Source organism: Candidatus Poribacteria bacterium, from assembly GCA_021295715.1.
Taxonomy (GTDB): domain Bacteria; phylum Poribacteria; class WGA-4E; order WGA-4E; family WGA-3G; genus WGA-3G.
On the sequence record JAGWBV010000050.1, the window covers coordinates 1 to 55,476 of the forward strand.

44 protein-coding genes are annotated in these 55,476 nt (G+C 47.3%); 11 read left to right on the forward strand and 33 right to left on the reverse strand.

Going from position 1 to position 55,476, the window contains the following annotated elements; translation table 11 throughout:
* From J4G07_13380 to J4G07_13395, 4 genes are all read right to left on the reverse strand, one after another.
* Positions 1 to 1,657, reverse strand: a 1,657-nt coding sequence (locus J4G07_13380; protein MCE2414986.1) for a hypothetical protein, incomplete at its 3' end; no start/stop codon positions are given.
* A gap of 3 nt (positions 1,658 to 1,660) precedes the next feature.
* Positions 1,661 to 2,425, reverse strand: a complete 765-nt coding sequence (locus J4G07_13385; GenBank protein MCE2414987.1) for an ABC transporter ATP-binding protein — start codon at positions 2,423 to 2,425, stop codon at positions 1,661 to 1,663.
* Between the two features lie 69 nt (positions 2,426 to 2,494).
* Positions 2,495 to 3,160, reverse strand: a complete 666-nt coding sequence (locus J4G07_13390) for a PspA/IM30 family protein (protein MCE2414988.1) — start codon at positions 3,158 to 3,160, stop codon at positions 2,495 to 2,497.
* A gap of 197 nt (positions 3,161 to 3,357) precedes the next feature.
* Positions 3,358 to 4,239: a site-specific DNA-methyltransferase gene (locus J4G07_13395; protein MCE2414989.1), complete on the reverse strand. Its 882-nt coding sequence runs from the start codon at positions 4,237 to 4,239 to the stop codon at positions 3,358 to 3,360.
* A gap of 113 nt (positions 4,240 to 4,352) precedes the next feature.
* Here J4G07_13395 and J4G07_13400 point away from each other — a divergent pair, with 113 nt between their 5' ends.
* The 7 genes from J4G07_13400 (at position 4,353) to lpxI (ending at position 12,059) form a co-directional block, all read left to right on the forward strand.
* The gene (locus J4G07_13400) at positions 4,353 to 4,760 is read left to right on the forward strand and encodes a hypothetical protein (protein MCE2414990.1); all 408 of its coding nucleotides are present in this window, start codon (positions 4,353 to 4,355) and stop codon (positions 4,758 to 4,760) included.
* Positions 4,761 to 4,869: 109 nt separating this feature from the next.
* Positions 4,870 to 6,648 (forward strand): AarF/ABC1/UbiB kinase family protein, encoded by a 1,779-nt coding sequence (locus tag J4G07_13405; GenBank protein ID MCE2414991.1) that lies wholly within the window; start codon positions 4,870 to 4,872, stop codon positions 6,646 to 6,648.
* Positions 6,649 to 6,840: 192 nt separating this feature from the next.
* Positions 6,841 to 7,287, forward strand: coding sequence for a Holliday junction resolvase RuvX (gene ruvX / locus J4G07_13410; protein MCE2414992.1), 447 nt, complete (start codon positions 6,841 to 6,843; stop codon positions 7,285 to 7,287).
* A 225-nt stretch (positions 7,288 to 7,512) separates the two neighbouring features.
* A complete protein-coding gene (mltG, locus tag J4G07_13415; GenBank protein ID MCE2414993.1) occupies positions 7,513 to 8,628 on the forward strand; it encodes an endolytic transglycosylase MltG in 1,116 nt (371 codons plus the stop codon).
* A gap of 74 nt (positions 8,629 to 8,702) precedes the next feature.
* Complete coding sequence (lpxC, locus tag J4G07_13420; protein ID MCE2414994.1) at positions 8,703 to 9,989, forward strand: UDP-3-O-[3-hydroxymyristoyl] N-acetylglucosamine deacetylase; 1,287 nt, start codon at positions 8,703 to 8,705, stop codon at positions 9,987 to 9,989.
* A gap of 97 nt (positions 9,990 to 10,086) precedes the next feature.
* Positions 10,087 to 10,968 (forward strand): acyl-ACP--UDP-N-acetylglucosamine O-acyltransferase, encoded by an 882-nt coding sequence (gene lpxA, locus J4G07_13425; GenBank protein MCE2414995.1) that lies wholly within the window; start codon positions 10,087 to 10,089, stop codon positions 10,966 to 10,968.
* Positions 10,969 to 11,252: 284 nt separating this feature from the next.
* A complete protein-coding gene (gene lpxI, locus J4G07_13430; protein ID MCE2414996.1) occupies positions 11,253 to 12,059 on the forward strand; it encodes a UDP-2,3-diacylglucosamine diphosphatase LpxI in 807 nt (268 codons plus the stop codon).
* A gap of 78 nt (positions 12,060 to 12,137) precedes the next feature.
* Here lpxI and J4G07_13435 read toward each other — a convergent pair whose 3' ends face one another.
* The gene (locus J4G07_13435; GenBank protein MCE2414997.1) at positions 12,138 to 12,314 is read right to left on the reverse strand and encodes an Rdx family protein; all 177 of its coding nucleotides are present in this window, start codon (positions 12,312 to 12,314) and stop codon (positions 12,138 to 12,140) included.
* Between the two features lie 310 nt (positions 12,315 to 12,624).
* Here J4G07_13435 and J4G07_13440 point away from each other — a divergent pair, with 310 nt between their 5' ends.
* Together J4G07_13440 and J4G07_13445 are read left to right on the forward strand one after the other, a co-directional pair.
* Positions 12,625 to 13,425, forward strand: coding sequence for a TonB family protein (locus J4G07_13440; protein MCE2414998.1), 801 nt, complete (start codon positions 12,625 to 12,627; stop codon positions 13,423 to 13,425).
* A gap of 162 nt (positions 13,426 to 13,587) precedes the next feature.
* Positions 13,588 to 14,337, forward strand: a complete 750-nt coding sequence (locus J4G07_13445) for an SDR family NAD(P)-dependent oxidoreductase (protein ID MCE2414999.1) — start codon at positions 13,588 to 13,590, stop codon at positions 14,335 to 14,337.
* 143 nt (positions 14,338 to 14,480) lie between these two features.
* On the opposite strand, the gene J4G07_13450 is transcribed toward J4G07_13445, so the two are convergent.
* The 5 genes from J4G07_13450 to J4G07_13470 form a co-directional block, all read right to left on the reverse strand.
* Positions 14,481 to 14,843, reverse strand: coding sequence for a DUF983 domain-containing protein (locus tag J4G07_13450; GenBank protein ID MCE2415000.1), 363 nt, complete (start codon positions 14,841 to 14,843; stop codon positions 14,481 to 14,483).
* A gap of 140 nt (positions 14,844 to 14,983) precedes the next feature.
* Positions 14,984 to 15,664, reverse strand: coding sequence for a sugar transferase (locus J4G07_13455; GenBank protein ID MCE2415001.1), 681 nt, complete (start codon positions 15,662 to 15,664; stop codon positions 14,984 to 14,986).
* A 100-nt stretch (positions 15,665 to 15,764) separates the two neighbouring features.
* Positions 15,765 to 16,871 (reverse strand): glycosyltransferase, encoded by a 1,107-nt coding sequence (locus tag J4G07_13460; protein MCE2415002.1) that lies wholly within the window; start codon positions 16,869 to 16,871, stop codon positions 15,765 to 15,767.
* Positions 16,872 to 17,087: 216 nt separating this feature from the next.
* On the reverse strand, positions 17,088 to 18,818 hold the full coding sequence (locus tag J4G07_13465; GenBank protein ID MCE2415003.1) for a hypothetical protein: 1,731 nt from the start codon (positions 18,816 to 18,818) through the stop codon (positions 17,088 to 17,090).
* 16 nt (positions 18,819 to 18,834) lie between these two features.
* The gene (locus tag J4G07_13470; GenBank protein ID MCE2415004.1) at positions 18,835 to 20,931 is read right to left on the reverse strand and encodes a sulfatase-like hydrolase/transferase; all 2,097 of its coding nucleotides are present in this window, start codon (positions 20,929 to 20,931) and stop codon (positions 18,835 to 18,837) included.
* A 354-nt stretch (positions 20,932 to 21,285) separates the two neighbouring features.
* Here J4G07_13470 and J4G07_13475 point away from each other — a divergent pair, with 354 nt between their 5' ends.
* Complete coding sequence (locus J4G07_13475; protein MCE2415005.1) at positions 21,286 to 22,350, forward strand: transposase; 1,065 nt, start codon at positions 21,286 to 21,288, stop codon at positions 22,348 to 22,350.
* Positions 22,351 to 22,395: 45 nt separating this feature from the next.
* Here J4G07_13475 and J4G07_13480 read toward each other — a convergent pair whose 3' ends face one another.
* The 14 genes from J4G07_13480 to J4G07_13545 form a co-directional block, all read right to left on the reverse strand.
* Positions 22,396 to 23,340, reverse strand: a complete 945-nt coding sequence (locus J4G07_13480; GenBank protein MCE2415006.1) for a sulfotransferase — start codon at positions 23,338 to 23,340, stop codon at positions 22,396 to 22,398.
* 56 nt (positions 23,341 to 23,396) lie between these two features.
* Entirely contained in the window at positions 23,397 to 24,437 is a 1,041-nt protein-coding gene (locus J4G07_13485; GenBank protein MCE2415007.1) for a sulfotransferase, read from the reverse strand.
* 269 nt (positions 24,438 to 24,706) lie between these two features.
* A complete protein-coding gene (locus J4G07_13490) occupies positions 24,707 to 26,386 on the reverse strand; it encodes a hypothetical protein (GenBank protein ID MCE2415008.1) in 1,680 nt (559 codons plus the stop codon).
* A complete protein-coding gene (locus tag J4G07_13495) occupies positions 26,383 to 27,762 on the reverse strand; it encodes a hypothetical protein (GenBank protein MCE2415009.1) in 1,380 nt (459 codons plus the stop codon). Before J4G07_13495 ends, J4G07_13490 begins: the two co-directional genes overlap by 4 nt.
* Before the next feature lie 205 nt (positions 27,763 to 27,967).
* Positions 27,968 to 28,903 carry a sulfotransferase domain-containing protein gene (locus tag J4G07_13500; GenBank protein MCE2415010.1) on the reverse strand — a complete coding sequence of 312 codons (936 nt, stop codon included), beginning with the start codon at positions 28,901 to 28,903 and terminating at the stop codon, positions 27,968 to 27,970.
* Positions 28,876 to 29,853 carry a sulfotransferase gene (locus J4G07_13505; GenBank protein ID MCE2415011.1) on the reverse strand — a complete coding sequence of 326 codons (978 nt, stop codon included), beginning with the start codon at positions 29,851 to 29,853 and terminating at the stop codon, positions 28,876 to 28,878. Before J4G07_13505 ends, J4G07_13500 begins: the two co-directional genes overlap by 28 nt.
* Before the next feature lie 149 nt (positions 29,854 to 30,002).
* Positions 30,003 to 31,472, reverse strand: coding sequence for a hypothetical protein (locus J4G07_13510; protein MCE2415012.1), 1,470 nt, complete (start codon positions 31,470 to 31,472; stop codon positions 30,003 to 30,005).
* Positions 31,473 to 31,517: 45 nt separating this feature from the next.
* Entirely contained in the window at positions 31,518 to 32,576 is a 1,059-nt protein-coding gene (locus J4G07_13515) for an NAD-dependent epimerase/dehydratase family protein (GenBank protein ID MCE2415013.1), read from the reverse strand.
* 61 nt (positions 32,577 to 32,637) lie between these two features.
* Positions 32,638 to 35,364, reverse strand: coding sequence for a VCBS repeat-containing protein (locus J4G07_13520; GenBank protein MCE2415014.1), 2,727 nt, complete (start codon positions 35,362 to 35,364; stop codon positions 32,638 to 32,640).
* The gene (locus J4G07_13525; GenBank protein MCE2415015.1) at positions 35,342 to 36,547 is read right to left on the reverse strand and encodes a glycosyltransferase family 4 protein; all 1,206 of its coding nucleotides are present in this window, start codon (positions 36,545 to 36,547) and stop codon (positions 35,342 to 35,344) included. The genes J4G07_13520 and J4G07_13525 overlap by 23 nt, the downstream gene beginning before the upstream one ends.
* A 21-nt stretch (positions 36,548 to 36,568) precedes the next feature.
* Entirely contained in the window at positions 36,569 to 36,931 is a 363-nt protein-coding gene (locus tag J4G07_13530; protein ID MCE2415016.1) for a hypothetical protein, read from the reverse strand.
* Positions 36,849 to 37,424 (reverse strand): hypothetical protein, encoded by a 576-nt coding sequence (locus tag J4G07_13535; protein ID MCE2415017.1) that lies wholly within the window; start codon positions 37,422 to 37,424, stop codon positions 36,849 to 36,851. The genes J4G07_13530 and J4G07_13535 overlap by 83 nt, the downstream gene beginning before the upstream one ends.
* Positions 37,425 to 37,522: 98 nt before the next feature.
* Positions 37,523 to 40,090: a polynucleotide kinase-phosphatase gene (locus J4G07_13540; GenBank protein MCE2415018.1), complete on the reverse strand. Its 2,568-nt coding sequence runs from the start codon at positions 40,088 to 40,090 to the stop codon at positions 37,523 to 37,525.
* Between the two features lie 136 nt (positions 40,091 to 40,226).
* The gene (locus tag J4G07_13545) at positions 40,227 to 41,630 is read right to left on the reverse strand and encodes a 3' terminal RNA ribose 2'-O-methyltransferase Hen1 (protein MCE2415019.1); all 1,404 of its coding nucleotides are present in this window, start codon (positions 41,628 to 41,630) and stop codon (positions 40,227 to 40,229) included.
* Positions 41,631 to 42,093: 463 nt separating this feature from the next.
* Between J4G07_13545 and J4G07_13550 the strand changes: the two genes are divergently transcribed.
* Positions 42,094 to 43,578: a hypothetical protein gene (locus tag J4G07_13550; protein ID MCE2415020.1), complete on the forward strand. Its 1,485-nt coding sequence runs from the start codon at positions 42,094 to 42,096 to the stop codon at positions 43,576 to 43,578.
* Positions 43,579 to 43,754: 176 nt separating this feature from the next.
* On the opposite strand, the gene J4G07_13555 is transcribed toward J4G07_13550, so the two are convergent.
* The 9 genes from J4G07_13555 to J4G07_13595 all read right to left on the reverse strand — a co-directional run bounded on the left by J4G07_13555 (position 43,755) and on the right by J4G07_13595 (position 55,299).
* Positions 43,755 to 44,897 carry a mandelate racemase/muconate lactonizing enzyme family protein gene (locus tag J4G07_13555; GenBank protein ID MCE2415021.1) on the reverse strand — a complete coding sequence of 381 codons (1,143 nt, stop codon included), beginning with the start codon at positions 44,895 to 44,897 and terminating at the stop codon, positions 43,755 to 43,757.
* 37 nt (positions 44,898 to 44,934) lie between these two features.
* A complete protein-coding gene (locus J4G07_13560; GenBank protein MCE2415022.1) occupies positions 44,935 to 45,849 on the reverse strand; it encodes a hypothetical protein in 915 nt (304 codons plus the stop codon).
* Positions 45,850 to 45,898: 49 nt separating this feature from the next.
* Positions 45,899 to 47,440 carry a 9-O-acetylesterase gene (locus tag J4G07_13565; GenBank protein ID MCE2415023.1) on the reverse strand — a complete coding sequence of 514 codons (1,542 nt, stop codon included), beginning with the start codon at positions 47,438 to 47,440 and terminating at the stop codon, positions 45,899 to 45,901.
* An 87-nt stretch (positions 47,441 to 47,527) separates the two neighbouring features.
* Positions 47,528 to 49,954: an AAA family ATPase gene (locus J4G07_13570; protein ID MCE2415024.1), complete on the reverse strand. Its 2,427-nt coding sequence runs from the start codon at positions 49,952 to 49,954 to the stop codon at positions 47,528 to 47,530.
* 133 nt (positions 49,955 to 50,087) lie between these two features.
* Entirely contained in the window at positions 50,088 to 50,597 is a 510-nt protein-coding gene (locus J4G07_13575) for a Uma2 family endonuclease (GenBank protein MCE2415025.1), read from the reverse strand.
* Positions 50,598 to 50,780: 183 nt separating this feature from the next.
* Positions 50,781 to 52,013 (reverse strand): threonine synthase, encoded by a 1,233-nt coding sequence (locus tag J4G07_13580; GenBank protein MCE2415026.1) that lies wholly within the window; start codon positions 52,011 to 52,013, stop codon positions 50,781 to 50,783.
* 314 nt (positions 52,014 to 52,327) lie between these two features.
* Positions 52,328 to 53,659, reverse strand: a complete 1,332-nt coding sequence (locus tag J4G07_13585) for a hypothetical protein (GenBank protein ID MCE2415027.1) — start codon at positions 53,657 to 53,659, stop codon at positions 52,328 to 52,330.
* Between the two features lie 2 nt (positions 53,660 to 53,661).
* Positions 53,662 to 54,369 (reverse strand): hypothetical protein, encoded by a 708-nt coding sequence (locus tag J4G07_13590; GenBank protein MCE2415028.1) that lies wholly within the window; start codon positions 54,367 to 54,369, stop codon positions 53,662 to 53,664.
* 738 nt (positions 54,370 to 55,107) lie between these two features.
* Positions 55,108 to 55,299 (reverse strand): hypothetical protein, encoded by a 192-nt coding sequence (locus tag J4G07_13595; protein ID MCE2415029.1) that lies wholly within the window; start codon positions 55,297 to 55,299, stop codon positions 55,108 to 55,110.
* Between the last annotated feature and the right edge of the window lie 177 nt (positions 55,300 to 55,476).

Below are 55,476 nucleotides of genomic sequence, written 5' to 3' on the forward strand. Positions count from 1 at the left end.
CAACCAACAACTTACGGAGGTTCCCGACTCCCCATCTATAAGATATTCCGAATACACCTACAAGGAGAACTACCAACCCGACAAACGCAATAACACTTTCCGTATACCACGCTATTACCGGCGCGAGGACAAGTGTCACATCAATAATGAGCGTCACCGTGAACGTTAAAACCCGCAAGATCGGCTTCGGCTGATGTGTCAATTCCGCCATCCATGACAAAGTTCCAATCGCTGTATTCAAGGCACATGCTGTCGGGAGCGTTAAGATCGGCGTTAGTATCACCGGCATCCAAGCCCCCCTTGGAATTCGCAACAGGGAAACAGCAAATAGAGACCAGAATTCAGCATAAATCAACGCGCAGAGAAGCGCAGTCAGGAATTTACTCGTGAATACTAACTTCGGCGTAACAGGGGATGCTTTCAGCATCCACCATGTCTTTGCTTCATCTCGAAGACCGTTACAACTGATACCATAGGTAATAAGCATACTATAAAGAACTATCTGCACAGTGAGAACCAGCCCAGCATTCGTATCCGCACTACCCTCTTGCGCGAGTAAGATAGCGATGTGAATTACCAGAAACAGTGTAAGCATCACAATAGCAATTAGCCGTCCACTGTGCCTCACGAAAATTAGAAAGTCCTTTAGCATCATAGATCGCATCTTACCACGTCCGAACGTCTGCCGTATGCGTTCCAAACGCGATCCGTTAGATGAGCGCAAGCCTATAGAGCCTTGTGGGACAATAGTGCTCCGCACGGGTTTCCGCTTGGAAACCTTCAACTGCCGAATATTCTCCCAACCGCGCTGATAAATCAGTTGTGCGACAAGCGTTGCCACTCCGGCAGCGGCGAAACTTCCGCCGAAACCTCCCAATGCCCATCTCAACCGAACACCTATTGTGGATTCCGTCACCCAACTCAACAGAAGTTTCCCAATCCACTCGTGCGGATACCACGAAGCCGTCGCATCCGTCGTTCTCTCGGAAGCCCAATTGAGCAATAGTTGCTTTATATGGATCGGTTCAAACTCGAAAAACAGTGTCAACGATAACAGAAAACCTACCGTTACGCCGATTGCAGTACCGAGCACCTTGAGTGTCGCGAGGAGCCACCCAGACGAAAAGAAACGTGCGATCAACATCACGCTGATGGTGACATAACCGGCGATCATTATTAGAAGACACAAGCACACTGGAAATAGCACGGCATAGAAATGCCAGGGTAATTCAAATATCAGACCGAAGGCTACCCATGGAGGTCCCAGAAAACAGAGGATACTCAGAAAGCGCGTGATAGTGAGATGAATGAGCTTATATCCGAAAATCGCGACCGGTTGAACCGGTGCCGCGTGTAACAATGTGGTGTCCGGTGCTTCGTACAGATTTTTCAGCGAACTCTCCATCAATTCCTTGGCAACGACGATAATCCCAAAGACCATGAACCCATTAATTACACCCAGTAGAAGCGTTGGTTCTGCCTCAGTAAGCCGTAAATGCGTGAAAAGGGAGTTACCTAACACCGATAGGGCAACGATAAAGACGAGATAGCCTACGCCCTTTAAAGCGGCTTTCCGCCACGCTTCCCGATCGCCCCTAAAACCATTCAACCACCCTTGCAAATCCGCTCTTAGCAGAATTATCACATTTTTTAACATTTTTTAACTATTGGCTTCTGCCGTAAGATCGAGGAAAATATCCTCAAGCGTCTCTGTCCCGTCCTGACTGCCATTGACAGGTCGTCCGTGGCACCCCTGCTGTTTCTGCTGCAATTCCGCAAGGGTCCCGACAGCCATCAGTTGCCCCTTACTGATAATACCAACTCTATCGCAAATACGTTCGGCAATTTCCAGAATGTGTGTCGTCATAAACACAGTAGATCCCTGCTCACAACGTTCTCGCAAGATTTCCCTGACAGTGCGGGCACTCCTCGGATCCAAGCCACTAGTCGGTTCATCAAGGAAAAGAATTTGCGGATGATGCACAAGGACCGAGATGAGCAGGATTTTCTTTTGCATGCCGTAAGAATATCCCTTGATTTGATCGTCAGCAGCATCGGTAAGTTCGAGTTGCTCAAGTAGCACACCCATCTCATTTTCGGCTTGCCCCGGCGGCACTTCATATAAGTCCGATATCATCCGGACAAACTGTTTACCACTCAATGCTTCATACAGTTGAGGCGTATCGGGCATCAGTCCAAGAATCGCTTTCGCCTGTAAACTCTGCTTCTGAATGTCATAACCGCCAAGGGTTGCAGTGCCAGAGGTCGGACGGAGCAAACCGGTGAGAATATTGATGGTCGTCGTTTTTCCCGCTCCATTAGGTCCAAGGAACCCGAATATTTCACCGGCCTCTACCGAAAGTGTCAATGCATCCACAGCACACAATTTACCGAAATATTTCGTCAAACTTAAGGTTTTAATCATTTGTTTATAGTTTAGGGTTGCGTAGCAACCCGCACCGGCAACTGTCCCTCTGACGACCACTAAAAAAGGCTATTCACAACGATCGCCTAAGACATCTCTTTTAAGTTCTGCCAGAGACTGGTCGAGGTTGGAACTATCCGCACCTTTTTTCACATTAGCGGCATCACTGCGATTTCGGTTTTTCCACATTTCTGCCTTTTTCTCCGTTGTTTTTAATTTTTCTTCAGACCGCGCCAAAGCAGTGGAGATCGCATTTTCCGCTGCCGCGATCAATTGATAGAGTTCCGAGCGCGTTTTTGCTTGTTTCTGACGGTGGAATAGATTCTCAGCGTGCTCCGCTGTGCTTTGGAACAGCTGATAAAATTCGTGAAGTGCTGTTTTGAGGGTCGTTACGACTGCCGCCTGAGCAGCAATTTGACGTTCATAACCATCTGCGAGGTTCAGGTAGTGTTGCCTGCGGTGTTGTGCCTCGCTTGCACGTGCTATATCCTGATTCTGTAAAGCAGCGTCAGCTTTTTCATCCCATACGTTCGCAGTATCAACAGCCTCCTGATAGGCGCGTTTGAGCGTCTCTTCATCTGCGATTGCTATTGCTACCAGATCTTTTGCCTCATCAAGTCGCACTTTCATGTCAACGATGATTTTATCAAGCATCGATTCGCCACCGTCCACTGCTTCCAGAAATTGGTTTATATTTTCTCGAACCTGTTCTGAAATTTCCTTAAGCGTTTTCATTATCGTCGCCTCCATCGTTCATTATATCCAGTTCACCGACGAAAATCAAGCGGAAACTTCTATCTTTATCAAGATCCAGACCCGTTCGCACCTATCGTCACAATGTGGAACTTACTCTTATTAGAACACAGACCTTCAAAAAGATAGTGAAAGAAAAAATTTCTGACTTTTGGACGGAATGCGAAAATCAGATACCGTTATTTTATTTGACGCTGGCACAATGCCGCATAATCAGTATTGACGAGTTCGACACCATAACGAGCCATTCTATCCATGATTAGGCGGATTGCGGGCATATTATCATCGATTAAAATTGAGGAGCAGCCGTGTAGTGCTGCAGCTTCACCGAATGTGCCGCTGCCAGCAAAAAAATCTAAAAGGGTATCACCGGACGATGAATGCACCTTGACAACACGATTGAGAATCCCGAGTGGTTTCTGTGTTGGATAGCCCGTCTTCTCATTACCATTGGTGCTAACAATGGTATGCCACCAGACATCGGTTGGCGTTTTACCTCGCGCCGCCTTCGCTTTGCCGACTAATCCAGGTGCCATATACGGAATTCTGTCCATCTCATCGAAATTAAAGGTGTAGTGCTCAGGCGTTTTAGCATACCATAAAATATTATCGTGTTTGGCGGGCCACCTCGACTTGGGTCTCCCACCGTAATCGTAAGCCCAAATAATCTCATTGACGAAAGATTCTCGCCCGAAAATCTCATCAAGCATCACTTTACAATAATGCACCTCACGATAATCGATATGGAGGAAGAAACTACCGTTCGGATGAAGCACACGATACGCCTCTTCAAAACGAGGTCGCAAAAATTGTAAATAGGCATCCGAACTCTCAAACCTATCAGTGTAGTGCGTGGTCTTTCCTTTGCGGGTGCGGTATGTCCTTCCTTGGAAGCCAACCCGATCACCATCGGCATCTGGTTCTACTTGGATCTCTGTCCGCTTTTGGCGTTTTCCCGTGTTAAACGGTGGATCAATATAAATCAGGTTGATACTTTCATCAGAAACATACTTCTGAAGAATTTCAAGATTATCGCCATAATAAAGTTGATGCTTAGACATTGATCTCCTGTTCTTTACTAAAGTTTGGACAATTTTAAGAATTAAGATGCGAGAAAGCAGAAAAGCAGGTATCCTTTCATAAAACATATCCGTGTTTTGAAAGGAAGGCAAAAATGCACCTGCTTCTCCACTTAGAAAGTATTGTATCGGATTTTCGACATTTATTCAATCAACAAAACTTTGTGCTGTTCCAAGCGTTCATCTATGGGTTTATTATCCATACAGGCGAGGGAACCTTGACACAGCTTTACCAGTTGGGTGTTTCACAGACGCGATATTGGTCTTTTCCAAAGTTCCTTTCTCGAGGGAAATGGGACGCAGATGCCGTTGCCGCACACCTCATCGGATCTATCCAACGCGTCTTTGACACGTGGGTTTATGTCTATGATGAGACCAAGGCCCTGAAGACCGGCAAAACCCAATGGGGGTTGCATTTTTTTCCCAACTTCAGTTATCAAAAGCATCGCGTGAATGCATCGAAGTTCCATTACGGGCATGAGTTTGGGGCCCTCGGTTTATGATTATGTTCACGAATGTTTGTGCGCATGAAATTTTCCTTGACTCCACACAATTTTTCGTGTAAAATTTCTAAGAGCGATATTGTCAGACTTATAAAGAGACGAAAACCTCATGCGTATTCTGAATCTGAATCGTAAACTCAAAAGCGCGAAACGTCTGCCTGAGATCGTTAGCATCCTTGCGAGACACGGCTTCGGACATATCATCTCTCAAATTTTTGAGCGAGGACGGACACGTCGTTTCAGACTCAAAAGCATGTTCACACGAAAGGCGAGAGAAGATACCCACTCCGAGAAATCAAGATGGTGGGATTTCCGAAAGGCGAGAAAGGATTCAGATGAAAACACTTCAGGGACACCGCTATCTGTTCCAGAGCGTTTGCGGCTTGCGTTTGAGGAGTTGGGACCAACGTTCGTTAAATTAGGACAAGTTCTCAGCACCCGAGTGGACATTCTCTCTGAGCTCGTTGGACAAGAAGAAGCATTGGCGTGGAGCACGGAGTTCCAGAAATTGCAACGACACGCACAGTCGTTCGATTTCTCGGAGGTTCGCACCACCATTGAACAGGAATTCAAATTGCCGCTTGAGAAGGTCTTCTTAACCTATGAAGAACAACCACTTGCGGCGGCTTCAATTGCACAGGTGCACGCAGCAACGTTAGAGACAGGTGAGCCAGTAGTCGTTAAAGTCCAACGTCCACGCGTGGCAACGATCATTCAGACGGACCTCAACCTGTTGATGGAATTAGCAGAACGGCTTGAGAATCGAGACCCAGAGATGCATCTCTTCAAACCCACTGAACTTGTCCGAGAATTCTCACGCTCAATTCGGAAGGAGATCGATTTTACAATCGAAGCCGCGAACACAGATGCTTTCCATCAGAGGTTCGCGACATCATCAAAGGTAAAAATTCCCAGAGTTTATTGGGAATTCACGAATCGTCGTGTTCTGACTTTGGAACGGATTGATGGTGTGCCAATCAACGCGATCGCCCAATTGGATGAGATGGGGTTCGATCGGGTGGAACTCGCAGAAACGCTCGTGGAAATGTTCTACACACAGGTACTGAGCGATGGATTTTTTCACGCGGATCCGCATCCGGGAAACATCTTCGTTTTAGAGGATGGACGGATCGGACTGGTAGACTTCGGCATGGTGGGTAGGATAAGTAACGATATGCTGCGGCATATCTGCAATTGGCTGAGTGCCGTTTTAACCAAAGACGCAGATGCAGTCGTTAGAAGCTACATCCGAATGGGTATTTTGGGGGATGAAACAGATATCGCAGCGTTAAAGTTAGAAATGAACGATTTTTTAGAGCGTCATTTCAATATGCCGCCGAGTAGACTTCGTCTCGGCGACGTAATCCACGAAATTTTCAATGCATCATTGCGTCATCAAATTCATGTGCCATCCGCCTTTTTAATGCTTGGCAAGACGGTCGCGACGGTTGAATCGGTTGTAATGAAACTGCATCCTGATTTTGATATTTTGAAATTCAGCCAACCGTATATTGCACAATTTCTCCTCCAAAATTTTGGAAGTAAACGGTGGGAGCGGCAGATAGCAGATTCCATGGAAGATTTTACGGAATTGGTCCGCGACACGCCTCTTCAACTGCACCGCATTTTGCAAAAATTACAACGAGGTTCTCTTAAATTTGAGCTTGAACATCTAAGTCTTGAAGCCGTGATTAAAGTTTTCGACCGAGTCGTCAATCGGATCGCTTTTAGCCTTATCATTGCTTCATTGATTGTAGGTTCGTCGATTATCTTACAAGTTGCTGAAATCTGGGAATGGAAGTTTTTTCTTGGGATTATGGGCTATCTGACTGCGACCTTTTTTGGATTCGGATTGGTAATCTCTATTTTGCGTTCGGGTCGCTTCTAAATAGTTATCAGCACGCTCACTACATTCGTTTTCAGACGAATTTTCTACGAAAATCTTTTCAGTTTTCAGTGAAGAGGTTTTCATTCAACAGAAACCTCTTGTTACTGACCGCTGATGACTGACGGCTATTCTCGCTGATCACTGTTAACTGCTCTCACTGCGAGGCATGATAAGTAATAAAAGGGATTGGTTATGGCAATTTTACTCGGATTAGATGTCGGTGATACTCGGATTGGTGTTGCGCTCAGTGACTCGCTTGGTGTTGCGGCACATCCACTGTGCACGCTAACCCGAAAAAATCGGCAGGTTGATTTAATTGCTATCTCGGATCTCGTTTCTATCCACAAGGTGGAATGTGTCGTGATCGGCTTGCCTATCTCTCTCGATGGTTCTATTGGTACGCAAGCGAAGAAGACTCAGAAGTTTGCACAACGTTTGGAGCACGTCATCGACATTCCGATCAAATTTCAGGATGAACGTTTTACAACCGCTGAAGCAGAAGATATTTTGCGTGAACTTAACAAAGACGCAAAAGCACAAAAAGAAATTATTGATGAGGTAGCAGCGGTAATTATTCTCACAGACTATTTGAATAACGAGCGAGAGATGGATCCGACAGCATTTGCAGAGCATTCCTGATCTTCCATTCGGATATGCTAAGGTGTTCCAGGGACGCCCAACAATTTTCTAACCAAGGGTCAAATGCTCATTGCTTCATGATGGTCTTTTCTAAGAAATGTAGGATAGCGTTCTCAGCAAAAACCGTGGTCCCACCGGTTACTGGAAAGAGATACTGCGGAAGGGCATCGGAATGCAGTGGAGCACAAGTTATAGGACTTATCATTTAAAGAATTATAAAGATACATGGAGCCTGCACAAAGAGAACCGAGAGCAGAAGGGTCTTCAGAAAGCCCAAACGGTCTTTCTTCATCTGCCCAATCACCAAGTCATCAAGATACCTCTCTCTCAACAACACGAACAATTAAGATAGGTATACTGACGCTCTGCTGTTTTGGTGCTCTCTGCCTGATCATCCTGTTGATAGGGGTATCCCTGACGCGACCGCCTACATCGTCAGAGGAAATTGTCAATTTTGACGTGCCAGCAGGGAGCAGTTCTCGGACAATAGCAAAGCGATTAACTGAACAAAAGTTGATCCGCAGCGAACTTGCCTTTCGTTTAGCTGTTCGATATAGAGGGACTGGTAAACGTCTACAAGCTGGAACCTATGTGTTACGACGGAACATGGCACTGTGGGATCTACTGGATGAATTTGAAAAGGGGCAGGTTACGCTGGTTAGCTGGACGGTGCCAGAGGGTTTAACAACATCCGCCATTGCTGAACTTTGGGAAACGAGCGGTTTTGGCACAGCCGAGGCATTTCGGAAAGCCTCTGAATCCCAGCATTTGTTGGAGCAGTATGGGCTTACAGACAAAACTGTAGAGGGCTATCTTTTTCCGAATACGTACAAATTCGCAAAAGGCACAACAACTGAGAAAGTTGTTGAGATGATGCTTGATGAATTTAAACAGCAGTGGACGGAAAAATTTGACGAGGAGGCACAAAATTTAGGGCGTACCCGTCACGAAATCGTAACGCTTGCTTCTATCATTGAAAAAGAAGCACAATTTCGACTGGAACGTCCCCGTATCTCAAGTGTCTTCCATAACCGGCTCACACGAAAGTGGAAACTTCAGGCAGATCCGACGGTGCTTTATGCCTTAGGAAACCCAGAAAGCCCCTTAACGAAAGCCGATTTACAGGTGGATTCGCCTTATAACACCTATAGATACAAGGGTTTACCCCCTGGTCCCATTGCAAATCCAGGTATTGATTCAATTGTAGCTGCACTGCGTCCCGAAAAAACAGCCTATCTCTACTTCGTAGCGATAGGCGAAGGAAAGCACCACTTTTCAAAGACGCTTTCAGAACATAATAGAATGATACGAAAAACGCGGCGTGCTTCTCGTAAGCAGTAGGTGTGTTTGATAACAACTATACATCTTCTCACTTAGAAGATTAAAACTCAAGCCACAGAAAGTGATAAAAGCACATGGCAAAAGCTGATTCACAGCAAACAATTCAAAGCGAAATAATAATGACAGGAAAAGGGTTAATGTTAGGAGAACCTGTGACATTAACCTTGAAACCAGCACCCGCGGATTCCGGCATCGTCTTTCGACGGGTGGATATCGCTGGTGTTCCAGAAGTGAAGGTATGTCAGGAAAACTGGGCAGATATTCTGCCTCGATGTACCAGTTTACGCAGCGGTGATACAACTGTTAGCAGCATTGAACACATCCTCTCAGCACTCGGTGGTCTCGGCGTTGACAACGCGACAGTGGAACTTGACGCGTCGGAACCGCCTGGGCTTGATGGGAGTGCGGTGCCATACGTGGAAAATGTTCAAGCAGTAGGACTTGTCCCACAAGATGTACCACGGAAGTTTATTGAGGTCACAGAACCGTTTGCGCTTTCTGTAGCGGATAAGCAACTCGTGTTGCTACCTTCCGACGCGTTAGAGGTAACATTTGTTTACGCACACCCGCAGACGAAACCACAAACAGCAACATTCAATATAACCCCAGAATCATACGCTTCCGATATCGCGCCAGCGCGGAGTTTCTGTTTCGAAGATGAAATTGAAGCACTACAAGCACTCGGTATTGGAAAAGGCGCAAACTACGATAACGTCCTTGTTATCAATGCCGCAGGTGAATCCAGCACACCATTGCGGTTTGAAGACGAGTTCGTTCGACATAAAATGCTTGATCTGATTGGCGATCTCTATTTAGCCGGACACATGCCAAAGGCACATGTTCTCGCGATGCGGACTGGACACATGTTCCACGCGGAATTTGTGCAAGCCCTCGCTGCGGCAGGTCACCTTCAGCAGGCACCAGTTCAAGAACCGATCGAAGTAATGGATATCTATGAAGTGTTACCGCACCGACATCCTATGTGCATGGTCGATAGAGTTATTGAATACGAAAGTAAAAAGCGCGCCGTAGGCATCAAGAATGTGACTTATAACGAACCGATTTTTGAGGGACATTTCCCGACGCGCCCTGTGATGCCAGGCGTGTTACAAATCGAAGCACTCGCACAACTCGCTGCATGGCTCGTGCTTCGAGACATCGGTAAAGAAGGTGAACTTGGTTATTTTCGCTCAATCAACAAGGCAACATTCCGACGCGCAGTCATTCCGGGGGACCAACTCCGATTGGAAATAGAAGTCGCCCAACTACGAAGCAGAATTGCACGCATTGAAGGACGCGTTTACGTAGAAGACAAACTCGCTACAGAGGCAGAACTGTCAATCGTATTGGCATCTGCCTGATTTATGGCTTTCGGCTTTCAGCTTTCAGCTTTCAGCAAAGAGGGTTTCTAACGACCAGCAGTTCCCTATTTGATTTGAGAGTTTCAGAAAATCGAAAATGGGCCCGCCGACGGCTGATTGCCGACTGCCGACTGCCAATATAAACGGAGGGACATCTGTGTTAGAAACCAGCATTCACCCTACGGCTATTATCTCTCCAAAAGCAACATTGGAAGAAGGGGTTAAGATTGGACCTTACAGTCTTGTCGGTGAAGATGTCCATATAGGGCGCGGTACCGTGATCGGTCCGCACGTTCAGATCGAAAAATGGACAACTATTGGCGAAGAATGCAAAATCTTCTTCGGGGCTACCATCGGTAACGAATCCAAAGATCTGAAGTATGGGGGTTGGCGAAGTTACGTGAAAATTGGGAACCGCAATATACTCCGCGAATACGTCTCTATCTCCAGGTCATCTTTTGAAGAGGAAGCAACTATCGTTGGAGACAATAATTTGCTGATGAATTGGGTTAACCTCGCACACGATACCATCGTCGGTAACCGAATAATCATGGCAAACTTTGTCTCGCTTGCGGGGCATGTCGTGATTGAAGATGATGTTCGACTGGGGGCGCATGCGGCACTGCACCAATACGTGCGCGTAGGCAAAATGGCAATGGCAGGGGGTTTCTCAAAAATTGTGCAGGATATACCACCTTTTGCTCTTTCCGCCGGACAACCGGCGCGTGTTCGGGATCTCAACCGCATCGGTATCCGAACCTCACGGATTAACCCTTTATCACAGCTCACACCTGAAACACTCGCGGCATTAAAGAAGGCGTTTCGCATCTTGTTCCGATCGGGACTACCACTCAAGCATGCCGTCACCAGAGTCAGAGAAGCACTTGAGTCTACGCCGGAAGTTGAATATTTACTCAAATTTATAGAAACCTCTAAACGTGGCATAGGGTTTAGTCAACCGAATCGTACGTTTTTTTAATGTTCCTTGCGATTCGGTCAGACGGTTTTGATGGATGAAGTGTCTTTCCGTATATCCGTTCTCCAAATGTAAAGCAAAGACAAATTATACCATTTAAGGAAACCTAATTTCATTACGAACTACGGGTTTGGGTTTATCCAAGACAGCAGCCTTCAACAATACGCAGAAATCCGCAGAAACACTCTATCAAAAACCCCAAGCAAAAACACGCAGGCGGATATACGCAGAGCAACGCACTTCAAGGTTCAAACGGCCGCCGTTTCTCCGTAAGGAACACTTAAAAAATGGAAAAATTGGGTATTATTGCAGGCACAGGTGAACTACCAGTGCTATTAGCACGTGCCGCTGTTGCCCATGGACGACAACCCGTTATTATCCAAATCACCAAGTCTGATGCGCAACGCTTTGCTGGAATCGAATGCGAACTTCATACGTATGGCGTGGGCCAGATTCAAAAGATCGCCCGAACGCTTCTCAACTCAGGCGTGAAAGAGGTAGTAGTCATCGGGAAAGTCGAAAAAAACATCCTCCTTCGACCCTTTCAAATTGATACGACCACCCTTAAAATTCTCGTACAGCACCGACGCGAAAAACCTTCCGTAATCGTCAACGCAGCACTTAACCACCTCGAATCCGCTGGACTTACCATCCTCACGCAAGATCAGTACCTCCAACACCTTCTTCCACAACCGAGCGTTTTAACAACTCGACAACCGACCGCGAGCCAATGGACAGATATTGAACTCGGTATCAATATCGCTCGCCAGATAGCAAACATGGATATCGGGCAAACGGTTGTGGTTAAAAATCAGATTGTCCTTGCTATGGAAGCTATTGAGGGGACAGACGCTACCATCCAGAGGGGTGGAAACTTGGGAAAGCAGGGAATCGTTGTTGCGAAAGCCGCCGCCGAGAACCACGATTTTCGTATTGATGTACCGACGGTGGGGATGCAAACACTTAAGGTGCTGCATCAAGTTAAAGCGAGTGTTTTAGCAGTGGAAGCGCGGCGAACTTTTGTGATGGATGCTGATATGCTGATTCAACAAGCAGACCGGTGGAAGATCGCAATCATTGCGGTAGAGTCATAAAAAAAGACGGAGGGTTTGTCCGGCAAGCCTCCATAAGCTCACGCACTATAACCACCTCCGCCTTTCCAAAGACGCTATTTATGCCGCCGCGTCCATTGCGGTTGTAATCTGCTCTGTCGTCGGAAATTGTCCGGTTTCTAACTTAGAATAGAGTAGTGTTCCGTTCACAGAGACTTCAAAAGCTCCACCACTACCAGGGATCAGATCGACTGTTTTAATCGCCGCACCATATTTCTGCTTCAAGGCATCTGCCAAACTGGCTGCCCGTGGCTGGTAGTTTCAGGCGGTGCAGTATTCAATTCTCACTTCCATGGTATTATCCCTCCTCATTAATTCTGAGATTGCCTATCACGATGGATTCAATTGTCTATTTTAAAATTTTACAACAAATACGGGAAAATTGCAAGTTTTTTCGTTTCTTTACAAATTAGCGAAGATTGGCATGAATTTTGCTAAATTAGCGTAAATACTCGTTCCGTTTGCAGAAACGAATTCGTAAAATATACACGACCGCCGTGCTGAGCGCAACTCACCGATGCGAACTCAGCGAATAGGTGTTTAAATTATGAACAGGTCTATCCAATTTCTGAACAAGTCTCTATCTTTATCTATCTGCGTTCACTTGATAGGTGTTGCAATTGCAGCACTATCTATCATCGGCACAGTAGATAGACATGGCGATGCAATTGTCGCTGAATTCGTCTCGTTCCCAGAGACAAAACCTATGCTTGAACCACGTCGGAAACTCAAAGTGCCAACATTAACACAGATAGATTTCATTCGTTCACAGCCACAGCGTATCCAAACGATTTCAGAAGTCGCCCACACACCACAAAGCCAGACACAACTCGTTGTTGATACGCTCCCAGTTTCGACTGTTCATCAGACAACACCGATAGAAATTGGAATAGACGGTGTGAAAACGCTTCAGGGTAGTTTATCTCTTCGGGCTCCGGATCGTGGTTCACAGTCGATCCGTCTGACCTCCAAACAGATACCACGTCCAGAGTGGACATTGACACCAACCGTCATTGCGAGTGCTGAAGTCTCCGAACTCCCATCAGTTCCAGCACTGCGGAACGAACCGACACAAGATGCCCGGTTTTTTCGTAAAGTGGACCCTATATATCCCGAATCTGCTCGCCTTTCCCACAAGGAGGGACTCGTTGTGCTTGAAGCGACAATCGGTACAGATGGTATAGCGAGAAACATCAAAGTTATCAAGGTGATCGAGGTTAGTGGGTTAGGCTGTGAAGAAGCGGCAATTACGGCACTCAAAGCGTCCCGATTCGTGCCAGCGAAACAGGGCAAAGAGGTTGTCAGTCAGCGTCTCCGTATTCCGTACCGTTTTCAGTTTAAAAGTTAGATACCTCCGCGGCGATCTCCTATCCAACGTCGTAAACTTCACATGTGTCTTCCGTTGCGTCAAGACAAAAATACTTGCACTATCAACACATCCCACCTATAATCTTCACTATCGAATTTAATGATATGGAGAATATTTCCGCCATTGCCAAGGAGACAAACTATGGATATTCGACTTAACGATAAAGTGGCTGTGATTACTGGGGCATCTACTGGTATTGGCGCTGCAACGGCGATTGAATATGCTAAAGCAGGCGCGAAAGTCGTTTTCGGCGACATCAATGAAGAAGGTGCTCAGAAAACACTCGATACAATCGGTGAGGCAGATGGGATTGCTAAGTTTCAACGTACCGATGTCACCGTCGAAACGGAAGTGGCGGATTTGATGGAAACCGCTGATAGGGAATACGGTGGGATTGACCTCTTGATAACTTCCGCAGGTGTTCTGCGTGGACCGAGCGTCCGCATCGATGATTTTGAAGCTGCAACCTTTGATTCAGTTATCGACGTGAATCTCAAAGGCACTTTTTTTGCTCTCAAACATGCTGTCCCAATAATGAAACGAGGCGGTGGTGTTATTATGTGTATCGCCTCTGGTGCCGGGGTTCGCGGTGGTAGTTCCTCGGTTGCTTATGCTTCCAGCAAGGGTGGTGTCAATGGTCTTGTAATGACGGTAGAAAATCAGGTTGCGTCAATGAACATCCGTATGCATACTATCTGTCCTGGCGGACTTGCGACCCCACTTAAACTCGGACAGATCGCAGAATCGGCGAAGCGGGATGGACAAGATCCAGATGCGGCGGTCGCTAATGCCCGCAACTCACTTGGTGATCCAGCAGGTGTCGCGCGGGTACTCACGTTCCTTGCTTCCGATGCAGGCTCATACACTCGCGGGCAGATTTTCACGAGATAATTTTTTAACGATTGGGTTTTCGCTCCGATTTTCCAGCTCCATATGCTAATCGCTATGCGGATTCCTGTGAAAATCGGGTCTTCGATGAATGTGAACGACATCAGCAGAAGTTAACGGACTTCAAGAATCTCCATCCATTGGTATTAGGATGAAAAGATATAGTCAAAGTTCAGCCACATACTTTTTGAATAACGATAGAAGATAACGGGGAAGATCGCTGAAAAGAGTGCCCACACACTTAAATTAACGTAGAAAGGAATAGAAGTTAACGCCTCAAATAGGAAATAGCTTGAAAAAGCGATAAGGACTGTCGCGCCGTAGTTAATGTACATCGCGCCGATAAAGTAACCGGATTCTCGTTCAAACTTCAATTCACATACTGCGCAATGGGTGCACATCCTGAAATATGTTTGAAACAGCGCGCCTTTACCGCATCGAGGGCATTTCAGTTGAAAACTGCATTTCAGAATTCTACCGAGTTTTTTAATTTTACCTTGCGGAGTCATAGCGGAAAGTTGCTAATGAAGTACCTTTCTTAAATCTGAAGAAACACCCAAGCAAAAACCCCTCCATTACATTACGGGCTCAGAGTTGCGTGTTAAAAAACACACAGATTTTCAAACCCAATCGTGAAGAAATGATTGCGTTAATAGGTGTTGTTATCCCAAAAGACTTTGAAGGTTCGGAGGAGTATTTTAAAATCGTTCCAGAAAGATAGATTCTCAATGTACTTCAAATCAACAGGGATGCCATCTCGGATTGATCCTTGTCGATGTGGACTTAGCTGCCAGAGACCTGTCATCCCGGGACGGACGAGGTGGCGTTGATTTTCCCACGACTCATAATGCTCGGCAAGAAAAGGCATTTCTGGACGCGGACCCACCAGACTCATTTCACCTTTTAGCACATTGAAAAGCTGGGGCAACTCATCCAAACTCGTTTTACGGAGCCATTTGCCGACCGGCGTAATGCGTTTGTCATCAATTGCACCGGGTTTCTCGGAATAGGAAGGCGTATCCACATGGAGACTCCGAAACTTGTGGATAATAAATAGTTCGTTTTTTAAACCAACTCGCTTGTGTGAGAAAAAGACGTCCCCGCGTGAAGTGAGCTTAATGAGAATGGCAATCAACACCATTAGAGGAGCAAAGATAATAATAAGGAAAAATGCAGCAATAGCATCAAACAAATGTTTGCCACGCGTTGCGTAGAAAGAGGAGAGTCGTTCCACAAGAGTCCCTGTTTTTGATATTTTTGGCGAAGCTTGCAAGCCCGTTCCGCTTGCATCTTTTCCTATCTGGTCTATGCTTCTTGATAGGAATGGCATGGTTAATTCCTCTATCGCGATCCAAATGTTAGGCGCAGGTTTGCGAGGTTACACTAACTTGCATAGCACTGCTCCCATAAAATTTTCAGGGCAATAAAAGTTAGTTCTGCTGGAGTTTTTCAAAAACATCAAGATATTGCTGTGCTATGATTTCCCAATTAAATCGTTTTCGGATCTGTTCTGGTGCGCGCTGTCGGAAATCTTCAACCTGTTCAGGATTTTGTTCCAACATCTGAATTTTTTCTGTGAGCGACGCGACGTTTTTATCAAAAAGCACTCCATAACGCCCACCTTCCAGCACTTCATCGTTGAAGGGCGTATTCAGTGCAAGAATACAATTAGAAAACCCTAACGCCTTTAGAATAGAAGGATTAATGCCACCGAATTGGTGTCCATGGACGTAGGCAAAGCAGTGATGGTGAAGTTCTTTAATGTGTTTAGAATCATTAATATGTCCGAGAAACTTGACGTTCTCGTTAGCAATGCTTTTTAACTTCGAAAGAAATTCGTTTTCGAGTTTGTTGCCTTTGTAATCAGCTCCACCGGCTATTGCGAGTTGTTTTTGGCTCTTTGCAGCAACGAATGCCTCTAAAATGAGGTCGGCATTGTTATCTGGAACGAGCCGACTGGCAATAAGATAATAATTCCGGGGTTCAAGCCCATAGGCGTCCAGAACTTCTGGATGTTCCGACGGTTCAATGTTCGCGCCATAAGCGATATAGGTAGTTTCTGCCCCTAACTCTTCAAGATAGAGCCGCTTCATTTCAGAAGCATCGGTAATAACAATTGGAAACGCAGCCGTCGCCATCTTTGCCGCCCACTTGAAGTAAACCGCACCAATCCCTTTCCATTTTGGGCGGAGCCATTCCATTCCATCAACGTTGATAACAGCGGTTTTACCTGCGATACGGAAGAACCATCCGAACGGACCATTGCCAGCGTTCCATGTCAAAATGACATCAGATGCGGCAACCGAAGCGTGCATCGTTGCGAGGAAACTGTGGCTCAGGGTACTGAACATCTTATGCTCTATGCTTGGCAAATAAACGAGCTTAATGCCCTTCCATTCCGCAGGTCTCTCCTTGAAAAGTGCCTTCCGACAGTAAACGATAACTTCATGACCCGCTTCTACCCAGCGGGGGGCGAGTTCACCCATGATAGTTTCCAGTCCACTGTAGGTAGCGGGGAGCCCGCGTATACCCAACACCCGAATCCTCATCCTTTTTTGTACCTCGTCCCAATACACGTTACGGATCAAATTGCGCTACTAAGGCACAATCTGTCTCTGTTTTAGATTGGGTTCTACATATATATTATACTCATTTTAGGCGCGAAAGTCCAATTTGTTTTTACGAATTGGGAGCCTTACAGGCAATGCTTTGTATCCTTTGATGATTGGAACGGTACAAATCTTCATTTTTTCCTACGGAAACCGATAGAGGAATTTGGCTTCAATTTCATTAGCATTTTCGCGAACATCTCTACGATTCCCTAAGTTCCGCTTCCACACGCGTGTCCACTCGGCATAGAGTGAATAATGTCCAATGACGACCCAGTTAGCGCCAACTGAAAGACGGTGCTCACTCTCTGTGACACCAGATAAGGGCGTCCAAACATCGTCTTTCGGGGCATCAGCCGGATGTTGCTTGTCAATATTACCGGATCCGTGGCGTTCTAATTCGTAGCCGAAAGTCGTTTCAAGCCTATCTGTCCACCGACGACGCAGCTCCACCCATAGATTGTCAGCATCAGAACCGATTTGATGTCCAATGGGTGTGGTAAAGTGTTTGTAAACATTCACCGGGTTTACGTGCGTATATGCGTATTGGTTTATAAAGGCGTATTCGGCATGGAAGTCGGTATCTGCGATGCCAAAAGGATCTGTTAGATATATACCGCCGAGGATACCAAACTTCGTATCCCAATGCTTAAAATTCGCTGCCGGGTTGCCATCGTCCACCATCAACTCGCCATAAATTTCAAAATCGTCCACAAGGCGAAGCCGCATATCAACACTCATAAGGACGTTGTCCCCACTGCCGGGGACACGCCCATCCGCCCGTGAAATCGGTTGCTCGTTAATCAGGTAGATATTGACTGGGTTCAAATACCCGGGTTCAAAACGAGTGCCATAGACGACGACTTCAGAGAGACCGAAACCGAACCTATCCCAGAAGTATCCCTCAACCCTATGTCCTGAAATATACTTATCATTGATGTCCGCCGCCATATCTTCCAATATACCCGTGAATGCAGTGAAGGTAACAGGTTCGTAGGTGGCTTGGAGTTTTATCATGTCCATGGCGAGCGGGTTTTTAGAGACTAGCAGGCTGTCATGATAGCCAGGTCCCCATTGAAGTGTATCCTGTCCAAGCTGCAGCTCAAACCACGGCAAGTCAAACTTCAGATAGGCGTTAATGGCAGTTCGATTTTTGAGTCCACCCTCCAATTGCCTAATTTTCGTCTCGTCAGGAAAGAAATCATCAAACAATTCACCGTAGACGAACCTATGTGCTATATCGGTCGTAAAAGCGAACGTCTGCCCCACCTGTCCATAGAGATGTGGATAGAAGGTGGTAACATGCATGTTTCCTTCAGCGGGCTGTTCCTGCGACAGATTATCGACAAGATGAGCGATAACACGTTGTGAAGCTCTCAAATCGAAAGAGAACTGATAGTCTTTGCCCATCTTTTTGCCTGTCATTGTCATCAGATGCAACCGTCGGTTTCCGGATAGGCTTTGGGTTTCGGAATCCGGGTGTTTTTGCTTGGACGTTTTCCCTCCTTCTACATTTTCTATAGCCTGCTTCGGACCTTGTGTTATAGGGGCATGAACTTCGCGGTAAAAGGTCAATAGGGTGTTTAGTCGCTCTTGGTCAATGGCACTCAATGCGATTTCACCGTTTTTCTGTTTTCGATCCACCTCTAACAGATAAGATACAACCTGCTTACGGGTGAGCGGTAACGAGCCGCGCCGTATGCCGGACAGAACCCGCTTATTAAGTAAACGATGCACAAAGCGATAGGTTTCACGATTAAAGTCTGACAAGTCCGGATTGAGCGGAACATTGATGAGCGAGGCAGCTTCTACCATCAGGGAAGATAGGATGAACACTGCCAAGCAAACAATGAGCAAATTACGTAAAATCATCATATTTTTTCGGGTCACCTTATTTCAAAATCACCATGTGGCGTGTAGATTTAATTTCTCCTGCGTGGAGCGAGTAAAAATAGACACCGCTCGCCGCAGGTTCCCCCACAGCATTCCGACCATCCCAATACGCTGCACGCGATCGAGTCCGATAGGTGCCAGCATTTTGAAATCCGAACGATAATCGGCGGACAGATTCACCTTTCAGATTATAGATGTGAATCTTAACTTCCGAATCTTCAGCCAAATCGTAAGGTATCCACGTCTCAGGATTAAACGGATTCGGATAGTTCGCCAGGAGCACCGTTTCCTTAGGTACTGCTGTACTTATGAGACGTTCTAAGGCAGCAATGCCATTTTGAAAAGGAAGAGAACCATCATTCGCGAGACGCGCCTCAGTAAGCCATTGCTCCACCAAGTCAAAATGCTCTGCGCTAATATTGGCACGAGTCGATGGCGAAGCAGGCGTGCTGGATTCACCGAAATGCACAGCCACCAGAAGCAAGTCAAGAATATTAACTTTACCATCCATGTTTACATCAGCTTTCGGGTGTGCTGGTGTTTCCTCACCAAAACTACTTGAAATTAGGACGAGATCCCGGATATCAACAACGCCATCATTATTTACATCCCATGGTAATGTTTGCGGGACGGGAACCTGCTGGCGTATATCCGGCAAAGCCGCGCGCCATCCCGCCTGAAGCCGTTCGCTGAGATGTGCGACGAGTTCTGCGTTTTCTGGTAGCCCCGCGATATTGACGGTTTCATCTGGATTTGCCTCATAATCATAGAGTTCAACACCACGACTGCCGTTTTGTCCCCATTCGGTGTATCGGTATCGCTGCGTACGGATGGAGTAACCATGTATATTACTGCCCCTTGCGAGTTGACTAAACGCTGCAGTCTTCCACGGACGAGTTGGTTGCTCAATGACTGGCATCAGACTTATGCCTTCTAACTGTGGTATTGTAAGTTGGCAAACATCGCACAATGTCGGGTAAATGTCAATAAGCTCAACAAGGGCATCTGTCTTAGCATTAGCGGAGGTTTGACCAGGTACGCTAACGATCAGCGGTGAACGGACAGAATCCTCAAAAAGTGTATTTTTTCTCCAAAGCCCGTGTTCTCCAAGATGAAATCCATGGTCTCCCCAAAGAACCACGACCGTGTTTTCTGTAAGACCCAACGTATCCAATTGCTTGAGTACATGCCCCACTTGCGCATCCATATAACTTGTCGTTGCAGCATACGCTCGAATTAACTCTAAAGTCTTTTCATCATCAAACGGTGGATACTTTGAGATATCTTGATACCCCTTTAATCCCTTGGGATTGGAGGCTATATTCGGAGCGTCTTGGGGAAGGCTGGAATCAACAGGAACAGAAAAAGTCTGCGGAGGATATAAATCGAAATACTTACTTGGGGCATAAAAGGGTAAATGCGGTTTGTTGAACCCGACTGCGAGAAAGAATTTCCTGTCTTTAATTTCCCGTAAAACTCCCACCGCCGCATCGGCAATCCTGCCATCTTCGAGTTCATTATCAGCAACATCAAGAGCCTGCCATGATGGATTTGTTGCTTTATTAACAGGTTTCCAAAACTCTCTCCAAATCGGAGCACTCCAAGAGTGCGGATCTAACAAGGCGTTAGGACCGTGCGTGATTTTACCGACAGAACGGGTATGATAACCGTGAGCCTTGAAATGTTGTGGCAAGGTTACCGCTTCGGGCACTGTATCACGAAAATTAGCGAAATTATCAGGCACACCAACCGTATCGGGTCTTAAACCTGTAAGGACAGAAGCCCGGGAGGGATTACAAACAGGGAACTGACAATAAGCCCGGTTGAAAAGTGTCCCCCGTCCGGCTAAAGTATCAATGTTCGGTGTGTGCATCTCCGAATAGCCATAGCACCCAAGCAGAGGTCGGAGATCGTCAATAGCGATAAACAAAACATTATATGGTTTCCCTTGGGCACTCGTTTCCAGTTTGGGTAAAAGTCCAGCTGTGAAGGCAGCGGCACCAGCTTTCAAACTGGTTGAGAGGAAGTGCCGCCGGGTAAAAGGCTGTGTTGTTGGAGAATGTCTTCCTGTTTGTCTAACTGGGTCTTTGGGCATTGTATGAATGAGTCCGATCTTTAATAATGGGCAAGAGCATGCATCTCGCCATAGGTAATTCAAAATTCATCTCTTTTCACGGATTGGAAACCCCCGAATTCATTCGGGGGAGGAAAATCCGCCCGCGTGTGTGAGACCATAGCGTTTTTTTGAAAAAACACTTGACATTTTTCGTAAATTGTGGTTTAATAGATGTATCACGTTGGAAACCGGCATGTTTAGCGTTACCGCTTGGTAACGTGCTGGTTTCCTACCCACTAAACAGGGGTTAAAAGAAAACGAAAGCAAAAACGTTCGTGCCGCGTATACAAGTATCAGCTGCGCGAACATCGAAAAAACAAACGCTTGGGCAATATGCTTGAAGACCTTGGCGACGTCCACAACCACTTCTTGCGTCTTGAGAAGCGATATTACCGCATCTATGGAAAATACGCGGGTCGTTTTCGCCTGCAACCACACTTGACGAAGTTGCTTAAGCGTACCAAGCAACACTGGGCTTGGATACCTCGCGACACGCTTGATGAGGTGATTGCCCGTATCCATATTACGTATAACCGTTTTTTTGACGGTCTCGGCGGACTGCCGAAGTTCAAGCGCAAAGACCGATACCGTTCTGCCAAATTCCAATCGGCGTACCTTCTTGAGGAAGGGCGTGTCAGACTCTCTTTCAAAGCGTGGGATGAATCCTCGCAAACCTTTAAATTCAACAAACGCTGGTTTTCTTTTCATCAACATCGCGAATGGAATGGAAATGTCCGCTATATCCAAATCCTTCGCGACTCGGTTGGTACTTATTGGCTTTATGTCATCACAGACGACTCCACGACCGAACCCTATTCTGCTACAGGTGAGAGCGTAGGGATAGATTTCGGTCTGGATACCTATCTGACACTCAGCACCGGTGAGAAGATAGACTCGCCACAATTCTTGAAACAGTCCTTGAAAGAACTCCGAACCCTCAGTAAGGCACTCAGCCGTAAGGTCAAAGGTTCTCACAATTGGTGGCGATGTGTCCGTGAACTCGCACGCCTCTACAGGCACATCACGAACCAACGCAGAGATTGGCACTACAAGCGTGCTACAGACCTGTGCAAAAGGTTTGATACCGTCGTCACCGAGACGCTGAACCTGGACGGTATGAAACGCTTGTGGGGACGGAAAGTCTCCGATCTTGCGTTCTACGAGTTTGTTGAGATTCTGAAGTTCAAGTGTTTCAAACATAAGCGTGAGTTCCTACAAATCGGACAGTGGACACCGACAACGAAACCTTGCTCGGAGTGCGGACATCATAACGAAAATCTAACGCTAAAAGATAGGCAGTGGATATGCCCCGACTGTGGGTCTCACCACGATAGGGACATCAACGCTGCGATAAACATCTTGAGGGCTGCCTTGGGTCCCTCTGTGGAGCAGATGTAAGACGTTTTCTCGAAAACCCACGCTTTAGCGTGTGGGTGCCTTGACCTAAGTATTATATCCCATTTCTCTCATGGTATCATGGAAAAGCGGCGCGATCTTCGGATGAATATCAAAAGATTCTTTAGCAGGGACTGGATGCAAGGTCTGTCGAGCATACTCACGGAATGTTGTGTCCATTGGAAGTTCGCAGAAATCACATAAAGCCGAGAGGGTTTCATCAGGTTGTAATGTCAGATCCTCAAAACAAATGAGATGAATATAGTCAGGTGAGGTTCGCATTAAATGAAGCCCCTCCCGCATCGTGATGATCCATTCCACCGCTGCCCTATCGAGATGTCGATCAATACGTTTAACTTCATCAACAGATTGCGAAAAAACAGGGTCCGTTTTAACGAGTTGCTCAACTAAGAGCCTCCACTTCCGGTCATTCACACCCCACCAATCGTGTTTCTCGCTATTGATCTGGACACCGAGCCGTTCCGACCATGTTGCAATTGAATGGCACGTATCCCACCCATTGCGGGCAAGGAAAATGAAACGAGCATCAGGAAACAGCGCGCGAACGAAATCTACCCTGAAGATGAGTTCTGGATACTTATCAACAAGACGTTTTGAGCGCGTTGCTGCCAAATAGGCACCGAATAGCTGGGAAGCGCGCTGACGCATTTCGTGTGTCGCATCTTCAGCGGTGAGACGATATTTTGCATCGGGAACCTGACTATAGTTACCGATAATGTCTTCATGCGGATGGATGAGATGCCACAGTGCCTTTGGTTCGTTGAGATAGCCAATCTCCCTGTGCATAGACAGCACAATACCGAGTATCGTCGTGCCACTGCGACCGGTCCCCAAGATGAAGATCGGTTTTTCAACAGATTTATATCTGTTATTGTTTGAAGCGAACCTCTTCAAAAGTGAAAAAACGAGCGGATTTATCCAGCGACCTTTCGTGGTTACAGGACGGCCTTCAAAGAGGGCATAACTCATCAGGCGCGTTAGGACCTTCGTCGGGCGTGTTTTTATATAACGTGAATCTATCTGTGCAATCATACGTCCGTTGTTTCTCCGCAAGGTAAATTAAAAATCCGTCTTTTTAGCGTTTGACGGATGCTTTTCATCCGATCAAGGTTAAAAAGGAATGCTCCGGCTAACTTCACAGGGAATGTCAATAGGTGTAGTGTCAAATGTGCGAGATTTGGACGCACCGACACAGGGATATAGTTATGTGTTTTCATGAGCGCTGCAGTTATCGTCTGGTTAAGGTAAATCTCAGCGGAACTGAGTTCTCCCGCAGCTGTGTCGCTGTTCCAACTGTGTGCTCGGTGCGGATTTATGCCAAGTTGCTCGGGCTGGTCGTCCGCGACAGAAGATCCGACTTGCGGTACTTGGAGCATGGCATCCGTGTAAGTAATACCCACAAAATCACAGAGATGTTTGACAGTTGCCTTAGGGTGCGCGAGGAGTTCCTCAAAATAGATGGAGGTAACTCGCTCGTGTTGTAAAAACTGCTCAGCAGCGGCGACGGCGGTGCGCCAGATGTAACTAATGGTTATTGGGTGATAATTCACCCAATCGCGGAACGTTTCCTTCATCGGCAGATCACTCCCGCCGAGAAACCGGCGTTTCCACTTCCTTTTTTGAGATAATAACACATCGCGTGGGTCACGGATCATATTGATAATCCGAACTTTCGGGTAAAGCTGAAGGATATCGGCAATATAAAAGACATTACGCGGTGTTTGGTCGCAAGGGATAGCACCACCATTCTCAGCAGCAACATGGTGGAGAAAGGCTTCAAAAAGCGCGGCTTGCGTTCCAGGGTAAGTGGTTAGACGCTCAAGAAAGGACTGTGCCTCGCTTAAGAAACGACGTGGGTTTCCATGCGTGCGATACCCTTCTTGCTGAATACAATGTAACTGTGAGGCGAGTTCTTCTATCTCCTCCTTACGCGATTCCGATGAAAACGGCGGGGCACACAACTGACCAAAAAAGTGAAGTTCGCCAAAAGTATAAATACTCGGGTGTTTTCCCAAAATCCGCCCCATCATTGTTGTGCCACTGCGACTATTCCCTACAACAAATACCATCTTTTAATTATTCCTTGCGGACTTTTAATTATTCCTTGCGGTTCGGTCAGGTGGATTGGAACTTGAAAGTCTTTCTCCGTATATCCGCCTGCGTGTTTTTGCAGGTTACGTTTTTTACTTATACGTTGAGGAAACCTTTATGAGGTAAATCGGGGTTACAAACTCCTCCCACAACCTCTTTACTGACTGCTGATCACTGATTGCCAATCATGCCTTGGGGTTCGGTCAGGTAGGTTTGAAGCATAACATGCCTCTCTATGAACAACTATCTATTCTCTTAATTTTAAAATCCCAAAACTATTTTTAGGGATGACGAGTTCCGTCGATTTCCCACGCCACTCTTGGATACGGACTTCGATTTTACCAGACCCCTCCATTTCAGCGTTTCCACCGTTGGTTGCATTGAGCCTCTCATTAGCAACATAACGGTAGTCGATGTTGCCCTTGTAACGTTCACCATCAATTAGGAGTTGCGGTTCGTATTGTTCACTTGTCCGATTACTGACGAGTACAGTCAAATGTTCCATATCATTCCGACCGATGGCTTGCGCCTGAATACCGGGCATCTGCTTCTCCTTATACTCCATAGCCCCTGTAAGAAGGGGCTGATTTTGAATTGAAAGGGAGAACTGTGTGTCAGCCTCAGCGAATGCTTCACCGATGAGTTGAAAAGCAGGATAAACAGTCCGTCGAATGGTATTACCGAAATCGGACTCTGGTTCACCCCCATATTTCCAAAAGGTATTGGGTGTTGGAGGTGTTACAGGCGAAAACACAGGGAATCCTTTTCCGGGACCCGTGATGACGTGAAAGTTTGCGTGAGTGACGTTCGGAATCGCTAACATTTTTAGGAAAAAATCACCCACATACATCGCATGAAGTTGTGTATTTGCGACTCGGTTTGCGGGATTAGCGATGTTCCACTCTGTTATCCACATCTCTTTATTTGGAAATAACTTTTCATAGTAGTCAATTGCCTCTGCGACATCAAAGTGAATCCATCCCATGAGGTAGCCTCGCATCTCCTCTATCTCTTTTTTTCGGATAGCTTTGTAGGCATAGACATGGACGGTATAAGCATCGTAGAAACTGGTATCAGCTGCGAGACCTTCATCCCATTTCCGTTGATGCCTTTTTGCCAACCATCCGTCTTTGTGGAAAGCGATCGGGGTAGCACAGACGGATACCTTTATATCTGGGTTCACGGCTTTCATCGCTGCGGCATGTTTCTTGGCTTCTGCTATGTAGGTTCCAACAGTTGGGTATTTGTTGAGGTAATGGGGTAGATAGTATTCGTTACCGAGTTCCCAATGTGTAATCTGATACCCTTTGTCTTTGGCATAGCGGACCCATGCGGCACTCTCCTCTGGACTGCCTGTCCATAAGTTTACAACAACAATAGGCGTTATATTCAGTGTGTTGCATAACTTCATAAAATCGTCGAAAAGGATTTTACCGTTTCGCCGCCTTTGAAGTTTAACGTAATTTCCTTTCATCCGTCTATTCAGCTTCGTACTGAGCGTCGATACCATTTCATTCTCAAAAAAGCCGCCGGGTTCCCAATGATAAAAGTTGCCAACCGTCCCGCCGGGAAACCGTAAGGTTTTCGGCGCGAGTGCCTTGGTTAAGGCAACAAAATCGTCATCGAGGTAACTGTAATCACCGCTCATCATATTTGAGTTGAAGCCGTAGAGTGCTTGACGGAGCGGTTGCCCGTTACGTGTGTCAATTTCCAAAGACAGTGTATCAGGAAGCGATTTTTGGGTTTGACAACCGATTGCCAGAAATAGTGTCATCAGAATGGCTATCAGCAGTCGGCAGTCGGCAGTCAGTCGATCCTTGTGGCGGTTGCCATCGTTTTCACCTGTCGCACGATTTCCTTTGCTGACAGCTGATCCTTGACCACTTCTTTGTTGATGGCTGATGGCTAATGGCTGAATGCTATTCATAATGTTACCCTCAGTGGTCTATAGGTCGGGAGCGATCTATCACTGGCGAACATGAGACCCGCGCAGAGCCAGAAGTAGAACCCATACCCTCGAAATTCAAGCGTTCGATTAAAGAAAAGTAAGAATACAGTAACAGCGACAAGACAGAGCATGATAATCGCGATCCGTTGTGTTACACGTGAGATAGGGGCACCCCTCTCCATAGCAGAAGATGAGCTGGTTGACTGCTTGTAAAGCCGCAGTGCAGCGCGAAAGAGTTGGTAAAATATCAAAGCAAAGAAGCCTAATCCCAATATGCCATAGAAACAGAGGATGGCTACCCAATACACATCCTTGAAACCGTTCTTACTGAGGACTTTCAGGAGGAATGAGCGTTTGCTCATATTAAGTTTCTCAATCGTGCTGTTCTGGTCGGCACCATACCCTAAGATTGGTTTGTTAACAAGCACCGTTGGGACATTTCCGATCAACGCCCCCAACCGCTGTTTTTGCGCGACACGGACATAGGACCCGGAAAACACGCCTGTTACGTTGCCGACGAGTCCAACCCTTGCTTTGCGCGGGTTTATATATTCAAGGTTAAATGGGTTTGCCATTACCAGTAGAATTCCAAAGATGAGGACAGTCGCTACTGCCAAACGAAGGGTCTTTTTCCAACCGTGGTGGAAGAAGAACCACGCGCCACCCGCGAGAAGGGCGGAGAAGGTTGCGGCGCGTGAATACGAACGCGCTATAAAGAAAAAGAGTATCGCTGCACCGAGCAGATTCAGATATTCCAGTCGCCGAATACGAGAAAGATAGATAACAAGCACAAGAATCATAAAGACACCGTAAATTACGGTATCTCCCAAAGTCCCGTAGATGCTGCCAATCTCTCTGCCGAGTTCAAGCAATCTGTACTCTTTGGTGAACCCACCGATGGTGAGTGTTGTTTCGCGAGGTAGGAAGAAATCGAACGCGGTAGGTCCGCCTACCCATTGAACTATCCCCGCGACAAGTTGAAAAACCCCGACCACAAGAATTATGCGTAAAAGGGTTGTAATCCGTCTCTCCGACAAAGCAGAATTCGCGATGAGATAGAAGAGGACAATGTATCGGGCAAAGGGTCGGATGTTGTAAAGACTACCTATCAAAGGCGAGCTGTTTATGAGCATTGAGAGGAGGACAACGCTGTAAAAACCGATAACTGGCAAGTCGATTGCCGTTTTGACAAAAGGAATACCTCTGTGGAGTTTATGGATAACAAGTCTACCAAAAGCGATATAGATGATTATTTCGCCGAAGAATCTTAAATAGGAGTAGATAGTGTCACTGACAGGTAAAAATTTCAGTATAAACTCTTCAAAAGCGACGTACCCTGTCAAAAAGTAAATCATTTTTTAATTTTTCCTTGCGGAGTGACGACGTGCGTTTGGACTTTGACGTGCGTTCCTTATATCTGAAGAAATACCCTATCAAAAACCCTGCGCCGCTGTTGCAGGCTACTGGCTTGTGGTCAACTAAAACCCGTTTTTAACTTTACCTTGCGGCGTAACGACGTGCGTTTGGACTTTGACGTGCGCTCCTTACCGTAAGGAAAAATTAAAAATTCCAAAGAGAGAGATCTCTGTCCAATAACGCTGCCAATTGCTCGTTAAATGGCTTAAAATACGCCATCTGGCGTTCACGCGTCTGTGGATTAATCGGCGGAGGGGCTGAATCCATATTTTCCGCAGGCTTGTCGTTCCAATCCAGAACGGCTTTTCTCAACTTGTAAGCAGTGGCATCGGGTAGCAATTTCCGAATCGCTTTTCTGAGTGGATTGTGAGATGCCAGAAACTGTGTAAAGAAAAAGTTGAATTTTTCGGAACGCGGCAGCGTGGCTTTGTTATGCCGTTCACCTATTGTGGGCCTGAAATTCCCACTGACTCCCATACGATCAAAGAGTTGCTGACAGACAGCTTCGGCGTTCTCCTTCAAATCATCGGTTAAGACACAATGCACGTGATTGGAGCCAAATTGGGTCATCAGACTCTTGACATGTGGGTAATAGATGCCGTTGTATTGATAAGCACATTGTCGCCATTTAAACCAGCCTTCGTTCAGACGCGATTCCTCGGCAGCCAGTGCCTCTTCATAAGTTTTGATGTTCTCCCACCCTCTCCGCCGAGCCCACCAATAGGCAGAATAGGCACGTGCCACAGGTTCCCGTAGAAGAACAACGATGTGTATATGCGGATTGTGTTCATAAATCCGTTGCATGATGTCCGGCGAATGCATCACCATTACATTCTTAGCGATCAGATGTTTATCCTTAATCTCATCGTGGTTCGCGAGCTGGAGTTCACTCCTACAAAAGTATTTCCTAAAAGCCCATTCATATCCGCGCGTATATTCACGCGCCTGCAGGAAGAACGTCATCTCTGGTTGGGCATGCGTGTGGATATCGGGATGCTGCGCCAAGTAGCGGAGGAGTGAAGAGGTCCCCGCCTTCTGTGCGCCAACAATCATCAACTGAATTTTTCCCAAGTTTTCCATGGTATCGGTTTCCCAATCAGTTCGCCGAGCACCTGAACATCAGGCGTGTAATAATCGATTAAACGGTGCTGCGTTTCTTCTGACATTTGATTTTTTTCATCCGTTTGTGTGTTCAATCGGAGATAGAGCGGTTCAATTGTTCGTCTTATGGATCGCAACGGGATATGAATGATCGGTTTGTTATGCGTCCACTGTCGCAATCGAAACCGGAAGTCCCTATATTTTCGATGCAACTCAGAATTTCGCATCTGCTGGGTCCGATTCGTTACTTTAAACCCATAATCGCTATAAAAAGCGGTGTCAATACCAGCGAAGTCACACAATTTTTCCATAGCATCCGCCGGTTGTGCCGCGAGTTCCTCATAAAAAAGGATGTGGACACGCTCTGGACCGAATCGGTTAAAATAGTGCTTCAGATAGATAGTATAACACCCCTGTTGGAGTGTTTGCAAGTGCTGTTCTTCTGTCTCTTCATGGCGATTGGTAGCAGCGAAAAGCAACTCAACATACGCGTCGAAACTCAAATTTTGGGACAACTTGCCAATTTGCTTTGCGAATCGATACCAAGAGATTAACCTGGAAATCGGTTCACGGAGACTGAAGACTAACTTTGCATCGGGTAGCGATGTGGCAATTCGCTCACGGGCCTCGTCACAATATAGATAGTCGGGGGTGGATTCCATCCGAAGCTGCGTTCCATCAGCATCCGGAAACAAAAGATTGTATTCCTCAACATCATCTTTATACCGGTATTTTGAAGGAAGCGGATAATCGCGACTGAGAAAGAACCGAGTCTCCTTGTAAGTGGCAGCGCAAATAGCAGGATGATCCGCCAAGTAGGCGAACAGCGACGTTGTCGCCGCCTTCGTGGTGCCTCCTACGATGAGATAGCGATAGTCCGCAACACTTTTTAAAAGATTGAACCTGGGCATCTTCCCACTTTGTTCCACAATCAACTTCCGACTTAAAATTTAATGAAAAAGAACGTAGCCTGCAACAATACGCAGAAATACCCAAGCAAAAACACGCAGGCGGATTTTTGCAAATTACTTCAAATTCCAGTAAACCTACATACTTCCCGACAGGGCTAAATTAAAAATTAGAACCAAGATACCCGTGTTCTTCGGAGGAGATACGTCAGGTTCCCAACAGCAAGCAGCGCGGTGATTGATACAGACAACGCGACAGATAGAAGCCACCACGTTTCCATTAATCCGTACGCCAGTAGAAAATTAAGGATTGCCATCGTCACCATATTTGTGAAGACAGCGCGATAGGCTTTTTGGGCGTAAAGCCCGGCATTTAGGACAGGTATCAGACAGGAGAATATCATTCCTGAACTGAGCCAAAAGAGGAGTTGTCCTATCAATTCAATTGACGTTTGATCGATGGTTCCTCTTCCATACAATAGCCAACTGATCCTTCCGTGAAATACCAGCAAGATCAAGGTTACTGGAAATCCGATGATGATAGCCGTGCGTGCGTTGCGGTTGAGTGTACGCCCTAATTCCATTCTATTACTAGCTGTCGGAAACCGTCGGTTGTCGGAAACCGTCGGTAGATCGTTGTGGCAGCTGCTATCGTTTTCACCTGCCACACACTGCTCTTTACTGATTGCTGACTGCTGACTGCTGACTGCTATTCTTGCCATATCGGGCAAGCCGGTAGTCGCAATACTGATACCGATGAGGGTTTGTAATGCCGAAAAGATCTGGAAGGCAGACTTATAGAGCGTAATCGCTCCGCTTCCAAGTTGCGAGACGAGGTACACCTCAACGAGTAAGCGGTTTACGATTTGCCGTATTCCGAAGCCAAGCGTCGGCAGGGTAACCGTGTTTTTTAGATCACGCAGCGTGTCCCCAGAAACGCCTGTAAACGCATACCGATGCCCCGTGCGATATACGCCGATGCACAGCCACGCAAAATACGCGATAAATCCCCCTGTGTATGCCATTGCCACCCAGTTTTCGAGGGTTTGTGTATTCCACAGCATCAGAAATATAAACGCCGCGGTGCCGGCGGGTAGGGCATTTCGGAGTGCAACCGTCTTGAAACGCTGCTGACTGTTTAGGAAAGCCCCCAAGACAGTGCTACCACATCCGAAGATCAGGAGCGGTGCACAAAATCGCAACAGGGTCGTAGTTTTCAGGACATCAACCGTCGATTTCGATAACAATCTGCTCACTATCCAGGGAGCGAAAACCTCAATCAGAATGAAAATCCCGAAGCCAATACTGAGCAACAACATTAGGAGACTATTGGTGAAACGCTGGTATTCCGTGCGAGTCATCTCCTTCTCGTTTGAAACAAAGACTGGAACGAGACTGAATTTAGCCCCCTCTCGGACAATGGTATCCACCAATAGCACGACCGTTAATGCTGTAGTGAGTGCGTCCGCTGTATCACTGAATCCGAAGCGTTTTGGAATCAATAGGACCCGGACGAGAAGACTCAACCCCATTCCAGCCAGGGTAATCCCCATGACCCAAAACGTTTTATAGTGGCGTTCGGCGTTCGGCGTTCGGCGTTCGGTAGATTCTTGTGGCAGGTGCGTATTTCTTGATGCCATGACTCGTCTTTACCGACTGCCAATGGCTGACGGCTGATGTCCAGTTCATTTCCAGCTTTCGGGTAGATTTTTGCGAATTTCGATGTCAGTAAACAACGTGGAAGCTCGTGGTCCAACGGACTGTGCCCATGTTGCCATTCTTTCCAAACCCTCCGGAAGCGTGACCTCCGAGGTTTTTCCAAAGACTCCGTAGAACTTTTCGTGTGTGCAATAGGCATGTTTAACCTCTTCCCTCGCACGCACATTGATAACACGGACTTCCTTTCCCATCGCTGTCATCACCAAGTCTGCCAATTCGTTGACAGAAACATGTTTATCCGAGCCGAGGTTAAAAACTTCTCCTGATGCTTCGGGTATATCCACAGCGTGGGCGATATGCGGAGCGACATCGGCGATATGTGTGAAAGCGCGCGTCTGCTCACCGTCTCCAAAGATAACTAAAGGTTCCCCTTGCATAATATTATTCATAAAAATACCAATGACGTTTCGATACTTGTCACCGATATTCTGGAGTTCACCGTAGACGTTGTGCGGACGGAAAATGGTATAATCCAGATCAAAGAGTCGTTTTGCGGCAACAAGTTCCTGTTCAACGGCGTATTTAGCGATACCGTAGGAATCTTCGGGCATTGGCGTAAGTGCTTCGTGCATCGGGAGTTGGTTCGCGCCGTAAACAGCGATGGAAGAGGTGAACACAAACCGCTTGACATTGTAGTTTATGGCTGCATTGATGAGGTTTACACTTCCGATGAGGTTGTTCTGGTAGTTAAATCGTTTGATGAAGTGACTGAGTCCCTCCGCTGCATACGCGGCAAGGTGATAGATATAATCGAATTGATACTGCTTACAGAGTTGATTTATTAGCGAAACATCAAGGATGCTGCCTTCAACAAAAGTTGCGGTAGGGTTCAGGTTCTCACGGAAGCCGCCGCTCAGATCATCAAGTGCGACAACGTCTGTATCTCCCTGGCGAAGAAGTTCATCAATTACGTGCGCGCCCATAAAGCCCGCACCGCCTGTGACCAATGCTTTTTTAATTTTATCTTGCGGTTCGGTCAGGTCGGTTTCAAATTTGACGTTCCTTTCCGTAGATCCGCCCTCCATTTCATTACGGGCTGCGTGCTTTGTCCGACCTTTAAGAGGTTCTTGCATACCTAATTTTCCTTTATTTCAGTATGACGAGTCGTCTTGTCTGTTTGAATGTCGGCGTTTCTAACTCACAAATGTAAACGCCACTCGCCACCTGTTCTCCTAACTCGTTTTTGCCGTCCCAATACGATGCTTCACCGCGGCTCAAGTAATACCCAGCAGTTTGATGTCCAGCGAAGAGTGTCCGCACCATACGTCCTGAGGCATCATAGATGCGTATCGTGATGTCACTATCTTTTGCGAGTTGGTACGGGATCCACGTCTCTGGATTAAACGGATTTGGATAGTTGGCATGGAGTTTTGTATCTAACGGTTCTTCAATAGATATCAACCATACTTTTAAAAAACGTTTGACTAATTCCTTATGTGTAGCATTTGTTGAGACTTCTTCAATCTTTCCGTAAAAGGAAACGAGCAACGCGGTGTCAGCATCCGATAAACGGCTTTCAGTAGATCGATACTCCTTATGATATGGTGCGGCTGCAGTCTCTCGGTTGCTCTCAACCGATCTGAGAATCCAGACGAGATCTAAAATACTTACTTCACCATCTTTGTTGACATCTGTCCGAGGTTTTGTTGGTGGACTTTCCCCGAAATGCTTAACAACCAGAACAAAATCAAGTATATCTACTCGACCATCCTGATTGACATCTGCAGAGAGAGTTGTTCGTCCGTCAGCCTCAACAACTCGTAATACTTGGTTCACGGGTACATCCTTCAATATTTGAACGATGCCGCTGGGCCAATGGATGATCAGTTCACTGACAGTTTGGTTCTGGGCAAGTCCAAAATGGATGCGTTTCTGGTCTTGTTGACACCAATGGATACCGCCGCCGTTTTCTCGGAGCTGGGTCTTGCCATCAGGCGTCGTCGCGAAAAGCCTTGCTCCAATTCCATCCCGATTGGAAACGGTTCCTTCTAAATCAATCTGAAGCCAGTTATTGCCACCACCGGTGTTGTGGAAAAGTTGATCTGGTCCGTCGTTAAAAGGGAAGCCTCCATAGCCATTGGTAACGAAAAGGTCGAGATACCCATCGCGATCGTAGTCAGCCATTGTAACACTGTGTCCCTTGCCTTGTACGTTAGCTGCAGCTCCACCTGCGTCAGGCACTTGAAGGAAGGTGCCATCCCCTTGGTTTTCATAAAGTTGATTGGGAAGATTCCCGGCACTACTTAACCGGACGATATATAAATCCAGATCCATATCATTATCAAAATCGCCAGTCGTGACAGAGCGTCCACCCAGGAACTCGTTAGGTCCGTTGGCAGTAATTTTCCTACGAAACCCATTTCCGGTATTGATTAAAAGGACAGATGCTGGATTGTAGAAAAGCTCCGTCGGAGAAAAGTTAATCCGTTCCACCTCAGATATCGACCCTTCCGTTGAAACAACTGCATCGAAACCGGTCCAATTGTTCGTATGTGACATCTTATAGTATAACAGGGTCCACTTCTCTGTTGCAGGATCATATCCTATATAAATGCCAAATAAATCAAATTCGGGACGTTCTTCCAAACCGATAACTTTAGGATCATCAGGAGATAAAACAAATTTAAAGGTTCCAGCATTGCGAACCGGATCGGCCCCTGCAAATTCACCGTCAAATTCTGCCAACCGATGCCCGTCAGATCCAATAGATATGAGAGATGGACGCGGTTCCCAAACCGAATAAATTTCAAAACGTACATCGCCTTCTGCTTTAAAACTGACTCCCTTTTCGCCTCGGTTATTTCGAATATTGAGCCTTAATGTCGCGGCATCTACCTGTTCAACGTAAGAATTATAGACACCTCGAACCAGAAAGGCATCTGAGCGCAAATCACCATTGAAATCAGCATACACAGCATCATAAACGCTGTATTGTTCAGGGAAATTAAATGTTGACCCTAATTCTTGAAAAGGGGTAACCGATATATCATACACCCCCCGTGGGTAAGGTCCACCACTCACAATTAGGTCCATCTTCCCATCCCCTGTTATATCAGAAAGGTTGGCAAATTCCACACTGTCTTGGAATAACGATTCATGGGGACCGCTTACCCCGAAAAATCCGGTTTGTTCCTGTTGAAACAATATCGAGGCGATGGGTGAATCGATATCTGTTCTGAGTCTACCCGTTAACATGAGATCTAATTTCCCGTCGTTATTGAAATCCATCCAAATAGGTGTCCGTCCTCGCATCAGTGGGACATCAACACCAAGCTCAGAACCCCGCTCAATAAGCATACCATTCTCGTTCAGATAGAGATGATTTTCACTCTTTGGGTCGGGAGCCCTAACGCGTCCTCCGTAACTCCCGGATAGCAGAATCAGATCTTGGTCCCCATCATTGTCAAAATCTGCCCATGCCGCGCCGTGCGTATCCACAGCTGGATTCGCGTTCCAAACCGTGTCAATAATGTCCGTGAAAGTTCCATCACCGTTGTTACGATAGAGACTCGGTTTGTGCCTGTGATTGGTAGCCCATAAATCCAAGTAGCCATCGCCGTCAAAATCCGCCCAAGCGTTGCCCCAACTTTCACCGATTCGTGTAATTCCAGCCTGTTGTGATACCTCTTCAAACTGAATATCACCTGACGCAGGGGATAGCAAGCAGAAAATGGGCAACAACGAAATAGTTATCAGTTTTAAGAGAGGATTTGGTTGAACAATATGCTTCTTTAACCGACAACCGACAACCGATAACTGATAACCAACAGAATAGATAGGCATTAAAATGCTACAAAAATTGTTGATAGACATTCATAATCCTTTCATAGTGGACATCGGCATTAAACTCTGTCTCCATCTTTTGGCGACCCATGCGCCCCATCTCGACAGCCTCGTTCTTATGCTCAGAAATCCATAGAAGACGCTCTCGAAGTGCTTCTCGCCCACCCGATGGAACGAGAAACCCATCAACGCCATCTACGATGAGTTCTGGAATCCCACCTATATCAGCACCAATGACCGGCTTGCCGTAAGCATAGGATTCTAAAACAGACATCGGACAGTTCTCATACCACTCTGATGGCAAGATTGTACAGATGCTATTCAGAATGAGTTCCCGGAGCTCATCGCCCTGCTTAAAACCGAGGAGGTGAATATGATCACATGCGTTCTCTTTAACGATCCGCTGAATCTCGGGCATTGCTTCACCATCGCCGACGATGTAGATCGGGACTTGCTTGAGCGGTGCTGCCGCTTCTATCAAGGTCAAAATCCCTTTGCTCCGGTGCACCCGTCCGAAGTAGAGGATATAGTCTCCTACGTCGAAATTCGGTGTGATGTTAGAGACATCGACAAAGTTATGAACGGTTGAGATTTGGTCTTCCGGGATGCCGTGTGAGATCATTTTTTTCCGAAGGAAATGAGAGACGGAAATGAAATGGTCGAATTTCTTGACGGCACCGAGGATGCGTGATACATAAGACTCCGTGACGCTCAACGCAGTCCGTGCAAGTGAACCCCTGTTGCACCGTTTTGGGAGCGCGCGCCAAAAGTGTTTACCTTCACACGCCTCGCAAATTTCATCGTTTGAGAGATGGCTATAAACTGGGCAGGTTAACTTGTACTCATGTAACGTCTGAATGAGCGGAATTCCGTCTTTTTTTAGTACTTCCAAGATTGAAGCAGTAAGTTTACCGTAGTAGATATGGAAATGCGCGAGGTCGATATCCGTGTCTTTCAATAACCGTCGAATTGATTTAACGGCATCGTGTGAATATAAAAAGCGCAATAGGTCCCCTGCTCCGGGATGCTCGAAGTCGGCACCGCGCGGGAAATAGTGTTCCCATTCGGAGGGTTCGTTATTAGGGTTTGCCGCTGTGAAGGGCACGACCCGATGTCCGTGTTTTTGCAATAACTCGGCGAGGGTAAAGAAGTACCGATCGGAACCGCCACGGACATAGTAGTTTTGTGAGACGTTCAGAATTGTACTTTTCATTTTCACCATCATTCACTCCTGCTATAGATCGATGAGAAGTGCGGCGATCCGCGCATCTGCGAACGGTTTATAATAGACTGTGCCTATCTGTTTGGTCGTCAGCACCGGATCAGCAGCATCTACAATAACATTCGCTATCTCGGTAGTATCTGAATTTCCCCACCAATTATTGGTTACTATCAAGTCAAATTTTACATTCAGACGGAGTGCGAAGATATTTGTGTTCAGATTGTTGTTTTGAATAATAGATTGGACATTTTCACAGAAGATACCTGTCTCGTTTTTGGTGATATTGTTTTTCTCAATCTTCGGACGCGTTTGGCGTCCGATAGTGCTGATTCCGATATGATTGTCCGTCGAGGGCGATGGCGGTTTTATTTTCACGAAGGATGCACGCTGCTACAGTCGGGGATGTCGTTTTGATGTCAAGGGCGACTGTGGCATGTTCGATAACCGCCCCTCTGACAAAACTCTCTAAACCGTGTGTGTGGTCAAAGACGATACCAATCCAATCGCCGGGGGTAGGTCCAACATTATCCGATGTGAGATGCACAAGTCGAGTTACTGGGTCTTGATCTAAAGGTGTTCCGATCTTTAAAATACCTCTTACTGTGAGAAGGGCATCCCGTCCAAATTTAACAGTCGTGCCGGGTGGGATGTTGAGGGTTACATTCTGTGGAATCTCCACTGTTCCCTGTACAATATACGTTTTTTCGGGGTCCCACGTTTCATTCTCAGTGAGTCGATGATCTTTAAGAACAACTTCAGCATTATCTCCAGGGGGTCCGAGAATCGGGGTTTCTTGCGTCGTACAGCCTATACCCACCGCTAAACCCAAACAGAAAATTAATAGGTAGTATATTAATCGAATTATCATTTTTCTTTCGCTGCTTCCTATTTTGTAGGGTTCGTTGCAGTTTATGGAGATTTTCATCAAAAAATTTGGATACGAATGTTGATCTTAGCCACAATACTTTAGAGTCTTGGATCAACCGCCTCACTTTCGAGTGCCAGAATTCCGAACACACATTCATGAACACGAGACAACGGTTCACGATGCACAAAACGTTCAAGTGCCTCAACACCCAAGGCAAACTCTCGGAGTGCGAGGGAACGTTTGTGAGAGAGTCCACGGGAACGTAAGCGTTCTAAATTTCGAGGTAATGTATATTCAGGTCCATAGATTATCCGCAGGTATTCACGACCTCGACACTTTACGGCGGGTTGGACCAATCCTCGCTTGCCTTGAACAATAAAATCCAGAGGCTTGATGACTACGCCTTCACCGCCCTGCTCGGTGAGTTCTTCCCAGCGATGGATTGCCTCAGTTTGGCTTGTGTCATCGCTCAGATCAACCACCCCGTAGGGAGTTGCCAGCAACAGGGTGTCCTCAGAATTTTGACAGAGTTTGCTAAGCATTTCCATGTGCCACAGATGGTCTTTGTTGAAATACACCTCGCCCTCTGTCGCAAGTAGGTGGAATGGAGCCAATTTTAGGTCTGCAACGGATTGGACGTGCCAGCAGTATTGCTGATAAGCCTTGATATATTCGGTTACTGCCTTTGCGCGTTGACGATAATCATCCAATATAAAATTTGCTTCAATGCCTCGTTCGGCAGCCGCTTCCAAGGATGCAACTGCTTCCTCCAACGCGACACGAGCCGATGCGCCTACCGACGCATATTGTTGACGTAACAACTCCTGAGCCTTGACTGACCAAGGCATTAATTCACAATCAAAACAGATCCAATCTGTATTGAGCGTCTCCCAATAACCGGCTCTGTCCACTGCAGTTTTCACCTGTTTCAACAATTCGGTTTCAATATCAGCATCATTAAAGAATCGTCTGCCGGTGCGTGTGTAACAGATACCAAGGATGTTGTCCGCAATACCAAACCGATTTTTTGCGGTTTCTGGATCACGGCAAACGACAACGACAGCGCGTGACCCCATGTGTTTTTCTTCCCAGATGACCTTGGATATGCCCTGCTTTCGATAATAAGTGAACGCTTCCGTTGGATGTTCGAGCACATCTGGTTTGTTCGTTGTTTCGGTTGGAGACATGGTCGGTGGCAGATATATAAGCCATTTTGGGTTTACAGCGAAACGACTCATTACCTCCAGTGCGGTTATTGCATTCTCTTCACGGATTGTGACGTTGTGATGTAATCGGGTGCTGATAATACGTTTTCCGAGGACCTCATCAATGTTTAGGATATCATCAGACCGCTGCGTTTCGACAGGACGGAGTCCGGAATCCGAGTTCCCTCCGACAAGAAGTGGCTTAGCCGGTTGATAATACATTTGGTGTGCTGGGATAGACACGAGTTCTTTTTCAGGGTATCGCAATGCTGTTAGTTTTCCACCAAAAACACATCCGGTATCAACGTTGATTGTTCGATTTACCCATTGCGGCTCGGCGACTGGCGTGTGTCCATAGACAACCATTGCATTGCCGCGATACTCATCAGCCCAATTGCTCCGAATCGGCAAGCCGAATTCATCGGTTTCGCCAGTTGTTTCGCCATAGAGTGCAAATTCACGCACGCGTCCGGATGCCCTGCCCTGTAATTCCGCCTTCATTCCAGCATGCGCAACGACCAACTTCCCGCTGTCAAGTACGTAGTGGCTCACCAAGCCATTTAGGAATTCCGTGATTTGCGTCCTAAATTCGGCAGATTCTTCCTCCAATTGAGAGAGCGAATCCGCCAATCCGTGTGTCGGATTCACATTCCTGCCGCGAAGCGCGCCAACCAACTTTACGTCATGATTCCCCGGCACACAAAGGGCTACTCCGGTCTTTTGCATTCCCATGACTAAGCGCAATACTTCGGCGACTTTTGGACCTCGGTCAACAAAATCCCCAACGAAGATTGCTTTCCTGCCTTGCGGTGACTCAACAATGGTTTCACCGTTTGGCGACGTTGAGATTTCATAACCGAGTTCTTTGAGCAATTCGACAAGTTCATCGAAACAACCGTGAATATCACCAATGATGTCAAAGGGTCCCTGCTCGCTTGTGCGGTTCACCCACAATGGCTGTCTTTCTACACGGGTAGTTTCAACAGCCTCCGGTGTGGACATGACATAGGTGAAGCGCCGAAAACCTTCGCGTTTGAGATTGCGCAGCGAACGGCGGAGTTGCTGGCTCTGTTGGCGAACGACGTGAGGTTTTAAATTTCGGTCGGGACGTGCCTCGTTTCTTTCCTGACAGAGTTTTGTCGGCATGTTAAACACAATGGCAACGGTTAAGCAGTGGTATTCGTGCGCCAGTGCCAGCAAAGGCTTCCGTGCCTCAACCTGGACGTTCGTTGCATCAATGACTGTTAATTTCCCTGCAGCGAGTCGTTTCGAGGCGATGAAGTGCAGGACCTCAAATGCATCGTTTGTTGCAGTCTGGTCGGTCTCATCGTCTGAAACAAGTCCTCTGCAGAAATCCGATGAAAGAATCTCGGTCGGTTTAAAATGCTTATGTGCAAAGGTGGACTTGCCTGACCCAGAAGGTCCAATAAGAATTACAAGTGAAGGTTCAGGAATTTTCATATTTTAATTTTACCTTGCAGATAAGCAACAGGATTTGTACTTGACGTTTTTCGTGTTCGAGCCGAAAAATACCCAAGCAAAACATCCTTCCACTCCGTTTCAGGCTTGTGCTTTGGATTATGGAACTGCGTCCGTTCTATTCATCAATTCCTTGGGTAAAGACCGCCATCTGCGTCGGTGGACCAACGTCTTCAGTCTCTGGTCCGACCGGGTGAAATGCGACGGTGTAATCGAAGCGTTTAGCAACATCTGTTGCCCAAGATTGAAACTCGTTCCGTGTCCACTCGAAACGGTGGTCTTTATGTCGAAAGGGTCCAGCCTGCAGATTCTCAAATTGGACGTTGTACTCTATGTTAGGTGTGGTCAACACAACCGTCCGAGGACAAGCAAACTCGAAAATCACCCGCTCAAAAGCGGAAAGTCGTGTCAAATCTAAGTGTTCGATTACCTCTATAACTGCAGCTGCATCGTATCCAACCAAGCGTTTATCTCGATATCCGAGCGATCCTTGGAATAGGCGAATCCGCTTTTTCTGTTTCTCAGGTAACCGATCGTAATGGAGCCGTTCCTGCGCGATTTTCAGCACATGATGTGAAACGTCCATTCCGACAATCTCCTCAAACCGTTCCTCAGCCAACAATTTACGAAGAAGTTTTCCTTCACCACATCCCAAATCAAGAACACGTCTCGCGCCAGACTTTTTAAGGACTTCAGTGACGCTATGTAAACGGACTTCGTTTAGACCGATACGTTCTTCGACGAGTTCTTCTTGTGCTTGACGGTATTCGTCAGTCTCTTGAGCATCTTCTTCACGCAATTGGACAAGTGCCTCACGAGTGAGTTGCCGTTGATGCTTCAAGTAGCGACGGACAATAAATTCTTGTTCTGGATGAGCGGAGAGCCAGTTATCACCATGCTTTAAGAGTTTTTCGATTTCTGCATCGCCAACCCAGTAGTGCTTCTCATCGTCAAGGACAGGAATCAAAACGTAAAGGTGTGTGAGGAGTTCGCTCAACGAACAGGTCTTTTCGAGTGTTACCGTAAAATAACGGCTTTCGCCCCAATCCGGAAATTGTGTATTTAGCGCGTGCTGTTCTGCCTGAATTGTATAACCGAGCGGCTCGAAAAGCCGCCGCAACAACTTCTCTCCGCCGCGACACGGCAGAATGGATAACTTCGCGCTGAGAGGAATCGCAGTCTTCACGAGTTCTGGACGTTCTTTGCACTTGGCGGACAACGCGCTGCTAAATACCCGTGCGATTGCAACACTCAAAAACGACGAAGCGACGTAAGGGCGATCATTGACGTACTGTGATAGCGCGAAATTTTCCGAAACCTGCCTGCGAGGTCGGCGGACAAGTCCAACCGAATCAACGTCGAGCAGCAGTGCTACCGTGCACATTCCGGTATGTGCCTCCGGATAAAAGACATGTGCCTGACCAAAGGGAAGCCCAAAGGATTGGATTCTCGCTGGGTGTTTATGCAACAGATAACCGAGGTCTGTCGCAGGAGAATATGTGGTTGATATTGTCAACAGCATATTTTAATTTATTGCCTCTGGGCACCGCTCCATTTCATTACGCGGTGGTCTCTGGTTAATTCGAGAACCCGCTTTAGATGATGAGAGGTCACTGACTTTACCAAAAACCTGCGTGAAACGAAATTAGGTTTCTTTAAATGGCATAATTTGTCTTCGCTTTACTTATGGAACATAACCCAGATTTAATCGTTAGAAAATCCTCAGCGGTGCAAGCATTAGATAATACAAATCAGCCCTTAAGTCCACCTACATTACATTATACCTTCCTTACTGGAGCCCGTCAAGTCTTTACAGCGTCTTTCAGAGACATTCGATCCCCAGTTGTCAGTTTTGGGATTCAGTAAGTTCCAATGCATGACATTTGTTTTAAACCTCAAAAAGCAGTATAATAGAATCAACCTTTCTTATCTAACATTTCACACTACCAAATATGATGGAAGCCACGCTCGGAGGATATTGTAAAATGGCGGATTTTGATTCTCACTCATATACACCGGTATACCCGGGTCCAAACGACGATCTGCTTGAGGCACAAGCACGAGTTTGCACGGGACCGCACCAGACGCGTCCGTTAGGTATAAGTCCTTCAGATTTTCCCCAACCGGAGCCACTACTTGAAACGCTTCTGAAATCCCTTAGAGGCGAACTCCCGGAATCGGATGCAACTTCAGAGGCACAGATGGGTGCGTTTTTTGCGGCGATGACACTCCGCGCCTATTTCCCAAAAGCAACACAGTGGAGTCCAGCAGAACAAGCGGCATTTCGTAAATACCGTTCAGCACTGACAGAGCAACTGCCTCCGGAAATTCAATACCTCATGAACCCTGAGCACGGCTATGTACCCGCGAATTCGACAGAAGCACTGGTCGTAAATGCGTTAGAAAAGATTCTACGGGCAAAACATTTAGGCTATACCGAAACCCGCGAGATGTGTAAAGCCATCCTTAGCGATGACGTGAAACCCGCTTTCAAAGGTGCTGCGCTTATCGGACAAAGAATGAACCGCGAGACCTATCAGGAGGTGCGAGGGTATCTTGATGCATTTTTCGGACCCGAAGCGGTTGAACCGATTGACATTGCGGAATTAACACACTTTGGGCAACCTTATGACGGCGCAACTCGCTACTTTCGCCCGACCTTGTTCGTCGCTGCAGTGCGTGCCGCACTCGGCGAAGCATCACTCCTCCACAGTGTCGATGCGATGCCCCCGAAAAATGGTGTAACAGAGGAAACTATCCTGAAGGCACTCGGCGCGAAAACGCAATTATCACTTGCCCAGACGGCTTCACTGATTACAGATGAGTCGGTGGGATTCGGATATATCAGCCAGCGCGAGTACTGTCCGTCCGCCTATAACTTGCGCGAACTGCGGGTACACATCAAGAAACGTCCACCTTGGGCTGCGACTGAGAAAGCACAACAGTTCTTTTCGGCACGAGAAGCAAACTACATGGTGCTTGGCTATTATCACATCGGTTACGAGAAACCACTGCTCCAATTGGCGTGGGAACGTGGATTTGATGCGGCGGTTGCTGTGAAGGGAGAGGAAGGGACAAGCCACTACGCACTCCGACTCGGGAAGCCTTCTACGAGCGATAGGATGGCAATCAACTACTCTCAAGGCTTCCGTCGTGTAAACGATACCCGTGAAGATTTTGCGTTGGATATCGATCCAGAGATTTATGGATTTGACTATACGCGAAGCCCACGTCCAGAGATTGTCAGTGCGGCGGCATTTGCAGAAGCCGGTGTGGCGGCACTCTCCGGCGAAAAAGGGCATATCTACGACAGGATTCTCCTAAACACAGCGATGGTAGATTACCTGTTAGGAATTTGCCCAGAACCTAAAGATGCGCTTGCCCGCGCCCAGTCAGTAATGAAGGATGGGAGCGCGTTGAAGCGTCTGCAGGCGTATATAGCCGCCAGTCATCAGTCATCAGTCGTCTGAATCAGGATTTGCAGGATTCAAGGATTTGCAGGATGAGAGCGGGTCAGTTCTCCGTCAGCAAGAGGGAATGGAAGGTTGGAAGACTGAAAGGGTGGGTCCCCCATCTTCCTCCCTTCCAGCCAATTCCTTCCAACCCAACGCTGATGGTTTCCAATATGCTGAAAGCTGACAGCCGATTAAATGTAACCCGTTGAACCATCGGGTCGGATGGGGCTGGTGCGCTGCCAATGGATGTATTCGTTGTCGGTGATCGCGGATTCGTCCACCTCTACACCCAAGCCTGGACGGTCACGCAATTCCAGATAACCATCTTTTGGTAGATAAGGTTCGTCCACCCAATCGTTCCATTCCGTCTCGGTGGGCAAAAGATACTCAAGGATTTTGAAATTCGGGGTTGCGGCGGAGAAGTGGACATTAACAGCCGTTGCGAGTGGTCCCATCGGGTTATGGGGTGCGACACTGACGTAGTGTGCTTCGGCAATTGCGGCAATCTTCCGCATCTCTAACAGCCCGCCACAGACACAAATGTCCGGCTGAATGATGTCAGCCCCTTGTGCCGAGATAACATCCAGAAACTCAAAGCGCGTATAGAGAGATTCGCCTGTCGCGAGCGGCACTTGCATCTGGGCGCGCAGACGCGTCCACGCGGGCATGTGTTCGGGTCGCAGCGGTTCCTCATAGAAATACGGATCATAGGGCGCGAGCGCATTTGCGAGTTGAAGTGCACGAATCGGCTCGAAGATCTTGGCGTGAGGATCGAAGGCGATCTCCCAATCTGCGGGTGTGTTATTCCGAATTTGCTCAAAATAGGTGGCGGCGGCATCACAGACGCGTCCCCAACGATCTGCATCTGGATCGAGTTGGTAAGGACTCGTCTTGAAAGCAGTAAATCCCCAATCTTCATGGAGTTTGTGTGCTTGATCGGCGGCTTCAATGCCATCCCTGCCACCGATACCACGGTAGATCCGGATACGGTCCCGAGCATGCCCACCGAGGAGCATGTAGACCGGTAAGCCCGCCGCTTTTCCACTGATGTCCCAGAGGGCATGATCAACAGCAGAAATAACAGCAAGCCCCGCACCGCCAGGTGGAAAACGGAACTGCTGATGCAGTTTCATCATTATGTATTCAATTCGCCTCGGGTCGTCCCCTTGAATCATCTCGAAGATGTAGTCCGCAATCGGTTCAACAGAGAGGTCGGGACCTGTAGAGTAGGCTTCACCCCATCCGTAAAGCCCTTCGTCTGTTTCGACTTTGATGAGACCGCGAGGTCGATTGCCAAATCGCGCCATAAAGGTTTTGATCGCTGTGATTTTCACGTTTTTAGCCCTTGCCTCGGTTACGGCAGAACGGAGCCTACCTCTGATTTTGTAGGTTTTCTGTGAATGCTTCCAGGCTTTGTACTCGGGGAGCGGATCGGAGCAACTCTTTCAAACGTTCCAAATCCTCAATAGTTTCAAGCCGTGGCTTTAAAGCTTGAACCGCTTCGGGTTGAAACTGATCGCTTAGGAGTGTCAGAATTGAGTCAATGGTCCCGGCTCTTTGACCGCGTTCGAGACCGCGTTCGAGACCGCGTTCGAGACCGCGTGCTTCCGCTTCTTGAATATATTCTTGGAAAAAAGGAGATTCTTGCATAATGCCCTCCGGTAAACGTTCTTCTATCAGTTGTCTGTCGTGAATCAACCCACCAAAGATGCCCAAAGCTGCAAGCAGTAGATTTATGTCCTCCGAACCCACATTTGAAACTACTGTTGCATCAACACACTTCTCGAACCACTGAAACTCGCTCATCTCTGAAGGCGGTTTCATTAACGGCGTGAGAGGTAACAAACCTGGCTCCTGCAATTCCAAAATTGATTCTCCCTCTATTTCAATCAGTCGCACCACTCTATACTGGTGCCTATACTCGCAATCATACCTCCGATATGCATAGAAACCTGGATCGTTTAGACCGGCACGGGGATGCAGATAGAGAACACTGCAATAGACATTCAACTGATGTTCCCTGATGAGAAATCCGTTATAGCCTGCGAAACGGAATTGCATCGGTTCTCGACTATCGAAAGTTTGGACCTCGTTGTGGAGGATAGCAGTCTCACCTGAGAATTGGACCTTCAGTGTGCTATCGGTGTGGTGCGTTTTGAGTGTAAGTTGCTCCGTTGCCAATTCTTCCAGTACTATCAGGTCTGGATACTCAAGAATATGCTCAGTGAAGGGCTTCGGGTAGCCCAGGGTCACAAATTTGGCGGCATTGTCGTAGCGCTGTCTCATAGAGATAGTATACCACAGCGCGCCAAAACCTGCCAATTTTTTTAACGTCTTACCAAGGGTGCGTCCGAAACGGTGACGCGGGTAACCCTTCCTTGTTGACGAGATTCGGTTCCGCACTTTGATGCCAACCGAATCGAACCGCGACCGGATTCGCAACAGCATCGCTGGACACAATGATAGTGTTACCATCAACCGTTGCAGTCGCTTCAACGAATTGCTTGTCCTCGCCTGCGATTTCAAACCATGTCAGTGGTTGTCTATCTCGTGCCATCAAGCCACTCCCGACAGAGTCAAAGTTCAGTCGAATTGTGTTTTCCTCTACCATCATCGACTTGTAAAGTGGACCAGAATGGGTTACATCTCCTCTGCCATACGTTTTCGCGAGTGCCAACAACGCAAGCCGCCTACCAACCTCCTGCTTGTTTCGAGGATGGATGTCTTGGAGGTTACCGACATCTGTTATTACAGCCATGCCGGTATGAGGGACGGATAACGTCGCGGCTTGTGCTTCCCAAATTGCGGGTAGAGAAAATGGGCTGGCTCCCCAACCGTAGTTAAAGGGAGCAAGTTGGACGAAATAGAAGGGAAAATCGCCCTGTCCCCAAACCTTACGCCACCCATTGATAAGTGCTTTCATCTTTTCGTGGTAGAGCATTCCGTCCTGAAGGTTCGACTCGCCTTGATACCAGAGTGCGCCACGTATAGCGTAAGGGACGATCGGATGCACCATGCCGTTATAGAGTCCGGTTGGTCTTGCATGATGCCTTAAAGGATGTCTGTTTTCAGGTATCTGTGTAAGGCGAGCGTTGGTTTCTAATGCCTTCCGTGTTTCCGCTATCCACGTTTCAATCTCCTTCATCTTTTGCGGAAGTTGCTCGCGATAGTTCGCATCCGCTTCTTGAATCTCTTTGGATATGGATTCAAGAGCAAGGACGGTTGTGAAGCCGACCGGTGGTGTCCACGGTTCAATGCGGGTGCCACCCCAATTGGTACTTATTAATCCAATCGGGACGTTGAGGTTTTTGTAGAGTTTTCTCCCGAAATAGTAAGCAACAGCGGAGAAATTCTCGATTGTTGTTGGGGTGGTTTCATGCCAGTCGGCTTCTACATCTTGCTGAAGCAGTCCGGAAGGTCTATGCGGAATGTCAAACAGTCGGATTGTTGGATAGTCTGCCGCAGCGATTTCTGCATCACTGTCCTTTGAGGCACGGACCGACCATTCCATATTCGACTGTCCGGAACAGACCCAGACCTCACCAAAAAGGACGTTCGTGAGCTCAAGTGCATTACTTCCAGCAACACGAAGCGTATAGGGACCCCCGGCTTGCGTTACGGGCAGTTTAGTTTGCCAGTCGCCTTCCGCGTCAGCAGTAGTAGTCGTTGAGAAAAGCGGATCAGCACCCTCGTTCTCGGTGCTAAGGGTTACAGTGATCTCTTCGCCTGCGGATGCCCAGCCCCAAATGGGAACTGGCATGTCGCGTTGCAGCACCATATTACTGCCGATGACGCGCGGCAGCGTAACCTCGGCATACACGAGGGCTTGTGTGAAGAGTGATAGGAAACCGATGAGAAATAGGGTTAATCGCTTCATATTTTTAATTTTCCTTGCGGTTCGGAGAGGGGTTTGGGTATTCACGTGCCTCTCCGTAGAGTCGCCCGGCGCGATGCTTGGACTGGGTTAATCTCCTCGTCCTTGAAGGCGTTCGGCGAGGTAACTGTTGCGTTGCATGACTTGATTGTTGCGGATACAGATGCCGAGTGCGCGTTTGGTCCCGACGATCACGACGCGTTCCTTCGCACGGGTGATGCCGGTGTAAAGCAGATTCCGCTGTAACATGAGATAGTGTTGCGTGTGTAAGGGGATAACAACGGCGGGATACTCGCTGCCCTGTGCCTTATGGATAGTCGTTGCGTAAGCCAAAACGAGCTCACCGAGGTCTGCTGTATCGTAAGCGACCTGTTTATCAGGGAACTGAATGTACACCTTTTTCTCAACGTTTTCAATCGCGACAACTCTCCCAATATCGCCGTTAAACACGTCATAGTCGTAGTTGTTGCGGACTTGCATCACCTTATCACCGATGCGGAAACCACCTGCGGTTTGAGATCGCCCCATAGGTTCCGACACTCGTTTGTAAGTCCGAACACCGAACCTCGATTTTTCTAAGGGATGGGATACTGGTGTTGTATACTCCGGGTTCAATACCTCCTGGAGGCGTTTGTTGAGGTTTTCAGTGCCGAGTGTCCCGCGCCGCATAGGGCATAGGAGTTGGATATCGTCCATCGGATGGTAATCGTAGTGCTGCGGTAGCCGATCGGCAATAAGGGAACATATTAATTCGGTAATTACCTCGGGATCTTCCTCCTCCATAAAAAAAAAGTTCCGATCTGTATCGCCCGTGAGTTCTGGGAAATCGCCTTTATTGATGCGATGGGCATTTGTGACGATCATACTCTCCTGCGCTTGGCGGAATATCTCGGTGAGTTGAATAACGGGTATCTTATGGGAATCAATGAGTTCTCTGAGGACATTGCCTGCGCCGACAGAGGGCAGCTGATCGGTGTCTCCAATGAGAATGACAGTCGTCGTCGGACGAATTGCCTGCATCAAACGGTTCATCAGGACGAGGTCCACCATAGATGTTTCGTCAACGATGACGACATCTGTGTCTAAGGGGTTCTGCCGATTTCGCTTAAACCCATTGTTCTGTGGAGAAAATTCAAGTAACCGATGAATGGTTTTAGCTTCGCTGCCGGTTGTCTCACTGAGACGTTTCGCCGCGCGTCCGGTCGGTGCCGTCAGGGTGATGCGTCTACCTTCTGCTCCAAACAGACGAATCATGCCGACAACAGTCGTTGTTTTACCGGTGCCGGGTCCGCCGGTAAGGATCATTGCGCGCGTGGCCATTGCAGTATGGATTGCTTCGCGTTGTTGTGGCGCGAAACGGATACCCATCTCGCTCTCTAATTGGGTGAGGGATGGCGTAGTGTTAGAGGACAGGGGAGCGATGCTTTGCCCTTGATCGAAAGCAAGGAGCCTCAAGAATTGGTTTGCGACTCCTAATTCGGCGTAGTAAAAGGGGGCGAGATAGATGGCGGATTGGTTATGGGTTGTCGGTTGTCGGTTATCGGGGGGGTGAAGATTGGAAGATTGGAAGTCTGGAAGGTTGGGATTCGCATCCTTCCCTTCTTCCTGCCCGCCGGCTCTATTGCTGACAGCTGAGGGTTGGTCGTTAGTCTCGTAATCACCCTGCGTCTCGTCTATGCCAATCTGTTCGTCGGTGTCCAAGAAGTCTTTAAAACCGGGATTAATAATTTCCTCTTTTTCGACGAGGGCAGAGATCCCCTGCTCAATCGCTTCCAGTTCCTGTTCAAGCATGGTTTGGCACGCCTCAATAAGCTCGGCATGGCGTTGGAAGACGTGTCCATCATCAGCCTTCTGGCTGAGAACATATTTGATTCCGGCTTGCACCCGTTGCGGGGCATCCTTATCAATGCCGAGTTTCTGTGCGATTGTGTCTGCGGTTACAAACCCGATACCATAAATATCATCAGCAAGGCGATAGGGATCTTCTGTGACGATCGGGATTGCGTCGTTTCCATAGGTTTTGTAAATTTTTGCGGCGTGCGCTGTGCTGACATCGTGCGATTGCAGGAAAAGCATGACGTTTTTTATTTCGCGTTGCGCTTCCCACGCTTCCTTGATAATTTGTACCCGCTTCCGTCCGATACCGGGGACGCGCGTCAATTTTTCAGGTTCGTTCTCAATGACATCCATTGTATCCATACCGAATTTACGAACGATGAGTCCGGCCATCTTGGGACCGATGCCTTTGATGAGACCTGAGCCAAGATATTTTCTTAATCCGACGACGTTCGCGGGGAGGATAGTTTCATACTTCTCAATCTGGAACTGTCTGCCGTATTTGGCGTTGTCGACCCATTCACCTTGTAGGAGAAGACTCTCACCTGGATTGATAGATGCCAAATTGCCGACGACAGTGATGAGTTCGGCATGGTCGCGCGCGGAAAGCCTTCCGACTGTGTAGCCGGTGTCAGGGCTTTCATAGACGATGCGTTCGAGTATCCCCTGTAGCATTTCCATTTTTTAATTCAGTCCTAACCGGAGGTATTAGGACACATTGATATTGGACGGCAATTTCTAAAAATCCGCCTTTCGTCTTTGGCTATAGGCTGCCGTCTTTGGCTAAGTTTTTTAAGACAATACATAGAGCGAACTACTGAAACAGGTGTGCAACTGGACAAGAAAACCCCGGCACGACATTCTCACCGGTGAGTGTATCATCACGCGTGAGCATCTCAATATCCGTCTCAGAACGATATACCGTCCCGGTTTGGGAAACAGGTTCAAGCACCCAGACGAGAGAAGTTCCCGCGTTCAAATATGCGAGTGCCTTCTCAGCAACGCGAGATTGGACATCCGAGGGAGAAACAACCTCAACCGCCAGATTAGGTGGTATAGGAAACCCCTTTGTTTTGTCGCCTGTCAACTGTGCGATCGCAACAAACGCGACATCAGGTTTCATGATACGTTCCCCAACCTGAAACGTGGTCTCCGCAGTGTACAAGCGACCCAGTTTATTTTTATATACATACGCGTCCAGGTATCGAATAACATTGACACTAATCTCACCGTGTTCTCTCGACGGCGGTGGCATTGGTACTAATTCTCCCTTAACATATTCATAACCCTCTACATCGTGCTCGAGAAACTCCTCCAACGTCATTTTCAGGCTTTCTGGCGGACGTATGCCTTGCTCAACTTCGTGGATTTCTTGTAGCGTCATGTCCTTAGTTCCTCCGTATAGAAAGTTTGCAAATGAACCAGAACCCTCTGGAACCCACTTGACGGACTTTAGAACATTTCACAGACTTTGAAACTTTTCCCAACCGAAGACGCTGAATGAGATCTATCCAATTTCCGTCATCAGTTTCCGAAAAGCGTTGAGTTGTGGGGCAATGATATGTGATGTATCCGTTTTGTTCTCAAGTGCTTCAACGGTTTTGAGACCGTTGCCTGTAATGGCGAGAACCGTAGGCTCATCAGGTCCAATGTGTCCACTCTCTATCAATTTTTTCGCGGCGGCGAGTGTGACGCCCCCAGCGGTTTCAGTGAAAATACCTTCAGTGGAAGCAAGGAGTTTAATGGCGTCCACGATTTCAATATCGGTGGCGTGCTCGCCAACCCCGCCGGAGTTTCGGACGGTATCAACAGCATAGATGCCGTCTGCGGGATTTCCAATAGCGAGCGATTTAGCGATCGTGTTGGGTCTAACAGGCTTTACAAAATCGCCATTCTCTTTGTATGTATTGACGATGGGTCCACAACCCTCGGCTTGGGCGACATGGATTTTAGTGTTCGGTTTATCTATTAATCCCAAAATGTGGAATTCTTTTAAAGCTTTGCCAATCTTTGTGATGAGAGAACCACCGGCGGCAGGTGCGATGATATGCGCAGGTGCTTTCCAGCCGAGTTGTTCGATCAATTCAAAGCAGAGGGTTTTCGAGCCTTCAGCGTAGAAAGGACGGATGTTGATGTTAACAAATGCCCACGGATAGACCCCGCCAATTTCACTACAGAGTCGGTTGACATCGTCATAAGTGCCGGTGATACCGACGACTGTCGGACCATAAACGACGGATGCAACGACCTTGCCAACTTCGAGATCCGCGGGGATGAAAATAAAGCAATTCAATTTCGCGATGGCAGCGTGCGCGGCGACAGCGTTGGCGAGGTTGCCAGTGGAGGCACAAGAAACAGTATCAAAATCGAATTCTTTTGCTTTGCTTAAGGCGACGGCTACAACCCGGTCCTTAAAAGAAAAGGTCGGATGGCAGACGGTATCATCTTTGATATAGAGTTCTTTGACGCCAAGGGCGTCTCCAAGATTTTTGGCTCGGACGAGAGGTGTAAATCCGGTGTTCGTGCCATCTGTCGGTTCACCATCTACCGGCAGGAGATCTGCATAACGCCACATGCTTTCTGGACCGTTTTCTATTGAACGCCTTGAAACAGATTTTTGTATCTCTTCATAGTTATAGTCTACTTCGAGGGGCCCGAAACAGAATTCGCAAACGTGAAGAGGCTCCTTGGGATACTTCTCACCACATTCACGGCATTTGAGCCCTAATACTTTTTCCATTTTTTTAATTTTCCTTTTTTAATTTTACCTTGCGGATAAGTAACGAGGTTTAAAACTTTAAGGCTTTCCGTGTTCGGGTTGAAGAAACACCCCAGCAAAAACCCCTCCACTTCGTTACGGGCTTGGGTTTTGGTTTCATGTTCCTAAGGAAAAAGAAACGTCAAAATGCACAAATCCAGTTACGAATTAACCGAAAACCCGCAAGAACAACGGACGCAGCGGCCCAGGGGACCGTAAATTAAAAAACCTTCAGAACCCGAAAACGACGACTTCACCAATGAAAGAAGTCGTCGTGGTGCACCATCATCAGAAGATTAAATTGTCAGTTTAACGCTAAATTCGTTCTTTCCAGATTGTAATGTGAAACGTATAAAAAGCGAATGTTCCCCTATCCATCTGACATCATCGACGTTGGATTCAGTTAATTGCAAACCTTCGTGATCGCCCCAGACTACTATCCCATAAGGCATCGTCCTCGTTGACTCTACCGCAATAGCAAGGTGTAGTTGCGTCCGGTGTCGCGTCGGTAAAAAGCCGGTTAGGACAGGTTTATTCACCTCGGATTGTAACACTCGTTCAGCGGCATAGTTTTTGATTTCAACAGGATCCATAGCACCTTCAACAAAAGTGAATTCGCATGCCGCGTCGTAGTAAAACATTTTTAACGTAGACTTCGGCTTAGCAGTTTCCTCTTGGATATCTGTACTCGTTTCTATAACAGCTGTCGGTTCGGTTTTCTGGCAACGTTTAATGTAATCGTCAACCATTTGAGAAAGAAGTAACGGTTTTGTGTCTTGAATACCAACGACGTGTGCGAAGTAGGTATCGAGTCGTTCCAATCCCTCTTGCCCAAGGTGCGCAACGGTAAGTGGGTCGATATGTTCCACATAACCAAGCCATTGATTCCATGCTGTGCTTCCTACATAGACATCATAATGTTGTTGCGCTGTTCCGTTTAAGAGCACCGCGCGGAGATTATGCACGTCTTCATCGAGATGCCCAGCGGTATGGTAAGGTATACCGACAATCTTTTCAAACGATTGCGCAGAGTCTGTGTCAGTAGTCCCTCGTGCGACAATAGCATCAAGAACAGCTGAAGCCTCAAGCGGGTAAAAACACCCAAAACCGCCCTGGTCGGAAACCTCAATTTCAGGAACATTGGGGTCTGTTTCATCAATATCCTGCTGATTCCAGTGGTAACCCCAAAGTCCTCGGAACCCAGTCTGTTCAAGTGCCCGCAGGAAAGTATCATTCTTGAAGATTGCCCCTGCGATGTTAATGTCCGTGCAAGGTAGTGTTCGCTTGAGTCTGTCGCGTTCCCTGATTATATACTCTGGCAGCTTCTCTCGCATCGTGACGAGATGCGATGCCATGGCTTCTGTGCTGGCACCCGGATTTGCGTTTCTTTCCGCCTCCCAGTTCGTTTCCCAGATCTGTCTGATGTCGAGCATCAACAAAGGCGCGTCCCCGTTCTCTGTGTGGAATGTTGTAAGCAATTTCGCGATGGCTGGCGCAGATTTGGTATCGACTGCCCATGTTATGGGTATATCGTGTTTATGCGCGACCTCTGCTAACAGTCGGACACCTTCACGTAGCCGCTCTCGGTCTTCCGCTATTGCTGTGCTTACCAATCCATAACTCAGCATTACTATTCCAAAAAGACGGTAACGCCCATGTCGGCATACTTTTGGCGGGTGCTGGGACTGCCGTTCCTAAAGCAGACAGCGGTTGTCGTTCCTTGCAAAGCTTTCGCGACGTATTCAACACAAGCATCCACGGTTTGGAGTGCATGATTCGGGTGGCTCTCAATGCTGAATGTCAGATCAGCAGGACCAAAGGAGAGACAGTCAACTCCCGGCTTCGCGAGATGTCGCGCATGTGTGACGGCTTCTATGGACTCAATTTGCATCCAGAGGATGCCATTGGCGTTCCACCAGTCGGCGTACTCCAGCCGTTCTCTGCCTTCGGAATTCACCCGGGCAGCACCACCCCAACTCCGAAGCCCCTGCTGCGGATAGTAGAAAGCAGCAACTGCTTCGTTTACGGTTTCATCTAATTCGACCTGTGGCACCTCAATACCCGTAGGACCTAAATCAAGACAGTTGCCAATGAGATAAGCGTGTCGGGTATGCTTAATCCGAAAGTTGACTGGAATCCCCAATTCATTCGCCATGTTACAGAAGGCGACGAGCCGATCTTCGTTGTATGGAGAATGTTGGCTATCCACAGCGACAAAATCGTAGCCGTCCTCTTCGACTTTGGCGATGAGCGCGTCGGCAGACGCTGCCATAGAGACGTTAGCGCCATAGACGAGTTCTCCGTTATGGATCCGTTGTTTCAAATTTGCTGCTGACATTGTTACCCCTCATTTTTTAGCGCAGCTTGCAGGTTTCCAAAACTTGCCGTAAAAATTATCTGCGGTGTGCGTAAGTTCAGTTTTAAATGCAAACGGCATAGCAGATGCTATTCCGAAACCGAGGCAGGCACTTCAAGTCGCGCCTGAGTTTCTATAATTATACCCTAAAAATCCTTTTCTGTCAACGGATTTGTGTTTTGGAAGGCGGGATTCAGCTCGTTAGTTTAAGAGTTATCAGTGGGGCAGGTGTTAGTATCTGCGGTTCAATCGTGAACTAAGGGTGAGGGGTTATGTGAGGTGCTTCCATATCTGCAGATTTCACTAATATTTTCAGAGTTAGGAGTCGGGAATCGGAGTTCCCTCCTACAAGAACTGGTTGTCCATTATCCTCGTAGGAATTGCATCTGTTGGTTGTCGAAGTGACATCCCGATTTCTGGGTTGGGCGGATCCGCCACGCATCAGGTAAGCGGACGCGGGTGTTGATAACATCCGGGTTCTTGAAGTAGAGTTTGTTCATAAACGGCTATCAGCGGTCAGTCATCAGTAATCAATGAGCCTATAAAATGTTACACTGGTTAACATTGGGTGTACAGAGGTTATCGGATAGAACCCAGTAGCTGTAAGGGTTTATAGGCTTTTGTTTTTCGAGCCTCGTTGTAAAAAAAGAATTTGGTGGAAAGTGTAACATTTTATTTCTCGCTCTATCAACAAAACGAAAAATATAATATTACTATACGTCACACTGGTTCCATCACGAGGTGAACCTCGCGTCCATCCAGCACGAGGAAAATATCAAATTCTAATTCAGCCCCTAATGTCTGCTTCATCGTCTCAACAGCCTCTCGGACAACTGGTGCGATCTTCGACGCGAGTTCCAACGGGGATAAATCTGTTACAAAGTCTAATTCCATTTCCAATTTGCGTTTCATTTGGATAACCTCAACTTCGTTGTCACAGTCATAACGTATCACCACGGCAAATACTTTCGGAATGCGCCGAGGTGAAACACATACCACGAAATGTTATAATAGAACTCATAGCGAGTAGAAGTTAAGAATCGTTGAAAGTTACACGAAAGTTAATCATTGAATATGCTAAATAACGAA

Excerpts from the sequence above, each read along its gene's own strand:
- J4G07_13385 (MCE2414987.1), bottom strand. The coding sequence starts at position 2,425 with ATGATTAAAACCTTAAGTTTGACGAAATATTTCGGTAAATTGTGTGCT.
- J4G07_13390 (MCE2414988.1), bottom strand. The coding sequence starts at position 3,160 with ATGAAAACGCTTAAGGAAATTTCAGAACAGGTTCGAGAAAATATAAAC.
- J4G07_13395 (MCE2414989.1), bottom strand. The coding sequence starts at position 4,239 with ATGTCTAAGCATCAACTTTATTATGGCGATAATCTTGAAATTCTTCAG.
- J4G07_13400 (MCE2414990.1), top strand. The coding sequence starts at position 4,353 with ATGCACCTGCTTCTCCACTTAGAAAGTATTGTATCGGATTTTCGACAT.
- J4G07_13405 (MCE2414991.1), top strand. The coding sequence starts at position 4,870 with ATGCGTATTCTGAATCTGAATCGTAAACTCAAAAGCGCGAAACGTCTG.
- ruvX (MCE2414992.1), top strand. The coding sequence starts at position 6,841 with ATGGCAATTTTACTCGGATTAGATGTCGGTGATACTCGGATTGGTGTT.
- mltG (MCE2414993.1), top strand. The coding sequence starts at position 7,513 with ATGGAGCCTGCACAAAGAGAACCGAGAGCAGAAGGGTCTTCAGAAAGC.
- lpxC (MCE2414994.1), top strand. The coding sequence starts at position 8,703 with ATGGCAAAAGCTGATTCACAGCAAACAATTCAAAGCGAAATAATAATG.
- lpxA (MCE2414995.1), top strand. The coding sequence starts at position 10,087 with ATGGGCCCGCCGACGGCTGATTGCCGACTGCCGACTGCCAATATAAAC.
- lpxI (MCE2414996.1), top strand. The coding sequence starts at position 11,253 with ATGGAAAAATTGGGTATTATTGCAGGCACAGGTGAACTACCAGTGCTA.
- J4G07_13440 (MCE2414998.1), top strand. The coding sequence starts at position 12,625 with ATGAACAGGTCTATCCAATTTCTGAACAAGTCTCTATCTTTATCTATC.
- J4G07_13445 (MCE2414999.1), top strand. The coding sequence starts at position 13,588 with ATGGATATTCGACTTAACGATAAAGTGGCTGTGATTACTGGGGCATCT.
- J4G07_13450 (MCE2415000.1), bottom strand. The coding sequence starts at position 14,843 with ATGACTCCGCAAGGTAAAATTAAAAAACTCGGTAGAATTCTGAAATGC.
- J4G07_13455 (MCE2415001.1), bottom strand. The coding sequence starts at position 15,664 with ATGCCATTCCTATCAAGAAGCATAGACCAGATAGGAAAAGATGCAAGC.
- J4G07_13465 (MCE2415003.1), bottom strand. The coding sequence starts at position 18,818 with ATGATGATTTTACGTAATTTGCTCATTGTTTGCTTGGCAGTGTTCATC.
- J4G07_13470 (MCE2415004.1), bottom strand. The coding sequence starts at position 20,931 with ATGCCCAAAGACCCAGTTAGACAAACAGGAAGACATTCTCCAACAACA.
- J4G07_13475 (MCE2415005.1), top strand. The coding sequence starts at position 21,286 with ATGCTTGAAGACCTTGGCGACGTCCACAACCACTTCTTGCGTCTTGAG.
- J4G07_13485 (MCE2415007.1), bottom strand. The coding sequence starts at position 24,437 with ATGGTATTTGTTGTAGGGAATAGTCGCAGTGGCACAACAATGATGGGG.
- J4G07_13490 (MCE2415008.1), bottom strand. The coding sequence starts at position 26,386 with ATGAATAGCATTCAGCCATTAGCCATCAGCCATCAACAAAGAAGTGGT.
- J4G07_13495 (MCE2415009.1), bottom strand. The coding sequence starts at position 27,762 with ATGATTTACTTTTTGACAGGGTACGTCGCTTTTGAAGAGTTTATACTG.
- J4G07_13500 (MCE2415010.1), bottom strand. The coding sequence starts at position 28,903 with ATGGAAAACTTGGGAAAAATTCAGTTGATGATTGTTGGCGCACAGAAG.
- J4G07_13510 (MCE2415012.1), bottom strand. The coding sequence starts at position 31,472 with ATGGCATCAAGAAATACGCACCTGCCACAAGAATCTACCGAACGCCGA.
- J4G07_13515 (MCE2415013.1), bottom strand. The coding sequence starts at position 32,576 with ATGGAGGGCGGATCTACGGAAAGGAACGTCAAATTTGAAACCGACCTG.
- J4G07_13520 (MCE2415014.1), bottom strand. The coding sequence starts at position 35,364 with ATGTCTATCAACAATTTTTGTAGCATTTTAATGCCTATCTATTCTGTT.
- J4G07_13525 (MCE2415015.1), bottom strand. The coding sequence starts at position 36,547 with ATGAAAAGTACAATTCTGAACGTCTCACAAAACTACTATGTCCGTGGC.
- J4G07_13535 (MCE2415017.1), bottom strand. The coding sequence starts at position 37,424 with ATGATAATTCGATTAATATACTACCTATTAATTTTCTGTTTGGGTTTA.
- J4G07_13540 (MCE2415018.1), bottom strand. The coding sequence starts at position 40,090 with ATGAAAATTCCTGAACCTTCACTTGTAATTCTTATTGGACCTTCTGGG.
- J4G07_13545 (MCE2415019.1), bottom strand. The coding sequence starts at position 41,630 with ATGCTGTTGACAATATCAACCACATATTCTCCTGCGACAGACCTCGGT.
- J4G07_13550 (MCE2415020.1), top strand. The coding sequence starts at position 42,094 with ATGGCGGATTTTGATTCTCACTCATATACACCGGTATACCCGGGTCCA.
- J4G07_13560 (MCE2415022.1), bottom strand. The coding sequence starts at position 45,849 with ATGAGACAGCGCTACGACAATGCCGCCAAATTTGTGACCCTGGGCTAC.
- J4G07_13565 (MCE2415023.1), bottom strand. The coding sequence starts at position 47,440 with ATGAAGCGATTAACCCTATTTCTCATCGGTTTCCTATCACTCTTCACA.
- J4G07_13570 (MCE2415024.1), bottom strand. The coding sequence starts at position 49,954 with ATGGAAATGCTACAGGGGATACTCGAACGCATCGTCTATGAAAGCCCT.
- J4G07_13575 (MCE2415025.1), bottom strand. The coding sequence starts at position 50,597 with ATGACGTTGGAGGAGTTTCTCGAGCACGATGTAGAGGGTTATGAATAT.
- J4G07_13580 (MCE2415026.1), bottom strand. The coding sequence starts at position 52,013 with ATGGAAAAAGTATTAGGGCTCAAATGCCGTGAATGTGGTGAGAAGTAT.
- J4G07_13585 (MCE2415027.1), bottom strand. The coding sequence starts at position 53,659 with ATGCTGAGTTATGGATTGGTAAGCACAGCAATAGCGGAAGACCGAGAG.
- J4G07_13590 (MCE2415028.1), bottom strand. The coding sequence starts at position 54,369 with ATGTCAGCAGCAAATTTGAAACAACGGATCCATAACGGAGAACTCGTC.
- J4G07_13595 (MCE2415029.1), bottom strand. The coding sequence starts at position 55,299 with ATGAAACGCAAATTGGAAATGGAATTAGACTTTGTAACAGATTTATCC.